Raw genomic sequence first — 56,000 nt, 5'->3', positions numbered from 1 at the left:
CAAGGATCACGAGGCGTTCTTTTCCGCCATCGCCGACACCTACAAGGACGCGGTCGCGGCCTATTACGAGGCCGGCTGCCGCTACCTGCAGCTCGACGACATCTTCTTCGCCTATCTGTGCGATGAGACGCAGCGCGAAAACCGCCGGGCGATGGGGCAGGACCCGGACTGGCTGATCGAGCGCTACGGCTGGATGCTGAACGAGGCGATCAAGGATCGGCCCAGCGACATGACCATAGGGATGCACATGTGCCGCGGCAACTTCCGCTCGAGCCATGTCGCCTCGGGCGGCTACGAGGCGGCGGCCGAGGCGATCTTCGGTGCCGACGTAGACGTCTATTTCATGGAGTACGACACTGACCGGGCAGGGGGCCTCGAGCCGCTGCGCCTGTTGCCCAAGGGCGACAAGCGCATCATGGCCGGCTTCATCACCACCAAGACGCCCGAGCTCGAGGACATGGACTGGCTGAAGCGCAAGTTCGACGAGGCCTCGGCCTACGTGGATCTCGACCAGCTGGGGATCGCCCCGCAATGCGGGTTCTCGTCGACCGAGCACGGAAACGCGCTGACCGAGGACGACCAGTGGCGCAAGCTCGAACGTGTCGTGACGCTGGCCCGGGACATCTGGGGCACCGTCTGAGCGAAGGCCACACCAGATCAAAGAGCAACCCGGCCGGTCGACCGGCCGGGACATTCAGGGAGGAAACCAGAATGACGATCCAGACGACCTTGCGCCGCGCCATCGCGGCCGCGACGATCCTGACCGCCGGTGCGGCGAGCGCCGAAACGGTGTCCTACGCCCATTTCGTGCCGCCGCAGCACACGCTGACCGAGGCCAATATCGAACCTCTGCAGGAAGCCGTCGCCGACTCGGGCCTCGAGATCCAGGTCTACCCGGGCGGCGAGCTGGGTGCCGGCCCGACCGAGCAATATGTCCGCGTCATCCAGGGCGTGGCCGATATCGGTTGGGGCCTGCCGGGCTACACCTCGTCGCAGTTCGACAAGACCATGATCTCGGAGTTGCCGGGCGTCGGCGGCGGAGACCGCTCGGGCTACGAAATCCTGTGGGATGCCTGGGATGCCGGGCTGCTTCAGGACGAGTTCCCCCGCGCCAAGCCGCTCGCGCTGTGGCTGTCCGAGCCCAACGTCTTCATCATGAAGGACAAGGACATCCGTACGCCCGCCGATGTCGAAGGGCTGAAGATCCGCGTCTCGGGCTCGGCGGCCGGGCAGTTGGTCGAGGCGCTCGGCGGGACGCCGGTGCAGATGCCCGCCAGCGAGATGTACAACGCCCTGCAGACCGGCCTGATCGACGGCATCATCACGGGCGCCTCGGCGATCAGCGACTTCCGGCTCGACGAGGTGGCCAACAGCTATACCACCGGCCCGAATCTCGGTCACATCTCGTTCTTCGTGGTGATGAACCAGAGCAAGTATGACGGCCTTCCGGAAGAGCAGCGCGCGGCGATCGACAGCATTGCCGGCCGCGAACTCTCGCGCCTGTCGGAGGAGGGCTGGTACGCCAAGGCCGACGAGACGCTGCAGAGCATCAAGGGTGCAGGCGACAACACCGTCATCGAACTCGGCGAAGAAGAATCGGCGGCCTTCAGCGACATCACCGAGCCGGTGACGCAGCGGATCGTCGAAGAGCGCGGCGCCGAAGAGGTCTACAACGTCATGACCGGCCAGCAAGGCTGATGCTCGCGAAGATCGACAAGCTGTCCTACGTCCTCGCGCGCGTGGCGGCCATTGCCGGCACCCTGGGCCTCGTCGGGCTGACCCTGGTGATCTGCTACGACGTGGTCGGGCGCTACCTGGGTCATCCGCTCTACGGGGCGCAGGACCTGACATCGATGGCGCTGGTCATCGTGATCTTCGGCGGCATGTCGATCTGCGACAGAATGGACGGACACATCGTCGTGGACGTCTTCGAGCGCGTGTTCCCCACCTGGCTCAAGCGGGTGGGGGACATCGTCGCGGCGCTTCTGGGGGCGGTCATCTTCGCCCTCATCGCCTATACCGCATGGGACTCGGCGTCCCTGTCGCGGCTTCTGAACCTGGCCACGAACATCATCGAGATGCCCAAGGCGTGGTTCCAGTACTTCGTGGTGGTTGCTTCGATCATCACCGCGCTGGGCATGGCCCTGCGCGCCGTGTTCCTGATCCTTGGCGGCAAACCCCTGCAGGAAAGACACGAAGCATGAGCGGTCTCGCCGTCGGCACCATCGGCATGGTCGTGCTGCTGGTGCTTCTCGCGCTGCGCATCCCGGTGGCGTTGGCCATGTTCACCGTCGGTCTGACAGGGCAGGCGATCCTGAATTCTCCTTCCGCCGCGATCGCCAACCTTGCCTCGGATACCTTCACGCTGGCCTCGTCGGCCGAGCTGGTGGTCGTGCCCCTGTTCATCTTCATGGGCAACATCGCCACCGAGACGGGCATGAGCCGGCGGCTCTACGACGCCGCCTATGCGCTGATCGGGCGGCTGCGGGGCGGGCTTGCCGCCGCGACCGTGATCGGCTGCGGCGGGTTCGCCGCGCTGTCGGGATCGTCGGTGGCCGCGGCGCTGACGATGGGCAAGGTCAGCCTCAAGCAGATGGACCGGTTCGGTTACGACAAGGGCCTGTCCACGGGGGCCGTCGCCGCGGGCGGGACGCTGGGCATCCTGATCCCGCCCTCGACCGGCTTCGTGATCTATGCGATTCTCGCGCAGGAAAGCATCGGCCGCCTGTTCCTCGCCGGTGTGCTGCCGGGCCTTCTGCTGCTGGCGATGTTCGTCGGCACCATCATGGTCCTGTGCTACCTCGACCCGACGAAAGGCCCGGAGGGGCCGCGCACCACCGGGCGCGAGAAGCTCCTGGCCATGGCGAACGCCGCGCCGATCATCGGCATCATCCTTTTGACTATCGGCGGGATTTATGGCGGTGTGTTCTCTCCGACCGAGGCGTCGGCGGTGGGGGCGGGGCTGGCGATCCTCTTCGGCCTCATCCGGCGCACGCTGACGCTGAACGCGTTCTGGAAGGCCGCGCGCTCGTCTGTCGTGACCACCGCCGCCGTCATGCTGATCCTGATCTCGGCCTACACGCTGATCCCGTTCCTGGCGCTCAGCCGCATCCCGCAATCGCTCGGCGCGTTTATCGTGGGCCTGGACCTGCCGGTCCTCGGCGTCCTCGCCCTGATGCTGGCGACCTACCTGGTCATGGGCTGCTTCATGGAGGGCTTTGCGATGCTCGTCCTGTCGATGCCGATCTTCTACCCAATCGTCATCGAGCTCGGCATCGACCCGATCTGGTTCGGCGTGCTCGTGGTCCTGACGCTCGAGATGGGGCTGATCTCGCCTCCCGTGGGGATCAACGTCTACATCGTGAAATCGGTCGCGCCGGACACGTCGCTCAACCAGATCTTCCGCGGGATCATGCCTTATCTCCTGGCGATGATCGTGACGCTCCTCGTTCTCTTGGCCTTCCCGGGGATCTCTCTCTGGCTGCCCAACACCATGATCGGGAGCTGACCGCGAGGGCAGTTGTCGCCGCGACTGTGAACCATTCCCGCCTGGCTGCGTCTCTCAAGAGAAGCAACGGAGGCGCTCGGGACGAGAGGCGCGAAGCGGGTCATGAGTGAACGACGAACCAACGAGACGGACGTCGATGTGGTGGTGATCGGTGGCGGTCCCGCGGGATTGACTGCCGCGACCTACCTGGCGCGGTTCCGCCGCCGGTTCATCGTCTTCGACTCGGGAGCGAGCCGGGCGAGCCGCATCCCGGTCTCGCACAACCTGCCCGGGTTCCCCGACGGGATACCGGGCAACACGCTGCTGTCGCGCATGCGCGAGCAGGCCATGCGCTACGGCTCCCGGATCGTGAGCGATACCGTCCACCGGCTGAGGCGCGATCCGGACGGATCCTTCCTGGCCGAGACGTCGGCGGGAACCGTCCGCAGCCGGATGGTCCTGCTCGCGACCGGCTGCGTCGACCGAGAGCCCGACCTCCCCGACATCCCAGAGGCCACCCGGAACGGCTTCCTGCGCTATTGCCCCATTTGCGACGCCTATGAGGTGACGGGACAGAAGGTCGCCATCATCGGCTACGGCGCCTGCTCGCTCAGGGAAGCGCTGCTCTTGCGCGGCTATACCGATGATCTGACGCTGCTGACGCTGGGCCGGCCGATGGAGTTTTCTCCACAGGATCGCAAGGGGCTTCGGGATGCCGGAGTGCGCGTCATCGACGTGCCGGTGCGGCAGTTCGGCCTCGCCGATGGGGCGATCGACTCCTGGCACATGGAAGGCGGCGAGAAGCATAGTTTCGACGCGGTCTATTCGGCGCTCGGCCGGGATGTGCGTTCGGAACTCGCTCGGGCGGTGGGTGCGGAAGGCGACGCCGAGGGCGCCTTGATCGTCGACGACCACCAGAGGACGAACGTGCCGGGGCTTTATGCTGCTGGTGACGCGGTGAAGGGGCTGGCGCAGGTCGCGGTGGCGACCGGGCAGGCTGCCATCGCCGCGACGGATATCAACAACCAGCTATTCCGGGATTCCGTCGCCGAAAACTGGCCGCGGGCCAGTTGATTGCGTCAGCACGACGGCGACTGCCCTCGCGCTGACGAAGGGCGAACTCAGACTTTCGCCGTTTCGCCCGAGTCCTTCAGCGAGATGAATGTCTCGGTGATCAACGGAATGTGTCCCGCAACCCATTCTGCCATGCGCCGCTCTTCGTCCAGGTTGGCTTCCAGCAAGGGCACGGCCTTGCTTTCGCCGGAAACCTGGGCGGCCGTTATAAGGGAGATATAGGCGGCGATCTCGTAATTCTCGAAGGCCAGGTTCGCGAAAGAGTTCTTCAGGACCTCGTCCGCGGCCGCGACATGGCTCAGCGCGGCGGTCGAGCCGACGGTCGAGAGGAAGGCGTCCTTCGTCGTGGAGCTGCTTTCCCCGACGGAATCCAGCACCTCCGAAAGGCGTTCGAGCTGCGTTTCCGTCTCGGAAATATGCGCCTCGAGGCGCTTCGAGAGATCGGGATAGTGCTTCAGGCGGCTCACTTGCGGCTGCATGATCGACAGCGCCTGCTTTTCCATCGCGTGAGCGTTCTTCAATCCCGTGAGGAACACCTCGCGCGCGTAATCGGTATCGGCCATCTATGCCTCCTGTAGTGTCGTGTTGACTACACAAACGACCCGGACTGCGTTTGTTCCTGACCTCCTTGCCCCGGCGGAAAGGTGCCCGCAAACCCCGGAAAGTGGCGACCATCCGCCTGATTTGCCCCGAGGATGGAACCCGAAAGACCCCCCGTTGCACATGGCGGACGGCCTGCACAGATGGCGTCCAACGACCAAAAAAACACGGAGGAACACCTTATGATCAAGTCCAAGCTCATGCGCCGAACCGCTCTCGCAGCAAGCTGCTTCTTCGCGGTGCCTTTTCTCGCCTCAGCGCACGAAGGCGCAACCGTCGAGAGAACGATCGAGGGAACGGCGTCCTGGTATGGTCCGGGGTTTCACGGGCGCAAGACGGCGAATGGCGAGACGTTCGACATGAACGACCTTACCGCCGCCCATCCGACGCTGCCCTTCGACACGCAGGTCCGTGTCACGAACGAGGTCACCGATGAATCCGTGGTGGTACGGATCAACGACCGGGGCCCCTTTGCCAAGGACCGGGTGATCGATCTGTCCAAAGAGGCGGCGAACGATATCGGGCTTACCGCCACCGGCGTCGCCCACGTCAAGATCGAGGTGCTTGCCTGATCGCATCGCGCGCAATCCGCAGGTGCCACGTCTGCGTGGCAGACGTGAAGGCCGGGTGGCGGTCGCCACCCGGCCCGGTTTTTCAGAACTTGAAGTCCAGCGACACGGCGTAGGTCACTTCCGAAGCGCTTCCGGCCTTGATGCTCGCCGAGGCAGAGTTGTGCTGACCGAATTGCACGTCCGCGCCGAGGCCGACTCGGAACTCCTGGTCGGCGAGACCGCCGTTCCCGACGCCGAAGCGTGCCTCTTCGACGGCTAGACCGGCGAGCACTTCGCGCTCGTCGCCCGACAGGCGGATGCTCGTGTCGAGCGAGGCCGAGAGCCCCACTTGCGGCGTTGCCGCATGCCGGACAGCCACCCCGAGGTCGAGATAGGTCCGGTCCGCGTCCTGCCCCTCGACCGAGAGGGCGTCCAGCGCATCGCCCTGTTCGGCGAACCCGTCCACGTCATCGCTCAGCCGAAGCAGTTCGGACGTGGCCGAGAACAGGTTCCGCCCGGCCTGGTGCTGGTAGGCAAGACCCAGCCCCAGAAGCCGGGACGACGCGTCAACGCCGTCGATGCTCGTGCGGCCGCCGAGGGCGATCCGTTCCCCCGACACGTCGTAGCTTGCCATCCCGGCCCGCGCCGTTGCGGTCAGGCCCGGTACGCCGCCGATCGGCAGGGCGAAGCCGATGCCTGCCGCAAGACCGTCGAGTTCCGCGTCCAGGTAGTCGGACGACACCTCTCCGTCGAGTTTCCCGAGCGAGCCCGAGAGAATGCCGATCTCGGTGCCGAACGCCACCGATCCGCCGGCGAAGTTGGCGGACAGGCCATAATCGGCGAAGCGGCGGTCCTGATCGGTTTCGGCCTCGGCGCCGCTGAGGACGAACCGCGCGGAGCCGGCCTCGAGCGCGGCGCCGGGAAGCGCATGGCGCAGGCCGAACGACGCAGCCTCGCCGACCCCGGTGTAGACCTCGGGCGAGGCCATGGCGAGAACCGCCGCGTTGGCCGCAGCCGGGTTGGCCGAGGTCTGTGCCAACGCCAGCGATGGCACGAGGTTGCCCCCGTAGGTCTGGGCGACCCCGTCGGTTCCCGCCACGAGGGCGGCCGCGAGGATGGCGCGGTCGTTATCGGTCCGCGCCGCAGCCTCGAAGAGCTCGTCGATCGTGATCCCGCCGAGGCCGACCAGCGACCCGGTGGACAGGTTCAGGACCGACGTGCCGTCGAACCCGCTGGCGACCTCTCCGAAATGGCCGGACAGGTTCCCGGCGGTGAAATCGAAGAAGCGGACGCTTTCACCGGCAGCGAGGCTTTGACCGGCGGTCGCCAGGATGTCGAGACGCGCGCCGGGCTCGATCGTGAACTCCCCGGTTATGCGCATGACGTCGTGGGAGGTTCCGCTGACGTATTCCAGCTCGGTCGTCGAGCCTTCGGCAAGCACCAGGTCTTCGACGGCGATCTCGCCCGGCGAATTGCCGGGCCGCAGGAACGCGCCGATGCCGATCGTCATCTTGCCCGAGACCCGGCCGTTGCCCCGAACCGAGCTTCCCGCGCCCGAAATCGTGGTGGTTTTCGCCTCCACAGAGATATTCTCGTCCGTGCCCAGTTGCAGCGTGCCGCCCTTGGACACCGACAGTTCGGCGGTTTTCAGACCGCCCGCGACGGACAGCTTGCCTCCGGTGACGTTGACCTTGGGGAAGGTGATCTTCTGCCCCTTGGCGACCAGAATGTCGCTTGTCCCGTCGACCTCGAACGCGTTCGTCTCGGATGACAGGCTGCTGTCGACCAGGAACTGGCCGCCGACGACCCGCAGCGATCCCGTGCCGGTGAGGACGCCCGAGAACTCGCCACCGTCCGAGACATAAAGGTCGTTCGTGCCGAGGGCGAGCGTGCCCGCCCCCACAAGCCGCGTGATCCGCTGGTTCCCGTTCGCGAGCTGCAGCGTACCGTTCGAGCGGATATCGACGCCGACAGTCTGCGCGGCGACATAGGGGCTCGCGAAGGTCACGCGCCCCGCGTCGATATACAGGGTGCCGACCGAGAAGCTGCCCTCGGCCCCGTCGAGGCCGAGCGTGCCCGTCCCCGCCTTGGTGAGAACGCCCGCGCCGCCGATCGTGCCGGAATAGGTGCTGGTTCCCGTCTGGACGAGGCGCAGGGACTCCTCGGCGTCGATCGTGATTGCACCCGTGGCTCCTCCCGAAAGTCCGGCCGTCGTCAGGGTGACGCGGTCCTCGAAAGTCAGGGAGCCATCATTGACCACCTTGCCCGCCGCGGTGAGGTTCGCCACCAGTTCGACCTTGCCCGAGTTCCGCAGCTCGCCCACGCTTTCGTCCGTGAGCAGCACGAACCGGCCGTTCTTGTCCACGACCAGCGTGCCGACATCCGACAGGTTGCCGTCGTCGAGCACGAGGGTGCCGTTCGTCACCCGCGTGCCGCCGGAATGCAGCATCTCGCCGGTCAGGGTCAGCTGGCCCGTCCCCTCCTTGATGATGCGGCCACCCCCGGCACTGCTGCCCGCGAAGCTGGAGGCGCCGCTCAGGTCGAGCGCCAGGATGCCTGCCTCGGACAGCTCTAATGAGCCTTCGCCCGACAGCCCGGCCGCGATGATCCGCCTTGCGTCGGCGACGCCGATCTTGCCCTCGTTCTGCATCGAGGCGCCATGGTTCATGGTGACGTCGCCGGCGAGAAGCAGCAGCCCCGCGTTCTCGAACGCGTCGGCCGTGACGGCATCCACCCTCATCTCGCCGCCCGTCAGGTTGTGGATCGAGCCCGCGAACAGATGTCCGCCGAACGCCGAGATGCCTTCGTTCGTCACCGTGTCTACGGTCAGCGCGTCCGCCGAGGTGACCTTGCCCTTCGCCGCGACCGATAGGCTGTCGAACGCCTGTGCCGACGCGAAGGACATGCCGCCTTCCTCGACCAGGATGCCGTCGGCGGTGAAGCTGCCCGCCGCGCCGTCGTGGCTCAGCGTGCCCGACCCGGCCTTGGTGAGGATGCCGTCGCCGGTGAAGTTTCCCGAATATATGGTGTTCTTCGACTGGACCAGGCGCAGTGGTGTGCCCGCGTCGATGCGAACCTCGCCCGTGTCGCCGCCCGACAGGCCAGCCGTCGTCAGGGTGACGGGCTCGCGGAAGGTCAGGACGCCGTCATTGACCATCTTGCCGGTCGTCGTCAGGTCGGCATGGAGCTCGATCATGCCGGCCGAGAGCAGGTCGCCCACGGTTTCCGGCGTGAGCAGGATGAACTGGCCGTCCTTCTCGACGGCAAGCGTCGCAATGTCCGACAGGGTGCCGCCGTCGAGGACGAGCGTGCCGTTCATGACGCGCGTCGCACCGGTATGTCCCATGTCGCCGGTCAGGGTCAGCGTGCCGGTCCCGGCCTTTGCGATCTCGCCGGCGCCGCTGCTGCTGCCCTCGTAGGTCGAGACGCCGCTCAACTCGAGCGTCAGCGCGCCCTCGTCGGCCACGCTCAGGGTCCCTTTGCCAGCCAGGCCGTCCGCTACGATGTGTCGGATGTCGGCAACGGCAATCGTGCCATCGTTTGTGAGCGGCGCACCGTGTCCCACGGTCACGTCCCCGGCCAGAAGCAGAAGCCCCTCGTTGACGAAGCTGTCGGACGTGACCTGCTTGACCCGCAATTCCCCGTCCGCGAGGTTGTGGATCGCGCCGGCCGAGAGGATGCCGAAGAACGTCGAGAGGCCCTGGTTCGTCAGCTGGTTCACCGTCATGGCATCGGCCGCGACGATCTCTCCCCGTGCCGCGACCGACAGGGCCGCGAAGATCTCGGCAGCCGAGAACGCCAGGCCGCCGCCGTCCACCGTCGCGATGCCGTTCGAGGCCATCAGCCGGCCCACCACGTCGCCTTCGCGCGTGGTCAGTTTTCCGGCATTGACCGTCAGCCCGGTCAGGGCGTTCGTGCCCGTCATCACGAGTTCGCCGGTATAGCCCGCGGCACCGACCTCGAGCGCGCCGCCCGTCATGTTGCCGGTCACGACGGCGCGGTCGGTGTCGACCGCTTCGTTGTCGTGGACAGCGACGTTCATCTTGCCGCCGTTCAGGACGATCTTGTTGACCAGCCGCACCGTGCCGGTCGCGTCACGCGCGCCGAAGACGAGGACGGAGTCGCCCCCCACGAAGCCGCCTTGCCCCAGCGAAAGCGTCTGGCCCGAGGCGCCGCCGAGATAGCCGAAATTCAGGGTCAGCCCTTCTTCGCTGGCCGCGAATCCGCCGCTTCCGCTCCAGGATGCCTGCGTCGACAGCGTGCCGACCCGCCGCACGAACTGACCGTCGGTCAGCAGGACGCCGGCGTTGCTTTCGGCCAGGTCGGACAGTGCGCCGCCCCCGTCGAACTGCAGATGGCTGCGCGAGTGGATGCCAATGCCATCCTTGGCGGCAAGCGCCGCGCCCTCGATGTTGGTGGTTCCGGTATAGGTGTTCTCGCCCAGAAGCTCGACCGTGCCGCCGCCCCCGATCCTGAGAGACGCGCCGTCGCCCGATGCGTTGGACATGGACGAGATGCTCGCCGTGCTGTCGTCCGCGATCGTGCCCTCGATGCGGATCCTGTTGCCGGCGCCGGGGGCCAGCAGGACGTCCGAACCGCGCATCATGAAGATGTCGGAACCCGCCGCGTTGCCGGCCTGACCGGCGTTGCTGCTCGAACCCGCGAGGGCCGCGTTGTTGGCGAAGGTGCTGTTGCCGCTGACGACGAGACTGCCGCCCGAGCGCACGAAGATCGCGCCGCCATAGCCCGAGCCGCCGCCACCGCCGAAGCCCGCGCCGTCCGAGCCGACCCCGCCGCCGAAGCCCGCAGCACCACCGGCCCCGGAACTACCGTCGATCCCGTTGCCCGTCGAACCGGCCGACCCGCCGGTGCCGCCCGAGCCGCCGCCGGCGCCGAAACCGCCGCGGCCGCCATTGCCGCCGTTGCCGCCGGTTCCGCCGTCGGTGATTGAATTGCCGCCGTCGCCACCGTCGCCGCCGTCGCCGCCGGCCCCGCCGCCGAAGAACTCGCTGCCGGCACCGCCCGCACCACCGGTGCCGCCGTCACCGCCGAGACCGACCCGACCTTTCGCCTGGTCGCTTTGCCAGACACCAAGCCGGATGCCGAGGTCGGCGACCTGGATCCAGGTGATGGCCGCATTGGCCGCACTGACGATGCTTTCGCCCACGTCGGTCGGGAAGCTGGTGAGAGCTGCGGCCGCCGAAGCGGTGTCCGCCACGGCCGAGGCCGTCGTCGTGGCGATGTCGAAGATCAGCTCCTTGTTGACCGGGGCGCCGTTGCTGCCGTCGCCGCCCGATCCACCGTCGCCGCCGGTTCCCTGCGTCGCTGCGCCACCCGAGCCGCCGTTGCGGCCAGCCTGGCCTTCGCCGCTGAAGATGAAGGCGCTGGCGGAGTTCGCGTTCACGCCGCTGCCGCCGTCCGAGCCTGATCCGCTGGCCGATACGATCCCGCCATTCATCGCGCCGCCGTCCTGCAGGGGCGAAACGAAGCGCACGTCCGAAAGCGCCTCGGTGACCGCGTGGTCGAGAACGGCGATCCCTGTTGCCGAGCTATACGAGACAACCCTGGTGCCCGCGGGAATTCCGGTGCCGGACACCTCCATTCCGGCAGCGATGCCGGTCAGGTGGGCGGGCAGCCGCAGACGGGTCTGCCCGCCGGACGCCGCCTGCGACAAGATCGGCGTCGTCCGGATCGTCTCGGGCACCGCGGTCAGGGCGTTCGACAGCTTGATGCTGTTGCCCTCGATGCTGGTGACGGTCGTGCCGGCCGGAATGCCTGCACCCGTCACGATGGTGCCCACGGAGACGCGGGTCGTGGGGGCGGGCAGGTTGATGATGTTGCTGCCGACCTGGCCGGCCTCGATCAGGCCCTTGAACTCCTGCAGCCCGGCCGGGAGCGGCTGAGAGAACCGGACCGTGCCGTCCTCGTCGATTGCGGTGACGGTCGTGCCGGCCGCGATGCCTTCGCCCGCGAGGGTCATGCCGACCTTGAGCGTGTTGCCGCTCGAAAGGATGCGGATCTCGTCGGCGCCGACGCGCGCGAACTGGGGCGCGGTCAGCGTGCCGACGTTCACGGCGTCGAAGCCGGACGTCGCGGACGTGGTGGGCTTGTCGATGACGATGCTGACGACCTCGCGCCCGTCGGCCCCGCCATAGTTGACGCCGGTGATCCGCGTGTCGTCGTCGATCCCGGTCCCGAAGACGGACGCGCCGATGCGCAGGTTTTCGTTGCTGCCGGTGAGCGTGTCGATCGGAAGGGTCGTGGCGCCGGGAATCACGGCGGTCGTGCTTGCCTTGGTGATGGACTCGGTCCTGATCTCCACGTTCGTCGCGAAGGTCACTTCCGTGCCGTCGACGCTCTCGATGTCGACGGTCCCGTTCACGCCGTCGAGCCCGGCAGAGACGCCGCTTCTGATCGCGGGGTTCTGGTTGGCCAGCGTCACGCCCGCGACGAAGTAGGTGCTTCCGACCCGGGTCAGGATCGGCTGGGGATTGATGGCCTGAACGGCCGAGATGTCTGCGGTCAGGTCCGTCAGGAGAAGGGTCGAGCCCGAAAGATCGACCGGCGGCCTGCTCCCGCCCTGTCCGCCCTTGGTCACGTTGCCGCGAAGGTCGATATTCTGCAGTGTCAGCGATGCGTTGCTGTCGATGAAGAAGACACCGCCTAGGCCCGCGCCTCCGCCCGACCCGGCACCACCTTCGGTGAAGAAGTTGGTGAAGGTCGTTTGCGCGTCGGACGTGCCGAAAGTCGCGATGCCCTGGATCGCGTGGCCGGCGCGACCGCCGCCATCCTCCACGATGCTATGGACAGGCGATGCGATGGTGGCGGGCGCCGCACCGACGAGTGTCCCGACCAGCGCGGTAGTCGAGAGAATGGACCGATAGCTTTTCATGGAGGCTCCAAGGGAATTAACGCACCGACCGTTAACCACCAATTTTTGCCAACTCGTTAACTTTGACGGCCCGCCCGCGATATGAGCGGCGAGTTCGACCTGGAATGAGTGGAGCCGGAGCACGAGCATGTGCACGCGTCGTGCTTCCACACCAGAACGTCGTGCGTCACGGCCGCGCGCGAGGGATGACGGGATCGCGATCTTCGACCTGAAGACCGGGAGCGAGGTCATCCATGCCGAGCGTCAGGAAAATGAGGAGTCGGAGGAGACGGGAGCCGGGACATCCACGACACGGGCAGCCAGCGCGGATACTCTCGGATCGAACCGGGGCCTCGCTGGCGTGGACCGGGGGAAAAAGCCCTGCGCAGCCCGATTACGTCCGGCGGCGCAGGGCGAGGCGGACCTAGGCGGGCCCGCGACAGGTCAGCCCTTGAGGTCGGCCGGCAGGACGGCCTCGGGCAGGTTCTGGAAGCACACGGGCCTCAGGAACCGGCGGATTGACAGGGTGCCGACGCTCGTATGGCCGAAATTGGTCGAGGCGGGGTAGGGGCCGCCGTGGACCATCGCGTCGGCAACCTCGACGCCAGTGGGGAAGCCGTTGACGAGGATCCGGCCTGCCTTGCGCTCGACGATCGGCAGAAGCGAGCGGACGGCTTCGGCGTCGCCGTCATCCATATGGATCGTGATGGTCAGCTGGCCCTTGAGCGTCCGTGCTACCTTCTCCATCTGCGCGGCGTCCTTGCAGCGCACGATCAGGCCGAGGGGCCCGAAGACTTCTTCGTTGATCGCGTGGTTCGACATCCAGGTGTCGGCGTCGGTCTCGAACAGGAAGGGCGTGGCGCTGCGTTCGGCAGGTTCGGTCGTGACCACGGCCGTGACGCCGCTTTCCTTGGCCATCGCCGCCGCGCCGCCCTTGTAGGCCGAGGCAATGCCGTCGGTCAGCATGGTCTGCGGCTCCATCCCCTCGAGCGCCTCCTTGGCGGCGTCACGCAGGGCGTCCGCGCCGGAACCGTCCAGCACCACGGCGACACCGGGATTCGTGCAGAACTGGCCGGCGCCCATGCAGAGCGACCCGGCCCAAGCCTTGCCGATCTCGGCGGCGCGGGCCTCGGTCGCCTCGTCCATCAGGAACATCGGGTTGACCGAGCCGAGCTCGCCGAAGAACGGGATCGGCTCGTCGCGCTGGGCGCACAGATCGTAGAGCGCGCGGCCGCCCTTCAGCGATCCGGTGAAGCCGACCGCCTTGACGAGCGGGTGCTGCACCAGCGTCTGTCCGACGGTCCGGTCTCCGCCCTGGATCAACGAGAAGACGCCCGTGGGCATGCCGGTCCGCTCGGCTGCGGCCTGGATGGCCTCGGCGGCCAGTTCGCCGGTGCCGGGATGGGCGCCGTGGCCCTTCACGACGACGGGGCAGCCGGCGGCCAGCGCCGCGGCGGTGTCGCCGCCGGCGGTCGAGAAGGCGAGCGGGAAGTTCGACGCGCCGAAGACGGCAACGGGTCCGATCGGCCGCTGAATCATGCGCAGGTCGGGCCGGGGCATCGGCTTGCGGTCAGGCATCGCGTCGTCATGGCGCTGGTCAAGGTAGGCGCCGTCACGGATATGCTTGGCGAAGAGGCGCAGCTGGTTCGCGGTCCGCGGTAGCTCGACCGAGCGGATGCGCGGCTCGGGCAGTCCGGTCTCGGACATCGCGGTTTCGGTGATCTCGTCGACTCGCGCTTCCAGCTCTTCGGCGATGGCGTCGAGGAACGCGGCGCGGTCTTCGCGCGAGGTGGCGGCGTATGCGTCGAAGGCGGCCTCGGCGGCCTCGGCGGCGCGGTTCACCAAGTCGGGCGTGCCGACCGAGAAGTCGTGCGCGGTCCCGTGGGCGGGTTCGGAGGAGAAGCTGCGGTCGGACGCGACCCGCTCGCCGGCGATCAGGTGCTTGCCGTGGGGTTGATAGGTCATGTTGTCCTCATAGGGTCAGTCGCGGTGGATAGGATCGGCGGTAAAGGCGCCGCCCTGGTAGACGGAATCCGGTGCATCGGCAGAGGGTCGCTCGTTCGCGGCCTCGACCTTGTCCCGGAAGCGGGCCGAACTGTCCTTCGGCCTCCACCCAAGGTAGCGCGCTGCGGAATTATCCCACCATTGCTCGTCATTATCCGACACGCCCCAGATGATCGGGCAGCCCAGGCGCGGTGCGCGGAAGCAGCACTCGATCAGCGAGACGAAGTCGTCGGGGCTGAACCAGGTGGCGAGCATCCGGTGATTGATGGGCTCGGGGAAGCACGAGCCGATGCGGACCAGCGCGGTCTCCTGCCCGAATTTCGAGTGGTACATCGAGGCCATCGCCTCGCCGAAGCACTTCGAAACGCCGTAGAGCCCGTCGGGCTTCATGGGGTCGTGCGCGCTCAGCCGTCGGTCCTGGGTGTGGAAGCCGACGACGTGGTTCGACGTGGCGAAGACGATGCGCGGATGGCCGTTGGCGCGGGCCGCTTCGTAGAGGTTGTAGACCCCACGAAGATTGGCGTCGCTGATCAGGTCGAAGGAGCGTTCGACCGAGACGCCGCCGAAATGGACGATCCCGTCGCATCCCTGGACCAGGTCATGGACCGCCGCCTCGTCCGCGAGGTTGGCCTGGACGACCTCTTCGCCGTCGCCCTCGGGCTCCATCTCGGTCAGGTCCGTCAGGCGGATGGTATCGGCCATGTGTGCCAGGCGGGTTCGCATCAACCGCCCCAGCCCCCCGGCCGCTCCGGTGATGAGAAGTCGTTTCATGTCAAGCTCCTAGTTCATTAGGCTGGGAAGATACATCGAGAAGAACGGCACGTAGGTGACGAGCAGGAGCGCCACGATGATGGCCGCGTAGAAGGGCAGGATGGTCCGCACCGCCTGGTCGATCCGTATCCCGCCGACCACGCAGCCGACGAAGAGGCAGGCGCCCACCGGCGGGGTGCAGAGGCCGAGCCCCAGGTTCATCATCAGGATCACACCGAACTGCAGCGGGTCCATACCAAGGTCGGTGACGACGGGCAGGAAGATCGGCGTGCAGATCAGGATCAGCGCCGCCATGTCCATGATCATGCCCAGGACCAGCAGCGTCACGTTCAAAAGCAGAAGGATGATGATCGGGTTCTCCGAGATCATCGTCACGGTCGTCGCCAGCAGGTCCGGCACCCGGTAGAGCGCCAGCAGGTAGGCGAAGGACGACGCGGTCGCGACCAGGATCATCACCAGCGCCGTGGTGCGCACCGCAGCAACCACGGCCGCGACGAAGCGCTCCCAATTGAGTTCGCGATAGACCAGCGTGGTCACGAGGATCGCCCAGATCGCCCCGAAGGCACCGGATTCGGTCACGGTCATCACGCCCGACAGCACGCCGCCGACGATGATGATCGCCGTCATCAGGCCCGGGATCGCGACGATGAAGCGGATGCCAAGCTCGCGGAAGCCGGGGAAGGCCTCACCCGGATAGCCGCGGCGCACGGCGATGAACCACGCGACGAAGCCGAGGATCAGGCACATCAGGATGCCCGGCAGGATCCCCGCAATGAAGAGGTTCGACACAGACACGCCCCCCGCCGCGACCGCGTAGAGGATCATGTTGTGCGAGGGCGGGATGACGACGCCGGCGATCGACGAGGTCACGGTGACGTTCACGGCGTAGTCGGCGTCGTAGCCCTTCTCGCGCATCACCGGGATGAGGATCGAGCCGAGCGCCGAGGTGTCGGCAACCGCCGAACCCGAGATGCCGCCGAACAGCATCGACGAGGCGACGTTCACCACGCCTAGACCGCCGCGCATGAAGCCCACGGCCGACGCGGCAAGACGGACGAGGCGGGCCGCGATGCCGCCCTGCATCATCAGCTCGCCCGCGAAGATGAAGAACGGGATGGCCAGCAGCGAAAAGACCGAAATGCCGGACAGGATGCGCTGGAATCCGATGAACAGCGGCAGCCCCTCGAACAGGAAGCCGCCGACGGTCGCGAGGCCGAGCGCGAAGGCCACGGGCATCCCGGCGATCAGGCCGAAGAAGAACAGGCCGAAGAGAAGGGCTAGGCCCATGCGGTCAACCTTTCAGCGGGTCGCGGCCGCGCGCATGCTCGGCCATGTGGTAGAGGGTGAAGAGCGCCGAAAGAACGCCGCAGATCGCCATGGGCATGGCGCGCCAGCCCTCGGCGAAGCCCAGCATCGGAATGGTGCGGGCCCAGGTGTTCATCGTCAGCTCGGTTCCGTAGATCGCCAGCGCTATCGAGAACAGCAGGACCCCCACCAGCGCCACCCAGCGTAGCGGCGCGGCGATGGCGGAGGGCATCATCTCGCGCATGAAATCGACGGAGAGGTGGGATTTCGTCCATACGCCGGTCGCGCCGCCCAGGAAGGTGATCCAGACGACGAGGACCAGGGCGAGCTGCTCGACCCAGGTGGGCGTGTCGTTCAGCACGTAGCGGCCCCAGACGAGCCAGCCGAAGATCACGATCAGCAGAACAAGCTGCACCCCTGCGATTCCCATGCACACCGTCGCAAGCGCGTGGAGCACACGGTAGGCAGGGTCGCGGGTCTTGCGTTCATCCACGAGAAGCATGGTGGCCCCTTTGCCGGATCGGTGGCCGGGCGATCAGCGCCGCCCGGCCTGTAAGGGCTCAGCCCGCGTTCTGCGTGGCCCGGATGTCGGTGATGTAGCTTTCCAGATCAGGGTTGTTCTGGATGAACTGGTCATAGATCGGCTGCATGGCGTCCTGGAACGCAGAGGCGTCCTCGACCTCGTTCACCTCGACACCGGCATCGAGAACCTTTTGACGGCTCGCTTCCGAACTTTCCTGCCAGAGCTGACGCTGCTGATCGGCGGCCTCGGTAGCGGCCTGACGCACGATCTCCTTGTCCTCGTCGGACGTGTTTTCCCACGTCTCGGCCGCAATGCAGATGCACTCGGGCAGGATCAGGTGGTTTGTGTTCGAGTAGTAGCCGGCCACCTCGTAGTGGTTCGACGTGTCGAACGAGGGCCAGTTGTTCTCGGCGCCGTCGATCACGCCCGTGCGCAGCGACTGGTAGACTTCACCGTAGGCCATGGGCGTGGCGTTGCCGCCAAGCTGGTCGACCATCTGGACGTAGAGGTCGTTGTTCATCACGCGGAACTTCAGGCCGTCCATGTCGGCGGGCGTCGCGATCGGGCGCTCGGTGTTGTAGAAGCTGCGCGCACCGCTGTCGAACCACGACAGGGCGATGATGCCGGCCTCTTCGAGGGCGGCTGCGAAACGGTCGCCGATCTCGCCGTCCATGACCTCGTGCATGTTGTCGAGGTCGGTGAACAGGAAGGGCAGGGACAGGACGTTCGTGTCGGGAACGATCTCGCCCATCGGGCCCATGTTGAAGTTGGCGAAGTCGATGCCGCCGCTGCGAAGCTGCTCGATCGCGTCGGGCTGATCGCCGAGGACGGCGTTGTGGTAGACTTCCGGCTCGATCCGGCCCTCGGTGCGCTCGGTCACCATGTCGGCAAAGCTCTCGAGCGCGACGCCGTTCGGGTAGTCCTCGGGGTGGATGTTCCACCCGCGCCAGGTCTCGGCGGCCACGGGCATGGCGGTCGCGCCGGCCAGAAGGGCTGCGATCGCGGTGGTGGTGATGTGTTTGGTCATGGTATCTCCTCCCTTGGTTTCGGTAATTTGTATGACGAGTTGTGTCGTTACCTGTCAAGCCGTATGATGACAGCGATCGTGAAGAAGGGAGTCCCGCCGATGGCCCGTACCGGTGAAGCAAGACGCAACCTTGCGGCGGACATCATTCAGACGCTGGGCTCGGAAATCGCCGAGGGCACCTTCCGCCCCGGAGACAAGCTGCCGTCCGAAGCCCGCCTGACCGAGCGGTTCGGCGTGTCGCGCACCGTCGTGCGCGAGGCAATTGCGGGCCTGCGCGCCGACGGGCTGGTTGCGCCGCGGCAAGGGGCGGGGGTGTTCGTTCTCGAGCGGCCGCAAGAGCCGCCGCGACCCTTTCATATCATCGATTACGAGAAGATTTCCTCGGTGATCGAGATGCTCGAACTGCGCGTTTCGGTCGAAATGGAGGCCGCTGCCCTTGCTGCGCAGCGCCGCAGTCCCCAGCAGGAAGAGGCGATCTTCGATGCCGCCGCCGAAATGCGCCGCTGCGCTGCCGAGGACCGGCCCACGAAGGAGGCCGACCTGACCTTCCACCTTGCTGTCGCGGATGCGACGAACAACCCGCGGTTCCGCGAATTCCTGGACATCATGGGCCTCTCGATGATCCCTCGCGCGGCGCTCAGCCTGACCGAGCGCAGGGCCGCGCCGGACTTCATCGCCAAGATCGCGGCCGAGCATGAGCGTATCGCCGAGGCCATCTCCGGCGGAGATTCCGCCGGTGCGCGGGCCGCCATGCAGGACCATCTGCGCAATTCCATGGCCCGCTACCGCGACCTCATCCGACGATAATGCGAACTTGTCATACAAGTGTTGACAGTTTCGCGGTGCCTCGTCTAAGCCGGTAAAAACTGCGAACAGAATGGAGTGTCGCGCGATGGATCCCCAATCGCTCAAGTCCGCCCTCGGGTCGGGTCTTCTGTCTTTCCCCGTGACGGCCTTCGACGCCGACGGCGCCTTCGCGCCCGACCCGTTCAAGGCGCATGTCGACTGGCTCTCGGGCTACCCTGCCAGTGCGCTCTTCGCCGCCGGCGGCACGGGCGAGATGTTCTCGCTGACCCCGGACGAGATCCCGACGGTCGTTGCTGCCGCCAAGGAGGCCGCCGGCGACACGCCGATCGTGGCCGGCTGCGGCTACGGCACCGAGATCGCGGTGGGCGTCGCGAAGGCGGTCGAGAAGGCGGGCGCCGACGGCATCCTGTTGCTGCCACACTACCTGACCGAAGCCCCGCAGGAAGGACTTGCGGCCCATGTCCGCGCCGTCTGCAACGCGGTCGGCATCGGCGTCACGATCTACAATCGCGGTGTTTCGCAGTATCATCCCGAAACCGTCGCGCAGCTCTGCGACGAGTTGCCGAACCTCGTCGGCTTCAAGGACGGTGGCGGTGAGGTCGGCAAGATGCGCCAGCTCACGGCCAAGATGGGCGACCGCCTCGTCTACCTGGGCGGGCTGCCCACGGCCGAGGTCTTCGCCGAGGCCTATCTGGCCGCCGGGTTCAGCACCTATTCCTCGGCCGTGTTCAACTTCGTGCCGCGCCTCGCGATCGAGTTCTACGACAAGCTCCAGGCCGGCGACCGGGCCCGGTGCGAGGAGATCCTGAACGACTTCTTCTACCCCTTCCTCCAGCTGCGCGACCGCAAGGCCGGCTATGCCGTCTCGGCCATCAAGGCGGGCGTTCGCCTTCAGGGCTTCGATGCGGGCCCCGTCCGTCCGCCCCTGACGGACCTGACCGACGAAGAGATGGGTGTCCTGCGCGAGATCATCGGGGCCGAAGCGCGGTGAGGATCGCCGACGTCCATACGCATTTTCTGGATCACCGGCTGGACGTGCCGTTCGAAAGCGCTTCGATGCGCTTCGATCGGCGCACCCATCTGCTGGTCGAGATCGTCTGCGAGGACGGCACGGTGGGGTGGGGCGAATGCCTCGGCCCCGCCGGGCCGAACGCGGCGGTGGTGCAGGCCTACGCCAGCCGATTGATCGGGGCGAACCCGCTCGAGACCGAGAAGATCTGGGCGACCCTCTACAATGCATTGCGCGATCAGGGGCAACGGGGGCTCACCGTTACCGCGCTGTCCGGGATCGACGTGGCGCTGTGGGACATCAAGGGCAAGGTGCTGGGTCAGCCGATCTCGGTCCTGTTGGGCGGACGTTTCCGCGAGAGCGTGCGCGCCTACGCCACCGGGTCCTTCCGCCGCGACGGGGTCGATCGGGTGGCCGACAATGCCGAAGAGGCCGCCGGCCACCGCAAGGCGGGCTTCCACGCACTGAAGATCAAGATCGGCTTCGGCGTGCCCGAGGACCTGCGCGTGATCGAGGCCGTGCGCGACGCGATCGGCCCCGAGATGCGCCTGATGATCGACGGCAACCATGGCTACGACCCGCTTGAAGCGATCGAGCTGGGCAACCGTGCCGCCAAATACGACATCGACTGGTTCGAGGAGCCCGTGGTTCCGGAACACCTCGCCGCCTATCGCGAGGTGAAGGCCCGCCAGCCGATCCCGGTCGCAGGTGGCGAGACCTGGCACACCCGCTGGGGCTTCCGTGAACCGCTGGAGACGCGCGCCATCGACATCGCGCAGCCCGACCTCTGCGGTTGCGGCGGCTTCACCGAGATGCGGCGGATCGCCGACATGGCCGCGCTCCACGGTGTGCGGCTGGTGCCGCATGTCTGGGGCACGGCGGTACAGATCGCGGCGTCGCTGCAATGGATGGCGGCGATGGTGCCGAACCCGGTGCGCCGCGACCCGATCGAGCCGATCCTCGAATTCGACCGCACCCATAATCCGTTCCGGCAGGCGGTCGTGACCACTCCCATCGAACAGGAGAACGGCGTCGTGACGATCCCTGACGGTCCCGGCCTCGGGATCGAGGTGAACCGTGACGCCCTGACCGAATTCGCGCCCAAGGAGGCCCCATGACCATCGAGCGCAAGCTGACCGGCCCGAAGCCCCGGACGACCCTGCCCAAGGGCACGGTGGACACGCAGATGCACATGTATCTGCCGGGCTACCCGTCAATCGAAGGCGGCCCGCCGAACCCGCCGGGCGATCTTCCGACGCCGGACCAGTACCGGCAGGTGATGGAGTGGCTCGGCATCGACAGGGTCGTGGTCACGCAGGGCAATGCCCAGCAGAAGGACCACGGCAACCTCCTGGCCTGCCTGGCCGAGATGGGAGACGTCGCGCGCGGCATCGGCTGCATCGACGCCGACACCTCCGAAGCCGAGCTCGACCAGTTGGCCGAGGCGGGCGTCGTGGGCGCGCGCATCATGGATCTGCCGGGCGGAGCGGTGCCGCTGTCGAAGCTCGACGAGGTCGCCCCCCGGGCCAAGGCCCGCGACTGGGTTATGACGGTGCAGTTCGACGGCAGCCGGATCGAAGAGGAAGAGGCGCGGCTGGCAAGGCTCGACCAGCCGTGGATCCTCGACCACCACGCCAAGATCTTCGACGGCCCCACTCCGGGGCGGAAGGCCGCGATCAAGCGCCTTCTGGACGGCGGCAACTGCTGGTTCAAGTTCGCCGGCTGCTATGAGAGCAGCACCGCCGGCGCGCCCGATTTTGATGACGTGGCAGAGGTCGCCCGCGAGATGGCCGCCCATGCCCCCGAGCGCATCGTCTGGGGCACCAACTGGCCGCACAACATGGCCAAGACGACATCGGAGTATCCCGACGACGCGGCCCTTCTCAACACGGTCCTTTCCTGGTTCCCGTCCGAGGATGCCATGCGGATGGCGCTTGTCGACACCCCGCAATCGCTGTTCTTCGGGGGCCGGTAGCGTCGCGGCGGAGGCCCGATTGACAAACTGCCGGAAACGGCGTCGGATCGGGCCTCGCCCCAGCCTCGATCACGGGACAAGCCTCGACCATGATGAACTGTGTCTTCATCCACCTGCGGTGCCGGCCCGGCAGCACCTACCGCGTCGCCGATGCGCTCGCGCTGAAGGAGCTTCATTCGGAGCTCTACTCCACCAGCGGCGATTGGGACCTGCTGATGAAGGTCTACATTCCCGAGGGGCAGGATGTGGGCCGTTTCATCAACGACAATTTCCTCGACATCGAAGATATCGAGCGCAGCCTCACCACGCTGACCTTCAAGGCGTTCTGAGCCGCTCTAGTCGCCCTGCTTGAGGCGAAAGCGCTGCACCTTGCCGGTCTGCGTCTTGGGAAGCGCGTCGATGAAGGTGACGGCGCGCGGATACTTGTAGGGGGCGATGGTCGCCTTCACGTGCTCTTGCAGCGTCTTGACCAGCGCATCATCTGGGTCGTGCCCCTCGGCCGGAACGACGTAGGCCGCGACGATCGCGCCGCGATTTTCGTCCGGCTGGCCGACGACCGCGCATTCGGCGACGGCGGGGTGGGCGAGAAGCGCGGCTTCGACCTCGGGGCCCGCGATGTTGTAGCCCGACGAGATGATCATGTCGTCGTTGCGGGCGGCAAAATGCAAATAGCCGTCGTCGTCCATCGAAAACGCGTCGCCGGTCACGTTCCAGCCGTCTTGCACATAGTCGCCCTGTCGCTCGTCGGCGAGGTAGCGGCAGCCGGTCGGGCCGCGCACGGCCAGGCGCCCGACCATGCCGCGGGGCGCCTCGTTGCCGTCCTCGTCCAGCACGCGCGTCTCATAGCCCCGCACAGGCTTGCCCGTGCAGGCGGGGCGGTGGTCCTCGAAGCGGTTGGAAATGAAGATGTGCAGCATCTCGGTCGCGCCGATGCCGTCGAGCATGGGCTTGCCGGTCTTTGCCATCCACTCTTCGTAGACCGGGGCGGGCAGCGTCTCGCCCGCCGAGACCGCGGCCCGAAGCGACGACAGGTCGGCGCCGTCCTCCATGGCACGCAACATCACGCGGTAGGCGGTGGGTGCGGTGAAGGAGACGGTGGCGCGATACTCCTCGATCAGCGCTGCCATGTTGGGGGGCGACGCGTTCTCGAGCAGCGCGGCCGCGGCCCCGAAGCGCAGCGGAAATACCGCAAGCCCGCCCAATCCGAAGGTGAAAGCCAAGGGCGGAGAGCCGACGAAGATGTCGTCGGACGTGACCCCCAACACCTCCTTCGCATAGCCGTCGGCGATGATCAGGATGTCGCGGTGGAAGTGCATCGTCGCCTTGGGCGATCCTGTGGTGCCCGAGGTGAAGCCCAGCAGCGCAACGTCGTCGCGCCCGGTCGGCACCGCGTCGAAGCGGACGGGCTTGTTCAGCGCCAGCCGATCCAGTTCGGCATCGTGGTTCCAGGTGCCGTCGAAGCCCACCACCTTCTTCAGGTATCCGCTGGTCTTGGCGCAGGTCACCAACTCGTCCATCAGCCGCGTGTCGCAGAGTGCGAATTCCACTTCGGCCTTGTCGACGATCTGCCCAAGCTCCTTCGCGCGCAGCATCGGCATCGAGTTGACCACCACGGCGCCGGCCTTGGTCGCGGCCAGCCAGCAGGCCACCATGGCCGGGTTGTTGGCCGAGCGGATCAGGACCCGGTTGCCGGGCCGGACGCCCAGATCGTCGACCAGCGCGTGAGCGAGGCGATTGGTCCAGTCGGACAGTTCCTTGTAGGTGCGCCGCCGCCCGTTGCCGATCAGCGCGGTGCGGTCGCCCAGGCCGCGCGCGACGATGGCGTCCGTCAGCTCGACCCCGACATTGATCCGGTCGGGATAGTCGAACCCGTCCAGCAGGAAATCGGGCCATTGCTCCGGCGGGGGCAGGTTGTCCCGCGTGAAGGTATCCACGTGGGCCGACGGGCCGAGGGCAGTCTCAGAACCTTGCAGCGTCACCGTAACATCCCCCCTGATTTGCCCCATGACGTCATCCGCTCTGCCGGGCGAGGTCGAGCGTCTGGCGTGCGATGATGACCTTCTGCACGTCCGAGGCCCCCTCGTAGATCCGCAGGGCGCGGATCTCGCGGTACAGCCGTTCGACTACCGAGCCGGATCTGACGCCGTCGCCGCCATGAAGCTGAACCGCCGCGTCGATGACCTTCTGCGCCTCGTCGGTGGCGTAGAGCTTGGCCATCGCCGCCTCGCGGGTGACGCGAGGGGCGCCGGAATCCTTGGCCCAGGCGGCGCGGTAGACCAGAAGCGCGGCCGCATCCACGCGCAGCGCCATGTCGGCGATGTGGCCCTGGACCATCTGAAGCTCGGCCAGCGGTTTGCCTTGCACATGGCGTTCCCGCACGCGCAGAAGCGACTCGTCCAGTGCGCGCCGGGCAAACCCGAGGCCCGCGGCGGCGACGGTGGTGCGGAACACGTCCAGCACCGACATGGCGATCTTGAAGCCCTGTCCGCGCTCGCCGATCAGCGCGGCCTTCGGCACGCGCGCCCCGTCGAAACGGAGCGTGGCCAAAGGATGCGGCGCGATGGTCTCGAGCCGTTCGGCTATGTGCAGGCCGGGCGTGTCGGCCGGCACCACGAAGGCCGACAGGCCGCGGGCGCCCGGCGCGTCCTCGCTGCGGGCAAAGACGGTATAGACGTCGGCGATCCCGCCATTCGAGATCCAGGTCTTCTCGCCGTCGAGCACCCAGGCGTCGCCATCATCGCGGGCCGTCATGGCGGAGTTCGCCACATCCGAGCCCGATTGCGGCTCGGTCAGCGCAAAGGCCGAGATCGCGTCGCCCGCGCGCGTCAGGGGAAGCCATTCGCCCCGCTGGGCGTCCGAGCCGAAAAGCGACAGCGCCCCGGTCCCCAGCCCCTGCATGGCGAAGGCGAAATCGGCCAGACCGTCATGGCGCGCCAAGGTCTCGCGGCTGAGGCAGAGCGTGCGCACGTCCAACGGTTGCGGTTCGGCTGGGTCGATGGCGGTCGGCCCCAGCCATCCGTCGGCGCCCAGCCGGCGCACGAGGTCGCGGCAGGCGGCGTCGGTATCGGCGTGGTCGATGGCGGGCAGCGCGTCCGCCCAAGCGTCCAGCGCGCGGGCGTGGTCGCGGTGGCGGGCCTCGAGGAACGGCCAGTCAAGATACGAGCGGTCGGGCATCAATCCCCCTCGAAAGCTGGTTTTTCCTTGGCGGCGAACGCCTCGAACGCGCGGGTGAAATCCGCGGTCTGCATGCAGATCGCCTGGGCCTGCGCCTCGGCCTCGATGGCCTGATCCAGCGACATCGACCATTCCTGGTTCAGCATCGTCTTGGTCATCATGTGCCCGAAGTTCGGGCCAGCCGCGATCCGGGCGGCCAAGTCCCGGGCCGCATCGTCCAGCTCGGCGGCCGGCACGAGGCGGTTCCAGAACCCCCACGCGGCGCCTTCCTCGGCGCTCATCGTGCGGCCGGTATAGAGAAGTTCCGCCGCGCGCCCCTGGCCGATGATGCGCGGCAGCATCGCGCAGGCACCCATGTCGCAGCCGGCAAGCCCGACGCGGGTGAAGAGAAACGCCGTCCTGGCCTCGGGCGTGGCGATGCGCAGATCCGAGGCCATGGCGATGATCGCGCCGGCCCCCACGCAAACGCCATCGGCCGCGGCGATGATGGGCGTTCCGCATCCCAGCATCGCCTTGACCAGGTCGCCGGTCATGCGGGTGAAGGCCAACAGCTCCTTCATGCTCATCTTCGTCAGCGGGCCGATGATGTCGTGCACGTCCCCGCCCGAGCAGAAGTTCCCGCCATTCGAGCCGAAGACCACCGCCTTGACGCTGTCGTCGTAGGACAGGGCGCGGAACCAGTCGCGCAGTTCGGCATAGCTGTCGAAGGTCAGGGGGTTCTTCCGGTCGGGACGATCGAGGCGCAGCGTGGCGATGCCGTCCTCGATCTCGCAGCGGAAGTGTTCGGTGTCGGTTCTCACTCGGGTTCCTCCCCGATGCAGCCGGTCTTGAGGTGGGCGGCCAGCGCCTCGGCCTCGTCGGCAGGGAAATCCGACAGCAGCTCGGACACCCATGCCTCGTGCGCCTCTGCCTGGCGGGCGAATTCCTCGGCACCCTTTCGGGTCAGGCGGACCAGCGAAGCGCGGCGATCTTCGGGCACCTGTACCCTGATGGCGATGCCGTCCTTGACCAGGCGATCGACGATGCCGGTGATGTTGCCGTTCGACACGCGCAGCACACCCGACAGCGCGCTCATCTTCAGTCCGGCCTCGCTGCGCGCCAGCGCGGCCATCACGTCGAAGCGGGGAAGGGTCGTCTGGAAGTCGGTCCTGAGCCGGTCGCGCAAGACCGTTTCGACGCCGCGGGTGCGCTTCAGCAATCTCAGCCATAGCCGCAGACGGGCCTTGGATGCCTCGCCCCCAAGCTTTGCCGTGGACTCTGTCCCTGCCTGCTGCACCGCCACCGCCTTCTTCTGCCCCGCTCCAGACGAGGCTAGGCGTCGCCCAAATTTGGTTCAAGCAAAAAATGTTTGAGCTTGAAGCAACAATGGGCTTAGCTCAGGATGACGGTATCCGGTGCCACACCGACGCCTTGTCGCGACGAAAACGACGATTGAGACTTGCTGCGCGGGGCCTTTCCCGCACTGATCGCAAAACACGGCACGACGCCCGGCAGACGGCGCGGCCCATGACCAACACGGGAGACGATCATGACCATGAAGACCAACCTTCTCGCCACGACCACCTTGTCCATCTGCCTGGCGACCGCAGCCGCGGCGCAGGACGTTCCGGCTTCGGCCGAGGACGACGTGCTGAAGATCGGGCTGATCCTCACGCTCTCGGGTCCGGCCGCGAGCTTGGGCGAGCAGGCGCGCAACGGCTTCATGCTGGCCGCCGACCGGATCGGCGAATTGGGCGGCGTCGAGACCGAGATCGTGGTGATCGACGACGAGCAGCGGCCCGACAAGGCGGCCGACGACGCGCGCGAACTGGTGCAGCGCGAGAACGTCGATTTCGTGGTCGGGCCCATCTTCTCGAACATCGCGGTGGCGATCCACCAGCCGGTGACCGAGTCTGGCACGATCCTGATCTCGCCCAACGCGGGGCCGTCGGACTTCGCAGGGGCACAATGCAACCCGAACTTCTTCGCGACCTCCTACCAGAACGACCAGAACCACGAGGTCATGGGTGCCTATGCCCAGAAGCAGGGTTTCCAGAACGTGTTCCTGATGGCGCCGAACTACCAGGCGGGCAAGGACAGCCTTGCCGGGTTCAAGAACTCCTACACCGGCGGCACTGCGGGCGAGGTCTTCACGGAACTGGGGCAGCTCGACTTCTCGTCCGAACTGGCGCAGATCGCCGCGTTCCAGCCGGACGCGCTGTTCGCCTTCATGCCGGGCGGCATGGGCGTGAACCTGGTGAAGCAGTACGATCAGGCGGGTCTGTCCTCGATCCCGTTCCTGTCGGCCTTCACGGTGGACGAAACGACGCTGCCGGCCACGCAGGACGCGGCGCTGGGGCTTCTGGGCGGCGCGAACTGGGCGCCCGATCTGGACAACGCCGCCAACGAGGAATTCGTGTCGGAATATATCGAGGAATACGGCCACGTTCCCGGCACCTACGCGATGCAGGCCTATGACGCGGCGCAGCTCATCGACAGCGCGGTCGAGAAGGTCGGAGGCGACCTGACCGACCGCGACGCCCTGCGCGCCGCCCTGAAAGAGGCCGACTTCGACAGCCCTCGCGGCGACTTCTCGTTCGGCGTCAACAACTTCCCGGTCCAGGACTTCTACCTGGTCGAGGCGGTGAAGCGCGACGACGGTCTCTACGCCACTTCAGTCAGGGAGAAGATCTTCGACGACTACGTCGACACCTACGCCGAAAATTGCACGATGGAGTGATCCCGGCGCAATCCGAGCGAAAGACGACGACCATGATGAACCTTCTCGTGCTTCAGCTTCTCAACGGGCTGCAGCTGGGCGTGCTTCTGTTCCTGATCGCGGCGGGGCTGACGCTGGTGTTCGGGATCATGGACGTCGTCAACCTGGCCCACGGCGTCCTCTACATGGTGGGTGCCTACTTCATCGCCACCTTCGCGGCGATGACGGGCAGCTTCTGGTGGGGGCTTCTGCTGACGGTCCCCGCCGCCATCGCCGTGGGCCTGATCCTCGAGCTGGTGGTGATCCGAAGGCTCTATGACCGGTCCCACCTGGACCAGGTGCTGGCGACCTTCGGGCTGGTGATGATCGCCAATGAGGCGGTCAAGATCGTCTGGGGCACGTCCCCGTTGGCGGTGCCGATGCCCGAGCTTCTGTCGGGCTCCGTTCCGCTGATGGGACCGCTGCAATACCCGGTCTACCGGATCGCGATCATCGCGTCCGGGCTAGCGATGGCGGGGGGGCTGTATCTTGTCATCAATCACACCCGCATCGGGATGCTGCTGAGGGCGGGTGCGACCAACCGGGCGATGGTCTCGGCGCTGGGCATCGACATCGGCAAGCTCTTCGCGATCGTCTTCACGCTGGGCGCGGTGCTGGCCTGTATCGCGGGTGCGCTGGTGGCGCCGATCCTGTCGGTCGATACCGGAATGGGCGAGAGCGTCCTGATCCTGACCTTCGTGGTCGTTGTCATCGGCGGCATCGGATCGATCCGCGGCGCGTTCCTGGGCGCCATCCTGGTCGCGGTGGTGGATACGCTGGGCGGAGTGTTCGGGCCGATCCTGCTGCGATCGGTGCTCGATCCGTCGGCGGCGGGGCAGGCAGGGCGGATGCTGGCGCCGATGCTGATCTACATCCTGATGGCGGCACTGCTCTGCGTGAAACCCGACGGCCTGTTCGGGGGGCGCGGCTGATGACGGACGCGGCATTGACCGGGACCGCTGGCCGCCCTTCCGCCATGTCGGCGCGCGTGCAGGTGGCGCTGGTTCTCTTCGCGCTCTTCGCGCTGTTCCCGCCTGTGGTGATCGCTTTAGACGATCCGTTCCTGATCCTGATCGGCACGCGAATACTGGCCTATGCCATCGCCGCCATGGCGCTGGATCTGATCCTTGGGTTCGGGGCCATGGTGTCCTTCGGTCATGCCGCGTATCTGGGGTTCGGCGCCTACGCGGTGGCGGTCCTGTCGAGTTTCGGAATCCACGACATCGCGCTCCAGATCCTGGCGGCTATGGCGGTCTCGGCGCTGTTCGCGCTGGTCACGGGAGCCATCTCGCTCAGGACGCGGGGCGTGTACTTCATCATGATCACGCTGGCGTTCGGCCAGATGGCGTTCTTCTTCTTCACATCGCTTTCGGCCTACGGCGGCGATGACGGATATGCGCTGTCGCAGCGGTCCACCCTGTTCGGAATGGACCTTCTGCGCAGCAACACGGTGTTCTACTACGCGACGCTCGGGTTGCTGATGGGTCTGTTTGCGCTGTGCCACCTCATCGTCCGCTCGCGCTTCGGGCGGGTTCTGACGGGACTGCGAGAAAACCGTACGCGGATGCAGGCGATCGGTTTTCCGCCGTTCCGCTACCAGCTGACCGCCTTCGTCATCTCGGGCTGCCTGACATCGGTGGCGGGGGTGGTGCTGGCCAACCAGGCGCAGTTCGTCTCGCCCGCCTTCATGTCGTGGCACCGCTCGGGTGAGCTGATCGTGATGGTCGTACTGGGCGGCATCGGTACATTGTCGGGCGCCATCGGCGGCGCGGTCGCCGCGCTGCTGCTCGAAGAGTTCCTTGGCGCCGTGACCGAGCACTGGCGGCTGTATTTCGGCATATTCCTGGTTCTGATGGTTCTTTTCTCGCCCCGCGGCATCACCGGGCTGGTCCAGCAGATCAAGGGGTCGCGCCGATGAGCCGGCTGCAGGTGACCAATCTGTGCAAGAGCTTCGGCGCGCTGAAGGTGACCGACGACGTGTCGCTGGATGTCGCCCCGGGCGAGCTTCACGCGATCATCGGTCCCAATGGCGCGGGGAAGACGACGCTGGTCGCTCAGCTTTCCGGTGAGATGCGTCCCGATTCCGGGCGGATCACGCTGGACGGGCGCGACATCACCCGCATGCCCATGCCGCAGAGGGTCCGCATGGGGCTCGCCCGCAGCTTCCAGATCACCCAGATCCTGCCTGCCTTCACGGTGCTGGAAAACGTGGCGCTGGCGGTGCAGGCGCGCCGCGGGTCGAGCTTCCGGTTCTTCGCGCCGGCGGCGGAGGACACGGGCCTGAACGGCGCGGCGATGGCGACCCTGCGCGAGGCTGGGCTCGATGACCGCGCCGGCGTGCGGGCCAGCGCGCTCAGCCATGGCGAGCATCGGCGGCTGGAACTGGCCATCGCGCTGGCGACCGAGCCGCAGGTGTTGCTGCTGGACGAACCTTTGGCAGGCGTCGGGGGCGAAGAGGCCGACGCCTTCGTTGCCCGGCTCGCGGCCATGAAGGGCCGCTTCACGATGCTGCTGATCGAGCACGACATGGATGCCGTCTTTGCGCTCGCCGACCGTGTCTCCGTGCTGGTCTACGGCCAGATCGTCGCGTCCGGCCCGCCGGACGAGGTCAGGTCCGACCCCGCGGTCCGTACCGCCTATCTGGGCGAAGAGGAGAGCGCCTGATGCTGGAAGTCGAAGGGTTGGAAGCCGCCTACGGCGAAAGCCGCATCCTGTTCGGCATCGACCTGACGGTGCGGCAGGGCGAGGTCGTGACCCTTCTGGGCCGCAACGGCATGGGCAAGACGACGACGATCAAGTCGATCTTCGGCATGCTGAAGCCGCGCGGCGGCCGGGTCAGCGTCGACGGCGACGACCTGACCGGTGCCGAGCCGCATCGTGTGGCGCTGGCCGGGCTTGGCCTCGTGCCCGAGGGGCGGCAGATCTTTCCCACCCTGTCGGTGGAAGAGAACCTTCGCGCCACCGCGCGACGTGGAAAATGGGATCTCGCGCGCATCTACGACCTGTTCCCGCGCCTTCACGAGCGGCGCCGCAACATGGGAAATCAGCTTTCGGGCGGAGAGCAGCAGATGTTGGCCATCGGCCGCGCCCTGATGACCAACCCGCGGCTGGTCGTGCTGGACGAGGCGACGGAAGGGCTGGCCCCGCTGATCCGCGCGGACATCTGGGCCTGCCTGACCCGGATCAAGGCCGAGGGCGAGGCGATCCTCGTGATCGACAAGAACGTGGACGCGCTGACGCGATTTGCCGACCGGCACGTGGTGATCGAGAAGGGCCGCGTCGTCTGGACTGGCACCACTCCCGAGATCCTCGCGACCCCCGAGGTGAAGGACCGCTTCCTGCACGTCTGAACCGGCGGGTGGTTTAGACTTCGCCCCCGGCGACGGCGATGGTCTGGCCGGTGATCCCTTCAGAGCCCGGACCACACAGCCACATGAGCGCGGCCGTGACCTCCTCGGGGCGCGTCAGACGCCGCTGGGGGCTCATCTTCTCGAGGCTGGCGCGTGCGTCCTCGGGGCTCATGCCGGTTTTCTCGGCAATGTTGGCGACCGAGCGCTCGGTCATCTCTGTGTCGAGGAATCCGGGACACAGGGCGTTCACCGTGATGCCGGTCCGCGCCAGTTCCAGGGCCGCCGATCTGACCATGCCGATCACGCCATGCTTGGCCGCGGAATAGGCCGAGACGTAGCCGTAGCCCTTGAGCCCGGCGGTGGACGCCACCGCGATCAACCGGCCCCAACCCGAGCCTTCCAACCGGATCGCTCCCTCGCGCAGGGTCAGGAATGCGCCGGTCAGGTTCACGTCGATCATGCTCTGCCATGTCGACAGGTCGGTCCGGGTGAATGGCGCACTGGTCGAGGCCCCGGCATTTGCGATCACGATGTCGCAGGGGCCGGTCTGGTCGAACATGGTCCGGACGGAGGCCTCGTCCGTCACGTCTGCAACAACGGGGTGCAGGCGGTCGTGGCGCTCGGCAAGTGCGCTCAGGGGGGCGCCGCTCCGCCCGGCGATCCAGACATCGGCGCCTGCCTCGGCCAAACCGCGCGCAAGGTCCGCCCCGAGCCCGCCGCCGCCGCCGGTGACAAGGGCAGTTTTTCCCTTCAGATCCGTCATACTCGGATCCCCAAACCCTCGCCCCGCTCGGCAAGGCGCCGCATCTGGTCGCGCCCGGGCAGGTAGGGCAGGGGCCACGCGGTGTCTTCGTCGCCGAGGGCCGCGGCGGCGTGAAGCGTCCAGTAGGGGTCGGCGAGGTGCGGGCGGGCAAGACAGACCAGGTCTGCGCGCCCGGCGATCAGGATCGAGTTCACGTGGTCGGGCTCGTAGATATTGCCGACCGCCATGGTGGGAATCCCGCTCTCATTGCGGATGCGGTCCGAGAATGGCGTCTGGAACATGCGGCCATAGACGGGCTTGGCCTCGGCGCTGGTCTGCCCGGCCGAGACATCGACGATATCGACGCCCGCCTCGTGGAACATCCGCGCGATGGCGACGGCCTCGTCGCGGTCGACGCCGTGCTCGCCCGCCCAATCGGTGGCGGAGATCCGGACAGACATCGGCTTGCCCTCGGGCCAGACGGCGCGCATCGCCTGAAAGACCTCGAGCGGATATCGCATCCGGTTCTCCAGCGATCCGCCGTATTCGTCCCTGCGCTGGTTCGACAGCGGCGAGATGAAGGACGAGATCAGGTAGCCGTGGGCAGCGTGGAGTTCGACCATGTCGAATCCGGCGCGCCCGGCCATTTCCGTGGCCGCGACGAACTCGTCGCGCACGCGGACCATGTCGTCGCGATCCATTGCCTTGGGGATCGCGTTGCCGTCGGACCAAGGCACGTCCGAGGCCGATAGAAGGGGCCAATTGCCCTGTGGCAAGGGCGCGTCCATCGCCTCCCATCCGAGTTGCGTCGATCCCTTGCGGCCCGAATGGCCGATCTGCATGCAGATCTTCGCGTCGGTCTCGGCATGGACGAAATCGACGAGGCGCTTCCACGCGGCCTCGTGTTCCGGCGCGTAGAGACCGGGGCAGCCCGGCGTGATCCGGCCTTCGGCGCTGACGCATGTCATTTCGGTATAGACCAGTCCCGCCCCGCCCTTTGCGCGTTCGGCGTAGTGCACGAAGTGCCAGTCGGTCGGGCAGCCGTCCACCGCCTTGTACTGTGCCATGGGCGACACCACGATCCGGTTCTTCAGCCGCATGTCGCGCAATTGGAACGGCGCGAACATGGGGGCGCGATGCACGCCGTTGGCGCCGGCCTGGTTCTGGAACCACTCTTCCGCTTCGCGCAGCCACTTCGGGTCGCGCAGGCGCAGGTTTTCGTGGCTGATCCGCTGCGACCGCGTCAGCAGGGAATAGTTGAACTGCACCGGGTCGAGGTTGAGATACCTCTCGACCTCCTCGAACCACTCGGTCGAGTTTCGGGCCGCCGATTGCAGGCGCAAAACGTCCAGACGGCGCTCGTCCTGGTACTTGGAGAAGGCGGTGTCCAGCGTCGGCTCCTTCGACACCAGGTCGGCGAGGGCAATCGCAGATTCCAGCGCCAGCTTGGTGCCCGAACCGATCGAGAAATGCGCCGTGGCCGAGGCATCCCCCAGCAGCACGACGTTCTCGTGGTGCCATGTCTTGCACAGGACCCGGTCGAAATTGATCCAGGCCGATCCGCGCCGGTGCTTGGCGTTCGACATCAGGTCGTGCCCGCCCAGATGCTCGGCGAATACCCGTTCGCAGATCTCTATCATCTGGTCCTGGTCCATCCTGTCGAACCCGAAGGACCGCCACGTCTCTTCGGCGCATTCAACGATGAACGTCGCGGTGTCGGAGTCGAACTGGTAGGCATGAGCCCAGATCCAGCCGTGTTCGGTCTTCTTGAAGATGAAGGTGAAGGCGTCGTCGAACTTCGCGTGTGTGCCCAGCCAGACGAACTTGCAGGCACGCCGGTCGATCTCGGGCTCGAAAGCGTCAGCGTAGCGCGTGCGGGTCTTCGAATTGATGCCATCCGCCCCGACCACCAGGTCGTAGTCCCGGCGCAGAGCGTCGATGTCGTCCACCTCGGTCTCGAACCGCAGATCGACGCCCAACTCGCGCGCCCGGTCCTGGAGAAGCATCAGCATCGCCTTGCGTCCCAGCCCGCAGAAGCCGTGGCCGGTGGAGGTGATCTCGGTGCCATCCTTGATGACCTTGATGTCGTCCCAATATGCGAAGTGGTCGCGGATCAGGCGCGCACTGGCGGGGTCGTTTGCCTGAAGATTGTCCAGCGTCTCGGCCGACAGCACGACGCCCCAGCCGAAGGTATCGTCCGCGCGATTGCGCTCGATCACCGTGACCGGCCAATCCGGCTGGCGGAGCTTGAGGCTGATGGCGAAATAGAGGCCGGCGGGGCCGCCGCCAAGACAGACGGTCTTCATCGAACGCTCCGTTCCGGTGATCCGGTTCGAATGTCTCACCGCCTCCGCATCATTTCAAGCCTAAACCTTTAGGCTTGAAGTTTTCGAGCCGCTTGCGATAGTGACGGGACGAGATCGCGACAGGCAGGGGCTGAGACATGGCGGCGTTCCGGCACCGGACCAAGGTGATGTTCCAGCATTGCGACCCGGCCGCCATCGTCTTCTACCCGCGCTATTTCGAGATGATCAACGAGGTGGTCGAGACCTTCTTCGACGACGCCATGGGCTGGTCGTTCCGGCAGATGCACGAGGATGACGGACTTGGCGTTCCGATGGGGCGCCTCGAGACCCGCTTCCCCGCCGCGTCCCGATTGGGCGACGTCCTGGATTGGACGCTGACGTTCCCCCGGATCGGGCGCGCGAGCCTCGACCTCGAGATCCGTGCCAGTTGCGGTGGCGAGCAGCGTGTTCGCGCCGAGGGAACGCTGGTTCTGGTCGATCTGGCGAGGATGAAGTCGATCCGCTGGCCGGACGGGCGCCGTGCGACCCTCGCGACCTATCAGGAGGAGTGACCTTTTGGCGACGATGACGATTCACCCCGAGGGCTGGAAGCCCGCGAAGGGCTACGCGAATGGCATGGTGGCCGAGGGGCGCGTGCTCTTCGTCGGCGGGCAGATCGGCTGGACTGCCGAACAAGTCTTCGAGGCGCACGATTTCATCGGCCAGATGCGTCAGGCGCTCGGCAACATCGCCGAGGTCGTGCGGGCGGCGGGTGGCGAGGTGACCGACATCGTGCGGCTGACCTGGTACGTCACCGACAAGACCGAATACCTGGCGCACCAGAAGGATATCGGAGCGGCCTATCGCGACGTGATGGGCTACCACTTCCCGGCCATGACGATGGTCGTCGTGTCCGCCCTGGTCGAGGATGCCGCCAAGCTCGAGATCGAAGCGACGGCCGTTCTTGAGCGGTTCCCATCGGACTAGCTCGTCCGGGCGTAGCTATCCGTCCCGCCCGCCGCATCTTTCCTGCCCTGCAAGTTGTCGATGCCGGGGCTGGGCGGCCCTGCCGTCGAGTTGCGGGTGCGCCCGGCCATGCGGCGTAGCGTCCCGTCGCGCAGCAAGGCCTCGTGGATGAGAACCGCGACCACATGGCCGCCGATCAGCGCCGCCAGGACCCATCCGAGCGTCCCGTGAACCGCATTGCCCAGCCACACCAGCGCCTCGACGTCCTCCTCCCGCGGCGGAGCAAGCTCGATCCCGAAAGGGGCAAAGCCGCGGGTGGTGCCGAAGGCCCGCACCAGGGCCACGGACGGCACGAGCAGCATCAGCGCGTAAAGGGCCGCGTGACCCGCTTTTGCGGCGACCGCCGGAAGGCCGTTGCCGTGGTCGGGACGGCGGCCCCGCATGGCCAGCATCCAGACGATCCGGAGGATCACCAGCACGAAGATCGCGGTGCCGAGCGACTGGTGCATGCCGACGAAGAAGGCCGAGACGGGATGCCGCCCGAGCAGCGCCCTCACCGCCATGCCCGTGAGCTGCCAGAGCAGCATCAGCGCCAGGCTCCAGTGCAGGATGCGGCTGACGAGGCCATAGGCAGAGCGGCTGTCGAGTAAACCGGGAATGCCCATGTTTTGGCCTCACGAAGGGTTCGGAATCGGTGTCGTTCAAAATCCTTACGATAATTGTCGGATAAGGGCCAGCAGATACGGATCGCGGATCAGAGCGCCGCTTCGAACAGGTCGCGCAGGTTCGCTTCGGTCAGCTCCACCGGGTTGCCACCGCAAGAGGGGTCCCGCAGAGCCATGGCGACCAGGTCGTCCATCCGCGTGTCCGTCACCCCGAGGTCGCTGAGCTTTCGCGGGATGGCGAACCGGTCGTTGAACTCTGCCACGAAAGCGCGGAACCCCTCGAACCCGCCGGTGATCCCGAGATAGGGCGCCGCCCGGTCGAACCTGTCGCGAATGGCCGGGGCGTTGAACTCGAGCACGGCGGGCATGCAGACCGCGTTCGTCGTGCCGTGATGGGTGCCGAAGACGGCGCCGACCGGATGGCTCATCGCGTGGATGGCGCCGAGCCCCTTCTGGAATGCCACGGCCCCCATGGCGGCGGCAGACATCATGTTGGCACGTGCTTCGAGATCGTCGGGCGTGTCGTAGGCGCGGGGCAGATTGTCGATCACCAGCCGCATGCCTTCAAGGGCGATCCCTTGGCTCATCGGGTGGTAGTGCGGGGACGAGAACGCCTCGACGCAGTGGGCGAAGGCGTCGAGGCCGGTCCCGGCGGTAATCGGCTTCGGCATCCCGACAGTCAGTTCGGGGTCGGCGATGACGATCGTCGGCAGGACCTTGGGGTGGAAGATGATCTTCTTCTCGTGCGTCTCGGAATTGGTGATGACGCTGGCGCGGCCGACCTCGGATCCCGTTCCGGCCGTGGTGGGCACGGCGATGACGGGCGCGATGGCATCTGCGTCGGCGCGGGTCCACCAGTCGCCGATATCCTCGAAATCCCACAGGGGTCGGGACTGGCCGGACATGAAGGCGACCATCTTGCCCAGATCGAGGCCAGATCCGCCGCCGAATGCGACCACCCCGTCATGCCTGCCGGCGCGATAGGCCTCGACGCCGGCGGCAAGGTTCTTCTCGTTCGGGTTGGGGTCCACCTCGGCGAAGATCGCGCGCCCGAGGCCCGCCGCCTCGAGCAGGTCGAGCGCGCGCGTCGTGATGTCGAGCCCCGCCAGACCCTTGTCGGTAACGAGCAGCGGGCGGGCGATGCCGGCGGCGCGGCAGGCCTCGGGCAGTTCTGCGAGACGTCCGGCGCCGAAGCGAATGGCGGTGGGATAGGACCAGTTGCCGGTCGGGCTCATGTGGTGGCCTTCTTCAGGTGGTAGGATTTCGGCCGGGTCAACGCCTGCAGGCCAAGCACGGACAGCCCGGCGCCACGACCGGAATCCTTGCACCCGGTCCAGCAGAGCGCGGGGTCGAGGTAGTCGGCGCGGTTCATGAACACGGTTCCGGTCTCGAGCCGGTCGCCCAGCCGCGCGGCGCGGTCGGGATCGGCGGTCCAGAGGCTGGCGGTCAGGCCGTAGCGGCTGTCGTTCATCAGGTGCACGGCCTCGTCGTCGTCGCGGACCGACATGATGCCGACCACCGGGCCGAAGCTTTCCTCGCACATGACGTCCATGCCGTGATTGACGCCGGTCAGCACCTGCGGGGTCAGGTAGGCCTGACCATCGTCGCGCGGATCGGTGGGGATGTGCGCCGTGGCCCCGGCGGCGACGGCGTCGTCGATCTGGTCGCGCACCGTGCGGGCGAACCGGGCGTGAGCCATGGGGCCGAGCGTCGTCTCGGGGTCCAGCGGATCGCCGAGCCTGAGCGCCTTTACCCAGGCGACGGCCTTCTCGACGAAGGTGTCGTAGAGGGTGTGGTGGACATAGATGCGTTCGATCCCGCAGCAGCACTGGCCGGCGTTGAACATCGCGCCGTCCATCAGCACATCGACCGCGGCGTCGAGATCGGCGTCCTCCATCACGTAGCCCGGGTCCTTGCCGCCGAGTTCGGTCGAGACGGGGATGAACGTGCCTGCCGCCGCACGCTCCATCGACTGGCCGCCCGCGACCGAGCCGGTGAAGTTGACGTAGTTCACGTGGCGCCCGGCGATCAGGGTGCGGGTCGTGTCGTGGTCCAGGTAGACGTTCCGGAACACCTCCTTGGGGATTCCGGCGGAGTGGAAGGCGCGGGCCATGCGCTCGCCCACCAGAAGGGTCTGGGTGGCGTGTTTCAGCAGCACCGCATTGCCCGCGATGAGGGCGGGGGCGACGGTGTTGATGGCCGTCATCCAGGGGTAGTTCCAGGGTGCGACGACCAGGACCACGCCCCAGGGCACGCGGCGGATCAGGCGGCGGAAGTCGGCGTCGTCCGCGATCTCGATGTCGGCGAGGGTCTCTTCGGCAATGTCCGCCATGTAGTGGGCGCGGTCGCGGAAGCCGCCGAATTCACCGCCGGAGCGGACGGGGCGGCCCATCATGCGGGCCAGTTCGGGCACGATCTCGTCATTCATTTCGCCCACGGCGGCGACGGCCGCGCGCACGAGATCGGCCCGCTCGCGGATCGGCCGGGCTGCCCATTCGGCCTGCGCGGCGCGGGCGCGGGCGGCGGCTTTCCGGGCGCCGTCGGGCGAGAGCGCCTCGCGCTCGGCAAAGACCGATCCGTCGATCGGCGAGACGCATTTTAGGATCGTCGTCATGTTCAGGCCCCCTCGAACCCTCGTTTGAGTTCCCAGTCCGTCACGGCCCGGTCGAACTCTTCCTGTTCCCACTGGCCGCAGCGGACGTAGTGATCGACCACCGCCCCACCGAAGGCGTCGCGCAGCATGGTCGAGTGCTTCAAGGTTTCGATCGCATCGCGCAGGGTGCGCGGGATTTCTTCGACCTCGTTGCCCGCGTAGGCGTCGCCCTTGTGAGGCGGGTCGAGGCTCAGCCCCTCCTCGATCCCGCGGATACCGGCGGCGATCAGCGCGGCTTGCGCGAGGTAAGGGTTCATGTCCGAGCCCCCGATGCGGCATTCGATGCGGATGCCTTTCGTCCCGTCGCCGCAGAGGCGGAACGCCGCGGTACGGTTGTCCACGGACCAGACGGCCTTTGTCGGCGCGAAGGTGCCGGGGGCGAAGCGCTTGTAGCTGTTGACGTAGGGCGCAAGGAAGAACGTGTAGTCGCGTGCGTAGGCCAGAAGGCCCGCCACGAAGTGCCGCATCGTGGCCGACATCCCGAACTCGACGTCCTCGTCGTGGAAGGCCGGGTTGCCGTCCCGCCAGAGCGACAGGTGCACGTGGCTGGACGAGCCGACCTTGTCCCTCGCCCACTTCGGCAGGAACGTCGCCGAGCAGCCGTTCATCCAGGCGATTTCCTTGGTGGCGTGCTTGGCGATGGTGTGATGGTCGGCGCAGTCGAGCGCGGGGGCGTAGCGGATGTTCAGCTCCTGCTGGCCCATCTCGGCCTCACCCTTGGTGCCTTCGACCGGGATGCCGGCCGCAACGAGGTGGTTGCGCAACGGCCGCATCACGGCCTCTTCCTTGGTGGTCTGGAAGAGGTTGTAGTCTTCGTTGAAGCCGTTGAACGGGACGAGGTTGCGGTAGCCGTCCTTCTGGAGCGTCCGGTAATCGCCCTGGAACAGGAAGAACTCCAGCTCGGTCGCCATGACTGCGTCGAAGCCCAGGTCGGCCAGCCGCGCGACCTGCCTCTTCAGCATCTCGCGCGGGGCGTGCGGGACGGGGGCGTGCGTGTGGTGGTCCAGCACGTCGCCCAGGACCAGCGCCGTCCCTCCGAGCCAAGGGACCGAGCGCAGGGTCGAAAGGTCGGGACGCAGCGTGTAGTCGCCGTAGCCGCTTTGCCAGCTGGTGGCGGCGTAGCCTTCGGGCGTCGACATGACGAGGTCGGTGGCCAGCAGGTAGTTGCAGCAGTGGGTTTCCTCATGCGCGTGGTCGAGGAAGTTCGAGACGTGGAACCGCTTGCCCATCAGCCGGCCCTGCATGTCCACCATAGCGGCCATGACCGTATCGATCTCGCCGTTGGCGGCTTTCTCTTTCAGGGCGTCGAATGTCAGGTTTCCGGGCATGGGCTTTCCTTCGTCAGACGACGGAACGGCCCCGCAAGGGCCGCCCCGGTTCGGGTTCGATCCGCTTAGAACGTGTAGGGCGGTCCGGCCTGGTTGATGACCTGGTTGTAGTCACGGAAGATCGAGACGATCTTCTGGTGAACCTCGCCTTCCTGGGCGACTTCCTCCCAGAACTCCTTGGCGGCTTCCTCGACCAGCGCCCATTCGTCGGCCGGAACGGTCCGCAGCTCCAGCTTCTCGCCCTTGGCGCGCAGCGCGGCCTCGCCGCCCCAGTACCACTGGTTGCGATAGGTGTGGCCTGCCTCGATCCCGGCCATGACGAGCTGCTTGAGGTGATCGGGCAGCTCGTTCCAGCGTTCCTGGTTGACGAAGAACGACCCGATCCACGCGCCCGAGATGTTGTTGGTCAGGAAGTAGTCGGTCACGTCCGCCCAGCCGACGGTGTAATCTTCGGTGATGCCGGACCATGCCATGCCGTCGAGCTCGCCCGTCTGCACCGCGACCTCGGCGTCCTCGTAGGGGATGTTCACCGGCACGACGCCGAACTGGGACAGGAAGCGGCCTGCCGTCGGGAAGGTGTAGAGCTTGAGGCCGTCCAGGTCTGCGACGCTGGTGATCTCGCGCGTGGTGTTGAAGTTGCACGGGTCCTGACCGGCGGCAGACAGCCATTTGACCCCGACCTTGGAATATTCCTCGTCCCAGATCTCGGCCAAACCGTATTGGTTGAACAGGACCGGCACGTCGAGGATGTGCTTGGTCGCGAAGGGAAAGTAGCCTCCGAACTGGCGCAGCGGGGTGGGCGAGGCCATCGAGTCGTCGTCGGAATGGACGCCGTCGATCGTCCCGCGCTGGAGCGCCTGGAACAGCTCGCCGGTGGGGACGATCTGATCGGCGTAGAACAGCTCGATCTCCATTTCGCCATTCGAGGCGGCGTTGATGTAGTCGATGACAGGCTTGGTCACCTGCTCGCCCAGGGCGGCGCCGGCATAGGTCTGGAAGCGCCAGCGGATCGGCTCCTGCGCGCGCGCGATCGAGGGGGCGGCCAGTGCGGCAGGCCCGGCGAGCACCGCGCCGTGAAGGAACTTGCGTCTTGTGGTCATCTCTCGTGATCTCCTCTGTTGATGGAAGGCCGGTTTGCCCGGCTCGATTGGGCCTTCAGAGGCCGTAGACTTTGTTCGGCAGCCACAGCGCGATCTGCGGGAAAATCATCACCAGCGCGAGCGCCGCGATCATGACGAAAACGAAGGGCACGATCGAACGGTAGATGTCCCGAAGTTCAATCTCGGGCGGGGCCATCGCGCGCATCAGGAACAGGTTGTAGCCGAAAGGCGGCGTCATGTACGCGATTTGGCAGGTGATCGTGTAGAGCACCCCGTACCACACCAAGTCGAAGCCCAAATCGCCGACCAGCGGCACGTAAAGGGGTGCCACGATGACCAGCATGGCCGTGTCGTCGAGGAACGTGCCCATCACCAGGAAGCTCAGCTGCATCAGGATCAGGATCACCCAAGGGTCGAGGCCCAGCTGCTCGGTGAAGAGGTTCTCGATCGCGCGGACGGCACCCAGCCCGTCGAACACGGCCCCGAAGGCGAGGGCGGCGGTGATGATCCACATGAACATGCAGGTGATGCCCAGCGTCTGGCGGATCGTGGTCTCGAACACCTTGCGGGTCATTCGCCCCTTGAGCACCGCCGCCGCAAAGGCCGCGATGGCGCCGATTGCCGAACTTTCCACAAGGCTCGTCCAGCCGTTGACGAAGGGCACCATCATCACCGCGAAGATCGCGATGGGCAGCAGGCCGGCACGCAGGAGGCGCATCTTTTCGGCCGGGGTGATCTCGGCCCGCTCGGCTTCGGTCAGCGTCGGGCCAAGCTCTGGCGTGATCCGGCAGCGAATCCAGATGTAGAGGATGAACATCGCCGCCATCATCAGCCCCGGCACCGCTCCGGCCAACCACAGCTGCCCCACCGGCTGACGCGCGATCATCGCGTAAAGCACCAGTACCACCGATGGCGGCACGAGGATGCCCAGCGAAGACCCCGCCTGGACCACCCCCGTGACCATGAGCTTGTCGTAATTCCGCTTCAGAAGCTCCGGCAGCGCGATGGTCGCGCCGATCGCCATGCCCGCGACCGACAGCCCGTTCATGGCAGAGATCAGGACCATCAGCCCGATCGTTCCCATGGCAAGCCCGCCGGGCATCCCGCCGGTCCAGACGTGGAACATGCGGTAGAGGTCGTCGGCGATCTTCGACTCCGACAGGACGTAGCCCATGAAGATGAACATCGGCAGCGTCAGCAGGGGGTACCACCGCATCACCTTGATGATCGCCGAGAACCCCAGGTCGTAGCCGCCCCGGTCGCCCCAGAGCAGCACCGCCGCAATGACCGCGACGAAACCGATGGCGCCGAAGACCCGCTGCCCGGTGAACAGCATCAGCATCATGGTCGAGAACATGAGGACGGCGATCAGCTCATAGGGCATCGCCTTGCTCCTCGTCGATATGGCGGAGAGGGCGGCCTGTGCGCAGGAACAGGATGTCCTTCGCCAGTTCGCTGAGGGCCTGCAGGAGCATGAGCGCGATGCCGACACAGATCGTGACCTTGATCGGCCACATATACGGCCGCCAGGCAGAGGAACTGCGCTCGCCCCCGTACTGGAAAGAGTACCGTGTGCTGTCGATCCCGCCCCAGAGCATGATGCCGAGGTAGGTGATCAGGAAGAAGACGGTGATCGCATCCGTCCATGCCTTGCGCCGCGGGTTGAGCGCGCCGTAGATCAGGTCCATCCGCACATGCGACCCCATCTGCATCGCGTAGGGCCCGCCCAGCACGAAATATGCGATCATCACGAACTGCGCCATCTCGAGCGTCCAGAGGGACGGCGAGAAGAACATCTTCGAGATGGTCGACCACATCAGGACGCCCATCAGCGCGAAGATCCCGAACATCACGAGCCGCCCGAGGCCGTAGTTCATCCGATCGACGACGGCGACATAGGCACGAAGTACCTTCATTCGGCCGCCCCTTGTCTGGCGCCTGGGGCCAGCGCGGCGCGGAGCGTCTCTGCAAGATGCGCAGCCATCCGCGCCCCGGCCTCGTCATCGGCGATCAGGTCGTTCCGGATCTCGATCATCACCGAGTCGCGCCCTTCCGCCTCGGCATGACGGGCGAGCGTGTGGGTCACGCCGTCCGCTGCGGAATAGGGAGAGTTGAGCGCCGCACGCCAGATGCCCCGCGCCCGTTCGGCACCGAGGGCTGCTCGGGCGAGGGTCGGTGTCGCGTCGTGCAGGAACCCGATCTCGACCTCGCGCTGCTGGCCCAGGTAGACCGGCGTGAAGCTGTGGACCGTGATCAGCACGACCGGTCCGCCGGACCTGGCTTCCTGCTGCCGACAGGTTTCGGCAAGGGCGGCATGGTAAGGCTCGTGGACGCGCCGGAAGCGTTCGTCTCGCGCAGCCTCGCCGAGATCACGGTTGCCTGGAATGTCGAAGACCTCGCTTTTAGCGGGGATGGCGTCGGGCGCCGAGGGCGGGCGGTTGCAGTCATAGACGAGGCGCGAGATTCCACCCTCGACCACGGGTGCTTGCATCGTTTCGCCCAGGGCCCGTGCCACGTGGGCCGCGCCGATATCCCAGACCGCGTGGCTGGCCAGCGCCGCCGGATCGAGGCCAAGGTTTCCCAAATCCTTCGGGATATGGCGCGAACCATGCTCGCAGGCGACGACCAGCGGGGCAGGGCGGTCGGCACCGATGATGTGGACCGCTGTCCAGTCGTCCCCGCTCATCCCGCTTGCCCCTTGCCTGCCCCTCTGAAATTATCACTACAGCCTCAACTGATGTGTCAAGAATTTTTCTGTATCTTTAGCTACATGCGGATACGGAAGTGTAGAGAAAGGAACCTCGTGTGAGCAGGCGCCCCCTCGTCCGCGATCTTCTGAAGGAGAAAGAGGCGGATCTGACCGCGTCCGAGCGCAAGCTCACGGCCGTTCTGGTCGACAACTCGATGGTCGCGGGGCTTCAGTCGATCACCCGCCTGGCCGAAAGCGCGCAGGTTTCGACGCCGACGGTGATCCGGCTGGCCCGCAAGCTCGGCTTCGACGGGTTCGGCGACCTGCAGGACGCGATCCGGGACGATATCGCCGCCCGTATAAAGGAGCCGCTTGCGAAGCTGGAAGCGGCGGATCACGACACGCCGCCCGATCATATCGTGTCGCGCTTCGTTGCGGGGGCAATGGGGAACATCAACCGGACGCTCGAGCGGCTCGATCTGGGGGATTTCGACCGTGCTGCCGAGATGCTGTCGGACCCGGCGCGCGAGCTTCATTTCATGGGCGGGCGGATCACGCGGTCGAACGCGCATTACTTCTTCAACCACATGCAGATCATCCGGCCGCGCGTCTTCCTGATGGACAGCTCGCCCAGCGTGTGGCCGCAGTCGCTGCTGGACATGGGGGCGCAGTCGGTCCTCGTGATCTTCGACATCCGCCGCTACGAGAAGGAACTCGAGAAGCTGGCGAGCTTGGCCGAGGGGCAGGGCGTCAGCATCCTACTGTTCACCGATATCTGGGGCTCGGCCATCGAGCAGCACGCCGAGGTCTGTTTCCGCGCGGCGGTCGAGGTCCCGTCGAGCTGGGACTCGACCCTGGCGATCAACTTTCTGGTCGAGGCGCTGATCGCCGAGGTCCAGAGCCGCCACTCGGTCTCGAGCGCCGAGCGGATCTCCGCATTGGAAAAGACCATCGGCCAGTCGCGGATCTTTCGCGGGATCTGATCCGCAACCAGACTGGCCGTCGGTGCGCCGGTTGAATATCGACACTGGTCCGCGAGGCGCGGATCACCCGCGGACCCAGACAGGAGCGTCGCCATGAACATCACCTTCATCGGGTTCGGAGAGGCAGGCCGCGCCTTTGCCGAAAGCCTGCTGGTCCAGGGCGATCACGCCATCACCGCCTATGATAGGCTCGACGACGACGCGATGTGCGAGGCGATGACCAGCCGCGGCATCCGGCGCGCCACCAGCCCGGCCGAGGCCGTCTCGGGAGCGGACTGGATCATCAGCGCGGTCACGGCCGACCAATCCCTGGCCGCCGCGGAATCAGTCGCGGACGCGCTGGAACAGCGGCAGGTGTTCTTCGACATCAACTCGGTCTCGCCCGACCGCAAGCGCGAGACGGCGAAACTGGTCGATGTGCGCGCCGCCCATTACGTGGACATGGCGGTGATGGCCCCCGTTCATCCCCAAGGCCACGCCACGCCGGTCCTGATCGCTGGACCCAACGCGCCGGACCTGGCCGAGGCGTTGGCGCAGGCTGGCTTCTCGTTCGAGGTGGTGGGCGAGACGGCGGGGGAGGCGACGGCGGTCAAGATGGTTCGGTCGCTCTTCGTCAAGGGGCTCGAGGCGATCACGGTCGAGGCCGCCCTGGCCGCGGCCGCCTCGGGTTGTTTCGACCGAGTCATGGCCTCGCTTGAAAAGACTTATCCCGGCCTCGGCTGGCCCGACAATGTGAGCTACAATTTCGAGCGCACCTTGCGCCACGGCGCCCGCCGCGCGTCCGAGATGCGCGAAAGCGCGGCCACACTGGATGCTCTGGGGTTGAGCGGAGACCTCGGGGCAGAAATTGCGGCGGTACAGGACCGGATGGGCGCTCTGCCCACGGTCGAAGTGCCGGATGGCACGCTGGAGGAGGCCGCCCTCGCTATCCTGCAGATGCGACGGTCCTGAAGCTCGCCCCGTTCGTGACCAATGCGTGTCGAGGCACCGGTCACGACGGGGCGAGCTCTGAACGCTGTCAGGCGGCCAACATGCCGGGCTTCAGGATGACCTTGGTCCAGTCGTTCTGGTTGTAGCGGAAGTTCTTGTAGCCCTTCGCCGCTTCTTCCAGCGGAAGTCGGTGGGAGATCAGGAACTTCGTGTCCAGCTCGCCGTCGCCAATGCGGCGCAGAAGATCGTCGAGATACTTCTGCACATGGGTCTGCCCCGTGCGGACCTGCACGCCTTTCTCCATGAGCGCGCCCAGCGGGAACTTGTCGGCCATCCCGCCATAGACGCCCGGAATCGAAACCGTGCCGCCCTTTCGGACGCACATGAGCGCCTCGCGCAGGGCATGGGGGCTGTCGGCGCCGATGCCGACATTCTGCTTGATGTTGTCCATCACCGTGTCGGGGGCGAAGCCGTGGCTCTCCATCCCGACCGCGTCGATCACAGAATCGGGGCCGAGCCCACCGGACATTTCGGTCAGCGCCTCGAGCACGTTGGTCTGCTTGAAGTCGATGATCTCGGCGCCGAGCTTCTTGGCCAGCGCCAGCCGGTTCGGATATTCGTCGATCGCGATGACCTTGCCGGCACCCATCGCCAAGGCGGCCTGCACGGCAAAGAGGCCGACCGGGCCGCAGCCCCACACGGCGACGGTGTCGCCTTCGCTGATGTCGGCGTTCTCGGCCGCCTGCCAGCCGGTGGGCAGGACGTCGGACAGGAACAGGACGTCGTCATCGTCCATCCCGTCGGGAATCACGATGGGACCGACGTCCGAGAACGGCACCCGGACATATTCCGCCTGGCCGCCGGGATAGCCGCCCGTCAGGTGGGAATATCCGAAGAGCGCGCTGACCGAGTGGCCGTAGAGGCCTTCAGTCATGTCCTGCTTCTCGGCCGGGTTCGTATTGTCGCAAGCGGAATAGAGCTGCTTCTGGCAGAAGAAGCACGCACCGCAGGAGATGGTGAAGGGCACCACGACCCGCTGGCCCTTCTTCAGGGTGCTCTTGGGGCCGGTCTCGACGACGCGGCCCATGAACTCGTGGCCCAGGATGTCGCCCGACGTCATGCCGGGGATCACGCCGTCATAAAGGTGCAGGTCCGAGCCGCAGATCGCGGTCGAGGTGACTTCGAGGATGGCGTCGCGGGGGTTGACGATCTCGGGGTCGGGGACTGTGTCGACGCGAACGTCGTGCTTGCCGTGCCAGGTAAGTGCGCGCATGTCGTGTCCTTTCAGGCCGCCGAGCGGCGGTTGGCATTGGTGGCGATCTCGCCGGTTTCCATGAGCATCTTCAGACGCTTGAGGTCGCGGCGGGCCTGCAGATGAGGCTCGGATTGGAACATCTTGGCGACGGCCCGTCCCAGAGCGCCGCCGGGGGCGCGGTATTCGAGGTCGAGCGTCACTTCGGTTCCGCGACCGGCTGGCGCGTCGCGGAAGGAGACCTGGCCGCGGGTTTCGATGTCGGACGCCTCGGTCGAACTCCAGGCGATGCGCTCGTTCGGAACGTCATCGGTGACGGCGGTGACGAGCGAGACGTCACGACCCGGACCATCGATCTGCCAGCGCGACAAGTCGCCGTCGGCGGTGATGTCCTTCACGTTCTCCATGACCTGCGGCAGGTTCTTGAAATCGCGCCAGAACTCGTAGAGCTCGCTGCGCGGCCGGTCGATGGTGATCGTGCGGCCTGTCACGGTCCGGCGCCGATCCGGCTGGCTGCGAGCGGTGCGCAACGGCGCATCGTCGGGCAGTCGCCGATCGACCGAGTTGCGCGTCTGGATCTGATACCAGGAGGCCCCGGCTAGTCCGATGATGGCTCCGATACCGGCCGCGAGCCACAACTCGCCCGGTTCGGGACGATACGCTGCGCGGCGTTTTGGACGATGGTCGCGATACATGGAAGCACTCCCTCTTTCGCGGTCTGCCCCGACGATCGGTCGTCTTCGACCTGCGCCGGGAGGTGTCGTTGCTGTCCGGGTTGCGCAGCCTTCCGGGTGGTGGTTGCACGCTTTGGACAGTGGCCTCTCGGCCCTCGACACCCAACGCGGCGGGCATCGGCAGGTTTGCACGCCGACCCCACAAACGAGCGTGTCGGCGGAATTTCGCCGAGGCGCCTCGTTGGCTTTGGGTCGGACACGAAAACGCCCGCGCCTTCCGACGCGGGCGTTCCTGTTCTCGCAGCAGAGGGTCAGCTCTGCGAACGGCCGCCGAGGTTCTCCTTGTCGGCCTGCTCTTCGGCCGCGTCGGCGATGCGCCGCGCCGCGTCCTCGGTCCGGTCCACGGCCGCATCGGCTGCAGAACCCTCGCCCTGCGTGTTGCGATCGGCCTGGTCCTTCGCGTCGCGCGTGGCTTGGCTCGCGTCGTCGCGGACTTCCTTGCCGACGTTCTTCGCCTCGTCGAGCGCGGCACCCGCGACACGTTCTGCCTTGGCGCGCTCCTCGGCGAAGATGCGCTCGGCCTCGTCATAGAGGTGATCGCTTTCTTCCCCGAGATACTCGTCTTCATAGCGCGAGCGGGGCAGCCCGCCGGCGATGGCTGCACCGACCGCAAAGGCCAGCGCACCGGCGACGATCGGATGCTCTTCGAAGAAGTCCATCGCCTGGTCCGCACCACGGCGCATGCCGCGGCCGGCTTGCTCGTTGGCGAGGATCGCCCGTTCCCGGGCCGCCACGATCCGTTCGCGCGCCTGTTCGCTCAGGTGTTCGGTGCCTTCCGAGAGGCGCCGCCTCACGTCCGCCGAACGGTCGCGGACGCGCCCAGCCATTTCCGACGAGCGTTCGCGCGCACGACCCGCCCGGTCAGAGGCGCCACGCTGGGCATTGTGCATCCCCGCGCGCATCCGCTGACCAGCCGACGGTCCGTGGTTGTCCGAGAACCAGTTCGGGCCTTCGCCGCGAGGGGTCGGTCCACGCGTGCCGATATGGGCGTCCGCACCCTCGCCATATTCGGTGTCGCGGCCGCCGCCGAGCGACACACCGCCGCCCGAGCGGCGGGCGTTGTAGCTATCGCCTGCCCGACGCGCGTTGGCCTCGATCCGGTCGGCGCTGGGGCCGTGGCCGAAGATCAGCCAGCCCAATCCGAGGCCGGTCACTGCCAGCGCCAACGGGTTTTCCCGTGCCGCCAAGACGATGGACCTGCCGATTTCGCCTCCTTGCGTCCCGACATTGTCGGAGATGGTGCGGAAGATGGCATCCGGCGAGAAGGTCTCCTGCAGCTCCACGAGCGTGCTTTGGAGGCCATCGCGGTGTTCCTCGATCTCGCGTTCGATTTCGTCCGGTTTCCTTGTATCGCTCATATCACAGTGCCTTCTTCACGGCCTCGCCGTCGCGTTCCACGTTCTTAGTGGTCCGCGTCGGGGCGAGGGAGGTGACTTTCAGATTGTTCGTGCCCTTCGCCGCCAGGATCGCGGCGATGATGGCAAAGACCACGCCGACGAGCAGCGCGGCCCAGCCGGCCTCGAGGCCAAGCTCGGTGATCGCTTCGACAAGGGCGGCAGCCAGGACGTTCAGCGCCACCAGCATGATGACGACGCCAGCGATGATCATGCCGATTGCCGCAACGGCCTTGCGGACGTTCTCGTCCATCTCGGCGCGCAGGAGGTTCAGCTCTCCGCGGACCAGCGCGACGACTTGCTGAAGCGCGTCGCTCAGAAGGCCGCCCGTGTCACGGATCTGCCCGCGCATCCCATGATCCGTTCGCGCGTCGTGGTCGGCGTGGGCACCATGGGTCGAGCGGTTGGTATGGTTGTCGGTGTCGGACATCAGTAATCTCCCGGCGTCTTGGTTGCAGTGGGCGACGGGTTCGCCGTCGTGCTCGCCCCGGTGCCGGGCGTGGTGCCGGCGGGCGTGGTGGCGGGGCCGGGGATGCGATCGCCGTCCACCGGGGTCGCCGGCGTCGAGCCGGTTCCGCCGGACGACGGACCGGTCTGGGTCGTGCCGCCACGGTCAGCGCCCGTGCCCGAGCGGCTCGGCGAGCGTGCCGACGCCTTGGCGAACCGGGTGGCCGCAAAACCCACGAGCGCCGCGCCGCCTATGAAGGCGAGGGGGTTGCGCCGGGCGAAACGGGTCACGTCGCTGGCAAGCTCGCCCACGTCGCGGTCACGGATCGTGTCCGAAGCGTCCGCGAGCGTTTCGGCAACGAGCCCGAAGGTCCGCTCTTGCGGCGAGCCCGAGCGCATCTCTTCGGCAGCCTTACGCAGTGCGTCGGCGATGCCGGAAATCTCGGTCGCGACGCCGCCGCGGGCACGCTCGGCCTGGGACCAGGCCTCGTCGCGGGCGCGGCCGGTGAGGTCTTCCGCGGTCGAGCGGGCGTCTTGCGCCAAGCGCTCCGCGGATCGTTTCGCGTCTTCGCCGGCTTCGCGGCCGACATTGCGCGGATCAGTGTTGGGATCGGTCATTCAGGCGCCCTCCTTAAGCCACGACATTGATGACGATGAGAATGACGGCTACGAGGCCGACCAGATAAATAAGGCTGTTCATGTGAAGTCTCCTCGACAGCGAAACCGTATACTCTCTGGCAGAGTAAGAACTGCGTGAGCCAACGGTTCCGTGATTTCAGAGCGCCGGCAGAGGCGCGCCCATACGGGCCGCCCGCACGATGGGACCGGTTCGAGCCCCCCGGGCGAGGGGTGAGCGTCGCGCGTGCCGGATTGCCGGTGTTCTGTAGGTCGTTCGTGCGCGACCGGTGGCGATCAGCCCAGGTCGGGCGCGACGGGGACGACCAGGCGGCCGCGGATCCCGCCATCGAGGAACCTGGGTGCGGTCTCAATGACCTTGTCGAACGGCAGGTCGACCGACAGCGAGTCCAACTTCGCCATATCCATGTCGCGGGCCAGGTGCGCCCAGGCGTCGCGTCGCCGCTCCATCGGGCACATGACGCTGTCGATTCCCGCCAGCGTGACGCCACGCAGGATGAAGGGCGCGACCGAGGTTGGAAGGTCCATCCCCGCCGCCAACCCGCAGGCCGCGACCGTTCCGCCGTAGCGGATCATCGACAGCAGGTTGGCCAGCGGCGTACTGCCCGCCACGTCGATGCCGCCCGCGAAACGCTCCTTGTTCAGGGGGCGGGGTTTGGCCGACAGCTCTTCGCGATCGAGGATCGTGGAGGCGCCAAGGTCGCGCAGGTAATCGGCCTCGGAGGTGCGGCCCGTCACGGCCGCCACGCCGTAGCCGCGATGCGCCAGAAGCGCGGTGGCGATGCTTCCGACGCCGCCCGCGGCCCCGGTCACGGCGACCTCGCCTTTGTCGGGCGTGACGCCATGATCGGCCAGCGCCATGACGCAGAGCATCGCCGTGTAGCCGGCTGTGCCGATCGCCATGGACTGCCGCAGCGTGATCCCGTCGGGTAGAGGCACCAGCCATTCGCCTTTGGCCCGCGCCTTCTTTGCAAGCCCGCCCCAACGGGATTCGCCGACGCCCCAGCCGTTCAGCACGACGCGGTCGCCGGGCTTCAGGTCGGGGTGGGTCGTCTCGGCCACGACGCCTGCGAAGTCGATGCCAGGGACCATGGGGAACGAACGAACGACGGGGCCCGCGCCGGTCAGCGCCAGCGCGTCCTTGTAGTTGAGGGTGGACCAGGCCACGTCGACCAGCGTATCGCCCTCGGGCAACTGGTCCTCGGAGAGCTGCTTGACGTCACAAGTCTGGGTCTCGCCGGATTTCTCGATCAGGATGGCGTCGAACATTTGCTTCCCTCGGCAGGTGTGATGCGGGCGTGGGATCGTCTGCGCGCAGGTCATGCCGAAAGCTTAGGCAGGGCGGCCGCGAAATCCATGCGGTAATCGAGCCGCGACCGCGTGTCTCGTCAGTTGACAGCCCGCGCGCGCTGTCCCATGTGGGCGCGAACATACTTGCAACCGGGCGTTCCGTGGGCGCCGAACCGACGAGGAGGGCGCCGATGGCCCAGATCTCCCTGACATTTCCCGATGGAAACGCGCGCGCATTCGATGCGGGCGTGACGCCTGCCGAAGTGGCTGCCTCGATCTCGAAGTCGCTGTCGAAGAAGGCGATCTCGGCCAGCGTGGACGGACGCCATCACGACCTGCAATGGCCCATCGAAGGCGACGCGCAGATCGCCATTCACACCATGGATGACGACGCGGCGGCCTACGAGCTGATCCGCCACGACCTGGCTCACATCATGGCTCGTGCGGTGCAGGAGATCTGGCCGGACGTGAAGGTCACCATCGGCCCCGTCATCAACAACGGCTGGTATTATGACTTCGACCGGGTGGAACCGTTCACGCCCGAGGATCTCGGCCGCATCGAGAAGAAGATGAAGGAGATCATCGCGAAGAAGGACACGGTGCGCACCGAGGTGTGGGAGCGTCCGAAGGCGGTTTCGTATTACGAAGAGCGGGGCGAGCCCTACAAGGTCGAGCTGATCGAGGCGATCCCCGGCGACGAACCCCTGCGCATGTACTGGCATGGCGACTGGCAGGACCTGTGCCGTGGCCCGCACCTGCAGCATACCGGGCAGGTCCCGCAGGACGCGTTCAAGCTGATGAGCGTAGCAGGGGCCTACTGGCGCGGGGATTCGTCGCGTCCCATGCTCCAGCGGATCTACGGCGTCGCCTTCAAGACGAAGAAGGAGCTCGACGCGCATCTGACGATGCTGGAGGAAGCTGCCAAGCGCGACCACCGTCGGCTGGGCCGCGAGATGGACCTGTTCCACATGCAGGAAGAGGCGCCGGGGCAGGTCTTCTGGCACCCGAACGGCTGGAACATCTACGTCACGCTGCAGGACTACATGCGCCGCCGCCAGCGTGAGAATGGCTATGTCGAGGTGAACACGCCGCAGGTCGTCGACCGCAAGCTGTGGGAGGCGTCCGGGCACTGGGAGAAGTACCAGGACCACATGTTCATCGTCGAGGTGGATGAAGACCACGCCCGCGAAAAGTCGATGAACGCGCTCAAGCCGATGAACTGCCCGGGCCATGTGCAGGTCTATAATCAGGGGCTGAAATCCTACCGCGACCTTCCTTTGCGCATGGCCGAGTTCGGGTCGTGCAACCGGTACGAGCCGAGCGGAGCCTTGCACGGGATCATGCGGGTCCGTGGCTTCACGCAGGACGACGCCCATATCTTCTGCACCGAAGCGCAGATTGAGGACGAGACGCGCCGCTTCATCGAGATGCTGGCAGCGATCTATGCCGATCTCGGGTTCACGTCGTGGCGGATCAAGTTCTCGGACCGGCCCGATCAGCGCATCGGGTCGGACGAAAGCTGGGACCGGGTCGAAGCGGCGCTGCGGAGCGCCTGCGAGGCGGCCGGCTATTCGTTCGAGCTGAACCCGGGCGAGGGGGCCTTCTACGGACCGAAGCTGGAATTCGTTCTTACGGATGCCATCGGGCGCGATTGGCAATGCGGCACCTTGCAGGTGGATCCGAACCTGCCTGAACGTCTGGACGCGACGTATATCGGGCAGGACGGCGCGAAGCACCGGCCCTACATGCTGCATCGTGCGGTTCTGGGCAGCTTCGAGCGCTTCATCGGCATCCTGATCGAGGACTCGGCAGGGCGACTTCCGCTGTGGCTGGCGCCGCGGCAGGTGGTCGTGGCGACCATCGTGTCCGAGGCAGATGCGTATGCGCACGAGGTGGTCGCGGCTCTTCGCAAGGCAGGCCTGCGGGCCGAAGTCGACACGCGCAACGAGAAGATCAACTACAAGGTCCGCGAGCATTCGCTGGGGAAGGTTCCCGCGATCCTGGCGCTCGGTGCGCGGGAGGTCGAGGAACGGTCGGTCTCGCTGCGCCGGCTGGGAGACAAGCACCAGAAGTCGTTGTCGCTGCAGGAATGCGTGGAAGTCCTCGCCGCGGAGGCGACGCCCCCGGATCTGCGTTGACCATGGCGCGCGCGGTCAGGGCAAAAGCGCCGCGCGCGTCTTGGCGCTCCAGCCGAGGTAGAGAGCTTCGCCGTCTTCGATCACCGGGCGTTTCATCAGGGTGGGGTGGGCGAGGATCAGATCGACTGGTTGGCCCTCGCGCTCGGCGTCGGACAGCTGGCGCCATGTGGTGGAGCGGCGATTGATGATCTCGGGCCCGAAGGCGTCGTGGAACCGTTCGAGCTTGCCTTGAGGGATGCCGTCCTTGCGCATGTCCACGAAGGTGACCTCTCGCCCGGCCTCCTTCAGGTCCTTCAGGGCAGTGCGGCAGGTGTCGCAGCTGGTGATTCCGTAGAGGTGCATGGTGGCGCTCATTTCTTTCATGAAGACTTCTCTTGCATTGGCGTCCTGATTCGCGGTTAGGCTGAAGAGGTCAATCTTCCAAGGCATACGCTCTCGGAGCGACCTGGAAACGGAAGATCCTGGCTCTAACGCGGGCCGCCTGAAGGCGGTTAAGACACGGAGAACTGGTATGCCCACTGGCACCGTCAAATGGTTCAACACCACGAAAGGCTACGGTTTCATAGCCCCCGACGACGGCGGGAAAGACATTTTCGTCCATATCTCGGCGGTCGAGCGCGCCGGCCTGACCGGACTGGCCGACAATCAGAAGATCGCATACGAGCTGATCTCGAACCGGGACGGTCGCGAGTCGGCCGGCGAGCTTCAGCCGCTCTGACACCCCCGTTCATCCCCATGATCGACGGCCCGCCCCGGCAACGAGGTGGGCCGTTTGCGGTTGGTATGTGCGTGATGAGATGCAAGTTCGGTGCGCGGCACCGCCGATCGACCGAATGGCTGCTCGGGCAGGCAAAAACCTGCACACTATTAGCGATGTTTTAACCATTTCGGGGACGGGGCCTGCTACCGTCGATTCTGGAAACACCATGCGCCGCTGCGGACAGCGATCCGTAGTGGCAGAGCGGGACTGCTGCTGGCTGCGCCGGAGGGAAGGCGATGGAAGGTCATAGCATCGCGGGATCGAAGATTCTGCTTGTCGAGGATGAAGCGCTGTTCGGCGTCGATCTGGCCATGACCCTCGAAGAACGTGGCTTCGTCGTCTCGGGTCCGTTGCGACACATGGCAACCGCGAGAGCGGAAATTGCTGCCGGCAGGGTCGATCTTGCACTACTCGACATCGATCTGGGTCCCGGGCTGACGAGCTTCGACATCGCTCGGGTCCTGCAGGCCCATGGAGTTCCCTACATCTTCGTATCGGGCCACGCGCCCTCCGCTGTCGAGCTTCCGGCCGACCTGAGTTCCTTCGCCCGGATGACGAAGCCGGTGGATGTGCCCAACCTTCTGGTCCTGATGCGTGATGCGCTCGGATCGGAGGCGACCGTGGGCCTTGGTACCGCGCCGACGCGGAATGGCTCCGGACAGGTAGCGACGCACAGGTTGGTATAGGTCCGGAGGGCCGGCGTGCGCAGGGAGCGCGGCGGGGGCGGTACTTTCAGGCCTTCGCGCGAGGACCGTAGGTTGCGAACTTCTCGAGCACGCGGCCGATTTCATCATCGGGTAAGATCGCCGGCGTTCCGATCTGACGGGCGATCGCATATTGACGCGAAAGCGTCTCGACCTCTTCGGCCAGCCACAGGGCGCGCGACACCGTCGGGCCGCAGGCGATGAGGCCATGGTTGGCGAGCAGGCACGCAGTCCGCCCTTCGAGCGCGGCGAGGGCGTTTTGGGACAGCTCTTCGGTTCCGAAAGTCGCGTAAGTCGCGCAGCGGATCGTCGGGCCACCGGCGGCCGCGATCATGTAATGCACGGCAGGAATGGCCTCGCCCAGCATCGCCTGCGCCGTGGCATAGGTGGGGTGGGCGTGGACGACTGCGTTGAGGTCGGATCGATCCCGCAGGATGTCTCGGTGGAAGCGCCACTCGGAGGAGGGCGCGTGCGGGCCCGTGGGGGTGCCCTCCATGTCGAGAAAGACGATCTCCTCGGGCGTCATCGTCTCGTAGGCGAGGCCCGACGGCGTGACGAGCAGGCCGTCGCCCCACCTTGCCGAGACGTTGCCCGACGTGCCCTGGTTCAGGCCGCGCCGATCCATGTCAAGGCATGCCTGGATGATCTGCAGCCTGATCGTGCGTTCGGCGTCCTGCATGTGGGCTCTTTCTCTAGGTGGCTGGTGGGAGTCGTCCGATCATGTGGCCTAGCTACGGTGGGGACGGAGACCTGTCCATAAAGGCGACAGTATTCGTCTCACGGGGAGGCAGGAGCGAGTCTGTAACGGATTGCGTGTCGGCGACTCGGCGCGACAGGATGTTGTCCGGAAGGGTCTGTCTTCAGTCCTGACCTTGCGATCCGCAATTTTCTCGGCCTAGACCGAATTTTCCTCTTGCGGGTGTGAGTTGTGATCCGTAGATAGCGCTTCACCGGCGGCGCTGAGGCGCTTACGGGACGCCAGACGGGGCGGAGGGGACGACCGAAAGAGACCGGAAATCAACTGGTTGACATCGGAACG

The 56,000-nt window shown here is 66.4% G+C and carries 53 protein-coding genes (1 of these 53 running past the window's edge); 23 read left to right on the top strand and 30 right to left on the bottom strand.

The window, feature by feature from the left end; genetic code table 11:
- The 5 genes from PAM7066_RS16250 to PAM7066_RS16230 all read left to right on the top strand — a co-directional run.
- Window positions 1-640, top strand: the 3' portion of a protein-coding gene (locus PAM7066_RS16250) for a 5-methyltetrahydropteroyltriglutamate--homocysteine S-methyltransferase (RefSeq protein WP_245749725.1). Its footprint begins 236 nt before the window's first position; the window shows 640 of its 876 coding nt (coding positions 237-876); its start codon lies off the left edge, out of view; it ends in the stop codon at window positions 638-640.
- Window positions 641-711: 71 nt separating this feature from the next.
- Complete coding sequence (locus PAM7066_RS16245) at window positions 712-1,698, top strand: TRAP transporter substrate-binding protein (RefSeq protein WP_085855272.1); 987 nt, start codon at window positions 712-714, stop codon at window positions 1,696-1,698.
- The gene (locus PAM7066_RS16240) at window positions 1,698-2,204 is read left to right on the top strand and encodes a TRAP transporter small permease (protein ID WP_085855271.1); all 507 of its coding nucleotides are present in this window, start codon (window positions 1,698-1,700) and stop codon (window positions 2,202-2,204) included. The genes PAM7066_RS16245 and PAM7066_RS16240 overlap by 1 nt, the downstream gene beginning before the upstream one ends.
- Window positions 2,201-3,508 (top strand): TRAP transporter large permease, encoded by a 1,308-nt coding sequence (locus PAM7066_RS16235; protein WP_085855270.1) that lies wholly within the window; start codon window positions 2,201-2,203, stop codon window positions 3,506-3,508. The genes PAM7066_RS16240 and PAM7066_RS16235 overlap by 4 nt, the downstream gene beginning before the upstream one ends.
- 102 nt (window positions 3,509-3,610) lie before the next feature.
- Window positions 3,611-4,561 (top strand): NAD(P)/FAD-dependent oxidoreductase, encoded by a 951-nt coding sequence (locus PAM7066_RS16230; protein ID WP_085855269.1) that lies wholly within the window; start codon window positions 3,611-3,613, stop codon window positions 4,559-4,561.
- A 47-nt stretch (window positions 4,562-4,608) separates the two neighbouring features.
- Here the strand turns inward: PAM7066_RS16230 and PAM7066_RS16225 are convergent, their stop codons facing one another.
- Window positions 4,609-5,124, bottom strand: a complete 516-nt coding sequence (locus tag PAM7066_RS16225) for a ferritin-like domain-containing protein (protein WP_085855268.1) — start codon at window positions 5,122-5,124, stop codon at window positions 4,609-4,611.
- 219 nt (window positions 5,125-5,343) lie between these two features.
- Here PAM7066_RS16225 and PAM7066_RS16220 point away from each other — a divergent pair, with 219 nt between their 5' ends.
- Window positions 5,344-5,733, top strand: coding sequence for a septal ring lytic transglycosylase RlpA family protein (locus PAM7066_RS16220; protein ID WP_245749726.1), 390 nt, complete (start codon window positions 5,344-5,346; stop codon window positions 5,731-5,733).
- An 82-nt stretch (window positions 5,734-5,815) separates the two neighbouring features.
- Here the strand turns inward: PAM7066_RS16220 and PAM7066_RS16215 are convergent, their stop codons facing one another.
- From PAM7066_RS16215 to PAM7066_RS16190, 6 genes are all read right to left on the bottom strand, one after another.
- Window positions 5,816-12,604 carry an autotransporter-associated beta strand repeat-containing protein gene (locus PAM7066_RS16215; protein ID WP_139215037.1) on the bottom strand — a complete coding sequence of 2,263 codons (6,789 nt, stop codon included), beginning with the start codon at window positions 12,602-12,604 and terminating at the stop codon, window positions 5,816-5,818.
- A gap of 423 nt (window positions 12,605-13,027) precedes the next feature.
- Window positions 13,028-14,548 (bottom strand): aldehyde dehydrogenase (NADP(+)), encoded by a 1,521-nt coding sequence (locus PAM7066_RS16210; protein ID WP_085855265.1) that lies wholly within the window; start codon window positions 14,546-14,548, stop codon window positions 13,028-13,030.
- Between the two features lie 15 nt (window positions 14,549-14,563).
- Complete coding sequence (locus tag PAM7066_RS16205) at window positions 14,564-15,358, bottom strand: NAD-dependent epimerase/dehydratase family protein (RefSeq protein ID WP_085855264.1); 795 nt, start codon at window positions 15,356-15,358, stop codon at window positions 14,564-14,566.
- 9 nt (window positions 15,359-15,367) lie between these two features.
- On the bottom strand, window positions 15,368-16,645 hold the full coding sequence (locus PAM7066_RS16200; RefSeq protein ID WP_085855263.1) for a TRAP transporter large permease: 1,278 nt from the start codon (window positions 16,643-16,645) through the stop codon (window positions 15,368-15,370).
- Between the two features lie 4 nt (window positions 16,646-16,649).
- A complete protein-coding gene (locus PAM7066_RS16195) occupies window positions 16,650-17,165 on the bottom strand; it encodes a TRAP transporter small permease (protein ID WP_085855262.1) in 516 nt (171 codons plus the stop codon).
- Between the two features lie 58 nt (window positions 17,166-17,223).
- Window positions 17,224-18,213, bottom strand: a complete 990-nt coding sequence (locus tag PAM7066_RS16190) for a TRAP transporter substrate-binding protein (protein ID WP_085855261.1) — start codon at window positions 18,211-18,213, stop codon at window positions 17,224-17,226.
- Window positions 18,214-18,312: 99 nt separating this feature from the next.
- Here PAM7066_RS16190 and PAM7066_RS16185 point away from each other — a divergent pair, with 99 nt between their 5' ends.
- The 5 genes from PAM7066_RS16185 to PAM7066_RS16165 all read left to right on the top strand — a co-directional run bounded on the left by PAM7066_RS16185 (window position 18,313) and on the right by PAM7066_RS16165 (window position 22,333).
- Window positions 18,313-19,020, top strand: a complete 708-nt coding sequence (locus PAM7066_RS16185; RefSeq protein ID WP_085855289.1) for a FadR/GntR family transcriptional regulator — start codon at window positions 18,313-18,315, stop codon at window positions 19,018-19,020.
- 85 nt (window positions 19,021-19,105) lie between these two features.
- A complete protein-coding gene (kdgD, locus tag PAM7066_RS16180; protein ID WP_085855260.1) occupies window positions 19,106-20,011 on the top strand; it encodes a 5-dehydro-4-deoxyglucarate dehydratase in 906 nt (301 codons plus the stop codon).
- Entirely contained in the window at window positions 20,008-21,147 is a 1,140-nt protein-coding gene (locus tag PAM7066_RS16175; protein WP_085855259.1) for a mandelate racemase/muconate lactonizing enzyme family protein, read from the top strand. The genes kdgD and PAM7066_RS16175 overlap by 4 nt, the downstream gene beginning before the upstream one ends.
- Window positions 21,144-22,004, top strand: a complete 861-nt coding sequence (locus PAM7066_RS16170) for an amidohydrolase family protein (RefSeq protein WP_085855258.1) — start codon at window positions 21,144-21,146, stop codon at window positions 22,002-22,004. The genes PAM7066_RS16175 and PAM7066_RS16170 overlap by 4 nt, the downstream gene beginning before the upstream one ends.
- 89 nt (window positions 22,005-22,093) lie before the next feature.
- Window positions 22,094-22,333: an Lrp/AsnC ligand binding domain-containing protein gene (locus PAM7066_RS16165; RefSeq protein ID WP_085855257.1), complete on the top strand. Its 240-nt coding sequence runs from the start codon at window positions 22,094-22,096 to the stop codon at window positions 22,331-22,333.
- A gap of 6 nt (window positions 22,334-22,339) precedes the next feature.
- Here PAM7066_RS16165 and PAM7066_RS16160 read toward each other — a convergent pair whose 3' ends face one another.
- The 5 genes from PAM7066_RS16160 to PAM7066_RS19060 form a co-directional block, all read right to left on the bottom strand.
- Window positions 22,340-24,010 (bottom strand): AMP-binding protein, encoded by a 1,671-nt coding sequence (locus PAM7066_RS16160; RefSeq protein ID WP_085855256.1) that lies wholly within the window; start codon window positions 24,008-24,010, stop codon window positions 22,340-22,342.
- 4 nt (window positions 24,011-24,014) lie between these two features.
- Window positions 24,015-25,178: an acyl-CoA dehydrogenase family protein gene (locus tag PAM7066_RS16155; protein WP_085855255.1), complete on the bottom strand. Its 1,164-nt coding sequence runs from the start codon at window positions 25,176-25,178 to the stop codon at window positions 24,015-24,017.
- On the bottom strand, window positions 25,178-25,978 hold the full coding sequence (locus PAM7066_RS16150; RefSeq protein ID WP_245749728.1) for an enoyl-CoA hydratase family protein: 801 nt from the start codon (window positions 25,976-25,978) through the stop codon (window positions 25,178-25,180). The genes PAM7066_RS16155 and PAM7066_RS16150 overlap by 1 nt, the downstream gene beginning before the upstream one ends.
- Window positions 25,975-26,376, bottom strand: coding sequence for a MarR family winged helix-turn-helix transcriptional regulator (locus PAM7066_RS16145; RefSeq protein ID WP_245749729.1), 402 nt, complete (start codon window positions 26,374-26,376; stop codon window positions 25,975-25,977). The genes PAM7066_RS16150 and PAM7066_RS16145 overlap by 4 nt, the downstream gene beginning before the upstream one ends.
- Window positions 26,377-26,549: 173 nt before the next feature.
- Window positions 26,550-26,714, bottom strand: coding sequence for a hypothetical protein (locus PAM7066_RS19060; protein ID WP_175484702.1), 165 nt, complete (start codon window positions 26,712-26,714; stop codon window positions 26,550-26,552).
- On the opposite strand from PAM7066_RS19060, the gene PAM7066_RS16140 reads away from it, so the two are divergent.
- From PAM7066_RS16140 to PAM7066_RS16120, 5 genes are read left to right on the top strand one after another with little or no spacing between them, the layout of a single operon-like run.
- Entirely contained in the window at window positions 26,707-27,897 is a 1,191-nt protein-coding gene (locus PAM7066_RS16140; RefSeq protein ID WP_090929490.1) for an ABC transporter substrate-binding protein, read from the top strand. The genes PAM7066_RS19060 and PAM7066_RS16140 overlap by 8 nt on opposite strands.
- A gap of 32 nt (window positions 27,898-27,929) precedes the next feature.
- Complete coding sequence (locus PAM7066_RS16135) at window positions 27,930-28,847, top strand: branched-chain amino acid ABC transporter permease (protein WP_085855253.1); 918 nt, start codon at window positions 27,930-27,932, stop codon at window positions 28,845-28,847.
- A gap of 44 nt (window positions 28,848-28,891) precedes the next feature.
- Window positions 28,892-29,833 carry a branched-chain amino acid ABC transporter permease gene (locus PAM7066_RS16130; RefSeq protein WP_245749730.1) on the top strand — a complete coding sequence of 314 codons (942 nt, stop codon included), beginning with the start codon at window positions 28,892-28,894 and terminating at the stop codon, window positions 29,831-29,833.
- Entirely contained in the window at window positions 29,830-30,579 is a 750-nt protein-coding gene (locus PAM7066_RS16125; protein WP_085855251.1) for an ABC transporter ATP-binding protein, read from the top strand. Before PAM7066_RS16130 ends, PAM7066_RS16125 begins: the two co-directional genes overlap by 4 nt.
- Window positions 30,579-31,265, top strand: coding sequence for an ABC transporter ATP-binding protein (locus PAM7066_RS16120; RefSeq protein WP_085855250.1), 687 nt, complete (start codon window positions 30,579-30,581; stop codon window positions 31,263-31,265). Before PAM7066_RS16125 ends, PAM7066_RS16120 begins: the two co-directional genes overlap by 1 nt.
- 13 nt (window positions 31,266-31,278) lie before the next feature.
- Here the strand turns inward: PAM7066_RS16120 and PAM7066_RS16115 are convergent, their stop codons facing one another.
- On the bottom strand, window positions 31,279-32,028 hold the full coding sequence (locus PAM7066_RS16115; protein WP_085855249.1) for an SDR family NAD(P)-dependent oxidoreductase: 750 nt from the start codon (window positions 32,026-32,028) through the stop codon (window positions 31,279-31,281).
- Window positions 32,025-34,313, bottom strand: coding sequence for a bifunctional salicylyl-CoA 5-hydroxylase/oxidoreductase (locus PAM7066_RS16110; RefSeq protein ID WP_085855248.1), 2,289 nt, complete (start codon window positions 34,311-34,313; stop codon window positions 32,025-32,027). Before PAM7066_RS16110 ends, PAM7066_RS16115 begins: the two co-directional genes overlap by 4 nt.
- A 137-nt stretch (window positions 34,314-34,450) precedes the next feature.
- On the opposite strand from PAM7066_RS16110, the gene PAM7066_RS16105 reads away from it, so the two are divergent.
- The gene (locus PAM7066_RS16105) at window positions 34,451-34,864 is read left to right on the top strand and encodes an acyl-CoA thioesterase (RefSeq protein ID WP_085855247.1); all 414 of its coding nucleotides are present in this window, start codon (window positions 34,451-34,453) and stop codon (window positions 34,862-34,864) included.
- Between the two features lie 13 nt (window positions 34,865-34,877).
- Window positions 34,878-35,279, top strand: coding sequence for a RidA family protein (locus PAM7066_RS16100; RefSeq protein ID WP_370738101.1), 402 nt, complete (start codon window positions 34,878-34,880; stop codon window positions 35,277-35,279).
- On the opposite strand, the gene PAM7066_RS16095 is transcribed toward PAM7066_RS16100, so the two are convergent.
- The 8 genes from PAM7066_RS16095 to PAM7066_RS16060 form a co-directional block, all read right to left on the bottom strand.
- Entirely contained in the window at window positions 35,276-35,923 is a 648-nt protein-coding gene (locus PAM7066_RS16095; protein ID WP_085855245.1) for a cytochrome b, read from the bottom strand. The genes PAM7066_RS16100 and PAM7066_RS16095 overlap by 4 nt on opposite strands.
- An 89-nt stretch (window positions 35,924-36,012) precedes the next feature.
- Entirely contained in the window at window positions 36,013-37,158 is a 1,146-nt protein-coding gene (locus tag PAM7066_RS16090) for an iron-containing alcohol dehydrogenase (protein WP_085855244.1), read from the bottom strand.
- Window positions 37,155-38,537 carry an aldehyde dehydrogenase family protein gene (locus tag PAM7066_RS16085; protein ID WP_085855243.1) on the bottom strand — a complete coding sequence of 461 codons (1,383 nt, stop codon included), beginning with the start codon at window positions 38,535-38,537 and terminating at the stop codon, window positions 37,155-37,157. The genes PAM7066_RS16090 and PAM7066_RS16085 overlap by 4 nt, the downstream gene beginning before the upstream one ends.
- Window positions 38,538-38,539: 2 nt before the next feature.
- Window positions 38,540-39,904: a glutamine synthetase family protein gene (locus PAM7066_RS16080; protein ID WP_085855242.1), complete on the bottom strand. Its 1,365-nt coding sequence runs from the start codon at window positions 39,902-39,904 to the stop codon at window positions 38,540-38,542.
- A gap of 65 nt (window positions 39,905-39,969) precedes the next feature.
- A complete protein-coding gene (locus tag PAM7066_RS16075) occupies window positions 39,970-41,004 on the bottom strand; it encodes a TRAP transporter substrate-binding protein (protein ID WP_085855241.1) in 1,035 nt (344 codons plus the stop codon).
- A 55-nt stretch (window positions 41,005-41,059) separates the two neighbouring features.
- Window positions 41,060-42,388, bottom strand: a complete 1,329-nt coding sequence (locus PAM7066_RS16070; protein WP_085855240.1) for a TRAP transporter large permease — start codon at window positions 42,386-42,388, stop codon at window positions 41,060-41,062.
- The gene (locus PAM7066_RS16065) at window positions 42,378-42,920 is read right to left on the bottom strand and encodes a TRAP transporter small permease subunit (protein WP_085855239.1); all 543 of its coding nucleotides are present in this window, start codon (window positions 42,918-42,920) and stop codon (window positions 42,378-42,380) included. The genes PAM7066_RS16070 and PAM7066_RS16065 overlap by 11 nt, the downstream gene beginning before the upstream one ends.
- On the bottom strand, window positions 42,917-43,690 hold the full coding sequence (locus PAM7066_RS16060) for an N-formylglutamate amidohydrolase (RefSeq protein WP_085855238.1): 774 nt from the start codon (window positions 43,688-43,690) through the stop codon (window positions 42,917-42,919). Before PAM7066_RS16060 ends, PAM7066_RS16065 begins: the two co-directional genes overlap by 4 nt.
- A gap of 119 nt (window positions 43,691-43,809) precedes the next feature.
- Between PAM7066_RS16060 and PAM7066_RS16055 the strand changes: the two genes are divergently transcribed.
- Window positions 43,810-44,676 (top strand): MurR/RpiR family transcriptional regulator, encoded by an 867-nt coding sequence (locus tag PAM7066_RS16055; RefSeq protein ID WP_085855237.1) that lies wholly within the window; start codon window positions 43,810-43,812, stop codon window positions 44,674-44,676.
- A gap of 93 nt (window positions 44,677-44,769) precedes the next feature.
- Entirely contained in the window at window positions 44,770-45,627 is an 858-nt protein-coding gene (locus tag PAM7066_RS16050) for an NAD(P)-dependent oxidoreductase (RefSeq protein WP_085855236.1), read from the top strand.
- A gap of 67 nt (window positions 45,628-45,694) precedes the next feature.
- On the opposite strand, the gene PAM7066_RS16045 is transcribed toward PAM7066_RS16050, so the two are convergent.
- From PAM7066_RS16045 to acuI, 6 genes are all read right to left on the bottom strand, one after another.
- A complete protein-coding gene (locus tag PAM7066_RS16045; RefSeq protein ID WP_085855235.1) occupies window positions 45,695-46,879 on the bottom strand; it encodes a zinc-dependent alcohol dehydrogenase in 1,185 nt (394 codons plus the stop codon).
- An 11-nt stretch (window positions 46,880-46,890) separates the two neighbouring features.
- Entirely contained in the window at window positions 46,891-47,553 is a 663-nt protein-coding gene (locus PAM7066_RS16040) for an SRPBCC family protein (RefSeq protein WP_085855234.1), read from the bottom strand.
- A 290-nt stretch (window positions 47,554-47,843) separates the two neighbouring features.
- A complete protein-coding gene (locus PAM7066_RS16035) occupies window positions 47,844-48,950 on the bottom strand; it encodes a DUF3618 domain-containing protein (protein WP_085855233.1) in 1,107 nt (368 codons plus the stop codon).
- Between the two features lies 1 nt (window position 48,951).
- On the bottom strand, window positions 48,952-49,416 hold the full coding sequence (locus tag PAM7066_RS16030; protein ID WP_306456087.1) for a phage holin family protein: 465 nt from the start codon (window positions 49,414-49,416) through the stop codon (window positions 48,952-48,954).
- Window positions 49,416-50,051 carry a hypothetical protein gene (locus tag PAM7066_RS16025; RefSeq protein WP_175484703.1) on the bottom strand — a complete coding sequence of 212 codons (636 nt, stop codon included), beginning with the start codon at window positions 50,049-50,051 and terminating at the stop codon, window positions 49,416-49,418. The genes PAM7066_RS16030 and PAM7066_RS16025 overlap by 1 nt, the downstream gene beginning before the upstream one ends.
- A 294-nt stretch (window positions 50,052-50,345) precedes the next feature.
- A complete protein-coding gene (acuI, locus tag PAM7066_RS16020) occupies window positions 50,346-51,338 on the bottom strand; it encodes an acrylyl-CoA reductase (NADPH) (protein WP_085855232.1) in 993 nt (330 codons plus the stop codon).
- Window positions 51,339-51,550: 212 nt separating this feature from the next.
- Between acuI and thrS the strand changes: the two genes are divergently transcribed.
- The gene (thrS, locus tag PAM7066_RS16015) at window positions 51,551-53,497 is read left to right on the top strand and encodes a threonine--tRNA ligase (RefSeq protein WP_085855231.1); all 1,947 of its coding nucleotides are present in this window, start codon (window positions 51,551-51,553) and stop codon (window positions 53,495-53,497) included.
- Window positions 53,498-53,512: 15 nt separating this feature from the next.
- Here the strand turns inward: thrS and PAM7066_RS16010 are convergent, their stop codons facing one another.
- Entirely contained in the window at window positions 53,513-53,860 is a 348-nt protein-coding gene (locus tag PAM7066_RS16010) for an arsenate reductase family protein (protein ID WP_306456086.1), read from the bottom strand.
- Window positions 53,861-54,008: 148 nt separating this feature from the next.
- Between PAM7066_RS16010 and PAM7066_RS16005 the strand changes: the two genes are divergently transcribed.
- Both PAM7066_RS16005 and PAM7066_RS16000 read left to right on the top strand, forming a co-directional pair.
- A complete protein-coding gene (locus PAM7066_RS16005) occupies window positions 54,009-54,215 on the top strand; it encodes a cold-shock protein (protein ID WP_085855230.1) in 207 nt (68 codons plus the stop codon).
- A gap of 278 nt (window positions 54,216-54,493) precedes the next feature.
- Complete coding sequence (locus PAM7066_RS16000; protein ID WP_085855229.1) at window positions 54,494-54,943, top strand: response regulator; 450 nt, start codon at window positions 54,494-54,496, stop codon at window positions 54,941-54,943.
- 46 nt (window positions 54,944-54,989) lie between these two features.
- On the opposite strand, the gene PAM7066_RS15995 is transcribed toward PAM7066_RS16000, so the two are convergent.
- On the bottom strand, window positions 54,990-55,640 hold the full coding sequence (locus PAM7066_RS15995; protein WP_085855228.1) for a class II aldolase/adducin family protein: 651 nt from the start codon (window positions 55,638-55,640) through the stop codon (window positions 54,990-54,992).
- Between the last annotated feature and the right edge of the window lie 360 nt (window positions 55,641-56,000).

This window comes from Palleronia marisminoris (assembly GCF_900172315.1).
GTDB classification, from domain to species: domain Bacteria; phylum Pseudomonadota; class Alphaproteobacteria; order Rhodobacterales; family Rhodobacteraceae; genus Palleronia; species Palleronia marisminoris.
This window is presented reverse-complemented; position numbering and strand designations above follow the sequence as displayed.

Bases quoted from the DNA above. Each gene is read 5' to 3' on its own strand.
- PAM7066_RS16075 (WP_085855241.1), bottom strand. From the start codon at position 41,004: ATGACCACAAGACGCAAGTTCCTTCACGGCGCGGTGCTCGCCGGGCCT.
- PAM7066_RS16045 (WP_085855235.1), bottom strand. From the start codon at position 46,879: ATGCGCGCACTTACCTGGCACGGCAAGCACGACGTTCGCGTCGACACA.
- PAM7066_RS16010 (WP_306456086.1), bottom strand. From the start codon at position 53,860: ATGAAAGAAATGAGCGCCACCATGCACCTCTACGGAATCACCAGCTGC.
- PAM7066_RS16140 (WP_090929490.1), top strand. From the start codon at position 26,707: ATGACCATGAAGACCAACCTTCTCGCCACGACCACCTTGTCCATCTGC.
- acuI (WP_085855232.1), bottom strand. From the start codon at position 51,338: ATGTTCGACGCCATCCTGATCGAGAAATCCGGCGAGACCCAGACTTGT.
- PAM7066_RS16240 (WP_085855271.1), top strand. From the start codon at position 1,698: ATGCTCGCGAAGATCGACAAGCTGTCCTACGTCCTCGCGCGCGTGGCG.
- PAM7066_RS19060 (WP_175484702.1), bottom strand. From the start codon at position 26,714: ATGGTCATGATCGTCTCCCGTGTTGGTCATGGGCCGCGCCGTCTGCCG.
- PAM7066_RS16090 (WP_085855244.1), bottom strand. From the start codon at position 37,158: ATGAGCCCGACCGGCAACTGGTCCTATCCCACCGCCATTCGCTTCGGC.
- PAM7066_RS16160 (WP_085855256.1), bottom strand. From the start codon at position 24,010: ATGGGGCAAATCAGGGGGGATGTTACGGTGACGCTGCAAGGTTCTGAG.
- PAM7066_RS16215 (WP_139215037.1), bottom strand. From the start codon at position 12,604: ATGAAAAGCTATCGGTCCATTCTCTCGACTACCGCGCTGGTCGGGACA.
- PAM7066_RS16065 (WP_085855239.1), bottom strand. From the start codon at position 42,920: ATGAAGGTACTTCGTGCCTATGTCGCCGTCGTCGATCGGATGAACTAC.
- PAM7066_RS16170 (WP_085855258.1), top strand. From the start codon at position 21,144: ATGACCATCGAGCGCAAGCTGACCGGCCCGAAGCCCCGGACGACCCTG.
- PAM7066_RS16245 (WP_085855272.1), top strand. From the start codon at position 712: ATGACGATCCAGACGACCTTGCGCCGCGCCATCGCGGCCGCGACGATC.
- PAM7066_RS16205 (WP_085855264.1), bottom strand. From the start codon at position 15,358: ATGAAACGACTTCTCATCACCGGAGCGGCCGGGGGGCTGGGGCGGTTG.
- PAM7066_RS16105 (WP_085855247.1), top strand. From the start codon at position 34,451: ATGGCGGCGTTCCGGCACCGGACCAAGGTGATGTTCCAGCATTGCGAC.
- PAM7066_RS16125 (WP_085855251.1), top strand. From the start codon at position 29,830: ATGAGCCGGCTGCAGGTGACCAATCTGTGCAAGAGCTTCGGCGCGCTG.
- PAM7066_RS16210 (WP_085855265.1), bottom strand. From the start codon at position 14,548: ATGACCTATCAACCCCACGGCAAGCACCTGATCGCCGGCGAGCGGGTC.
- PAM7066_RS16060 (WP_085855238.1), bottom strand. From the start codon at position 43,690: ATGAGCGGGGACGACTGGACAGCGGTCCACATCATCGGTGCCGACCGC.
- PAM7066_RS16035 (WP_085855233.1), bottom strand. From the start codon at position 48,950: ATGAGCGATACAAGGAAACCGGACGAAATCGAACGCGAGATCGAGGAA.
- PAM7066_RS16235 (WP_085855270.1), top strand. From the start codon at position 2,201: ATGAGCGGTCTCGCCGTCGGCACCATCGGCATGGTCGTGCTGCTGGTG.
- PAM7066_RS16155 (WP_085855255.1), bottom strand. From the start codon at position 25,178: ATGCCCGACCGCTCGTATCTTGACTGGCCGTTCCTCGAGGCCCGCCAC.
- PAM7066_RS16100 (WP_370738101.1), top strand. From the start codon at position 34,878: ATGACGATTCACCCCGAGGGCTGGAAGCCCGCGAAGGGCTACGCGAAT.
- PAM7066_RS16030 (WP_306456087.1), bottom strand. From the start codon at position 49,416: ATGTCCGACACCGACAACCATACCAACCGCTCGACCCATGGTGCCCAC.
- PAM7066_RS16230 (WP_085855269.1), top strand. From the start codon at position 3,611: ATGAGTGAACGACGAACCAACGAGACGGACGTCGATGTGGTGGTGATC.
- PAM7066_RS16135 (WP_085855253.1), top strand. From the start codon at position 27,930: ATGATGAACCTTCTCGTGCTTCAGCTTCTCAACGGGCTGCAGCTGGGC.
- PAM7066_RS16130 (WP_245749730.1), top strand. From the start codon at position 28,892: ATGTCGGCGCGCGTGCAGGTGGCGCTGGTTCTCTTCGCGCTCTTCGCG.
- PAM7066_RS16050 (WP_085855236.1), top strand. From the start codon at position 44,770: ATGAACATCACCTTCATCGGGTTCGGAGAGGCAGGCCGCGCCTTTGCC.
- PAM7066_RS16225 (WP_085855268.1), bottom strand. From the start codon at position 5,124: ATGGCCGATACCGATTACGCGCGCGAGGTGTTCCTCACGGGATTGAAG.
- PAM7066_RS16195 (WP_085855262.1), bottom strand. From the start codon at position 17,165: ATGCTTCTCGTGGATGAACGCAAGACCCGCGACCCTGCCTACCGTGTG.
- PAM7066_RS16185 (WP_085855289.1), top strand. From the start codon at position 18,313: ATGGCCCGTACCGGTGAAGCAAGACGCAACCTTGCGGCGGACATCATT.
- PAM7066_RS16115 (WP_085855249.1), bottom strand. From the start codon at position 32,028: ATGACGGATCTGAAGGGAAAAACTGCCCTTGTCACCGGCGGCGGCGGC.
- PAM7066_RS15995 (WP_085855228.1), bottom strand. From the start codon at position 55,640: ATGCAGGACGCCGAACGCACGATCAGGCTGCAGATCATCCAGGCATGC.
- PAM7066_RS16040 (WP_085855234.1), bottom strand. From the start codon at position 47,553: ATGTATCGCGACCATCGTCCAAAACGCCGCGCAGCGTATCGTCCCGAA.
- PAM7066_RS16110 (WP_085855248.1), bottom strand. From the start codon at position 34,313: ATGAAGACCGTCTGTCTTGGCGGCGGCCCCGCCGGCCTCTATTTCGCC.
- kdgD (WP_085855260.1), top strand. From the start codon at position 19,106: ATGGATCCCCAATCGCTCAAGTCCGCCCTCGGGTCGGGTCTTCTGTCT.
- PAM7066_RS16220 (WP_245749726.1), top strand. From the start codon at position 5,344: ATGATCAAGTCCAAGCTCATGCGCCGAACCGCTCTCGCAGCAAGCTGC.
- PAM7066_RS16025 (WP_175484703.1), bottom strand. From the start codon at position 50,051: ATGACCGATCCCAACACTGATCCGCGCAATGTCGGCCGCGAAGCCGGC.
- PAM7066_RS16000 (WP_085855229.1), top strand. From the start codon at position 54,494: ATGGAAGGTCATAGCATCGCGGGATCGAAGATTCTGCTTGTCGAGGAT.
- PAM7066_RS16080 (WP_085855242.1), bottom strand. From the start codon at position 39,904: ATGCCCGGAAACCTGACATTCGACGCCCTGAAAGAGAAAGCCGCCAAC.
- thrS (WP_085855231.1), top strand. From the start codon at position 51,551: ATGGCCCAGATCTCCCTGACATTTCCCGATGGAAACGCGCGCGCATTC.
- PAM7066_RS16190 (WP_085855261.1), bottom strand. From the start codon at position 18,213: ATGACCAAACACATCACCACCACCGCGATCGCAGCCCTTCTGGCCGGC.
- PAM7066_RS16070 (WP_085855240.1), bottom strand. From the start codon at position 42,388: ATGCCCTATGAGCTGATCGCCGTCCTCATGTTCTCGACCATGATGCTG.
- PAM7066_RS16005 (WP_085855230.1), top strand. From the start codon at position 54,009: ATGCCCACTGGCACCGTCAAATGGTTCAACACCACGAAAGGCTACGGT.
- PAM7066_RS16120 (WP_085855250.1), top strand. From the start codon at position 30,579: ATGCTGGAAGTCGAAGGGTTGGAAGCCGCCTACGGCGAAAGCCGCATC.
- PAM7066_RS16085 (WP_085855243.1), bottom strand. From the start codon at position 38,537: ATGACGACGATCCTAAAATGCGTCTCGCCGATCGACGGATCGGTCTTT.
- PAM7066_RS16200 (WP_085855263.1), bottom strand. From the start codon at position 16,645: ATGGGCCTAGCCCTTCTCTTCGGCCTGTTCTTCTTCGGCCTGATCGCC.
- PAM7066_RS16165 (WP_085855257.1), top strand. From the start codon at position 22,094: ATGATGAACTGTGTCTTCATCCACCTGCGGTGCCGGCCCGGCAGCACC.
- PAM7066_RS16095 (WP_085855245.1), bottom strand. From the start codon at position 35,923: ATGGGCATTCCCGGTTTACTCGACAGCCGCTCTGCCTATGGCCTCGTC.